Origin of the sequence: uncultured Gulosibacter sp., assembly GCF_963509965.1 — a bacterium.
Lineage (GTDB): Bacteria > Actinomycetota > Actinomycetes > Actinomycetales > Microbacteriaceae > Gulosibacter.
Genome location: NZ_CAUPDE010000002.1, coordinates 230,686 through 271,945, shown reverse-complemented (window position 1 = coordinate 271,945; position 41,260 = coordinate 230,686). Strand labels below are relative to the sequence as shown.

General features: G+C 63.0%; 35 protein-coding genes (1 of these 35 cut by a window edge). 15 read left to right on the top strand and 20 right to left on the bottom strand.

Annotated features, from left to right (window positions below; genetic code table 11):
- Positions 1-120: 120 nt before the first annotated feature.
- The gene (locus RQ865_RS03185) at positions 121-1,503 is read right to left on the bottom strand and encodes an aspartate aminotransferase family protein (protein WP_311477463.1); all 1,383 of its coding nucleotides are present in this window, start codon (positions 1,501-1,503) and stop codon (positions 121-123) included.
- A 212-nt stretch (positions 1,504-1,715) separates the two neighbouring features.
- Complete coding sequence (locus RQ865_RS03180) at positions 1,716-3,158, bottom strand: NAD(P)H-quinone dehydrogenase (protein WP_311477461.1); 1,443 nt, start codon at positions 3,156-3,158, stop codon at positions 1,716-1,718.
- A gap of 138 nt (positions 3,159-3,296) precedes the next feature.
- On the opposite strand from RQ865_RS03180, the gene RQ865_RS03175 reads away from it, so the two are divergent.
- Both RQ865_RS03175 and RQ865_RS03170 read left to right on the top strand, forming a co-directional pair.
- Positions 3,297-4,139 (top strand): purine-nucleoside phosphorylase, encoded by an 843-nt coding sequence (locus RQ865_RS03175; protein WP_311477459.1) that lies wholly within the window; start codon positions 3,297-3,299, stop codon positions 4,137-4,139.
- A gap of 8 nt (positions 4,140-4,147) precedes the next feature.
- Positions 4,148-5,899, top strand: coding sequence for a phospho-sugar mutase (locus RQ865_RS03170; RefSeq protein WP_311477457.1), 1,752 nt, complete (start codon positions 4,148-4,150; stop codon positions 5,897-5,899).
- Positions 5,900-5,964: 65 nt separating this feature from the next.
- Here RQ865_RS03170 and RQ865_RS03165 read toward each other — a convergent pair whose 3' ends face one another.
- From RQ865_RS03165 to lysA, 6 genes are all read right to left on the bottom strand, one after another.
- Positions 5,965-6,450 carry a PTS sugar transporter subunit IIA gene (locus tag RQ865_RS03165; RefSeq protein ID WP_311477455.1) on the bottom strand — a complete coding sequence of 162 codons (486 nt, stop codon included), beginning with the start codon at positions 6,448-6,450 and terminating at the stop codon, positions 5,965-5,967.
- Positions 6,447-7,610, bottom strand: coding sequence for an adenosine deaminase (locus RQ865_RS03160; RefSeq protein ID WP_311477453.1), 1,164 nt, complete (start codon positions 7,608-7,610; stop codon positions 6,447-6,449). The genes RQ865_RS03165 and RQ865_RS03160 overlap by 4 nt, the downstream gene beginning before the upstream one ends.
- Positions 7,611-7,824: 214 nt before the next feature.
- Positions 7,825-8,637 (bottom strand): amino acid ABC transporter ATP-binding protein, encoded by an 813-nt coding sequence (locus tag RQ865_RS03155; RefSeq protein WP_311477451.1) that lies wholly within the window; start codon positions 8,635-8,637, stop codon positions 7,825-7,827.
- Positions 8,634-9,626 (bottom strand): amino acid ABC transporter permease, encoded by a 993-nt coding sequence (locus RQ865_RS03150; RefSeq protein ID WP_311477450.1) that lies wholly within the window; start codon positions 9,624-9,626, stop codon positions 8,634-8,636. Before RQ865_RS03150 ends, RQ865_RS03155 begins: the two co-directional genes overlap by 4 nt.
- A complete protein-coding gene (locus tag RQ865_RS03145; RefSeq protein WP_311477449.1) occupies positions 9,626-10,525 on the bottom strand; it encodes an ABC transporter substrate-binding protein in 900 nt (299 codons plus the stop codon). The genes RQ865_RS03150 and RQ865_RS03145 overlap by 1 nt, the downstream gene beginning before the upstream one ends.
- A gap of 74 nt (positions 10,526-10,599) precedes the next feature.
- On the bottom strand, positions 10,600-11,925 hold the full coding sequence (lysA, locus tag RQ865_RS03140; protein WP_311477447.1) for a diaminopimelate decarboxylase: 1,326 nt from the start codon (positions 11,923-11,925) through the stop codon (positions 10,600-10,602).
- A gap of 102 nt (positions 11,926-12,027) precedes the next feature.
- On the opposite strand from lysA, the gene RQ865_RS03135 reads away from it, so the two are divergent.
- Entirely contained in the window at positions 12,028-13,662 is a 1,635-nt protein-coding gene (locus RQ865_RS03135) for a helix-turn-helix domain-containing protein (protein ID WP_311477445.1), read from the top strand.
- On the opposite strand, the gene RQ865_RS03130 is transcribed toward RQ865_RS03135, so the two are convergent.
- The 7 genes from RQ865_RS03130 to RQ865_RS03100 all read right to left on the bottom strand — a co-directional run bounded on the left by RQ865_RS03130 (position 13,659) and on the right by RQ865_RS03100 (position 22,011).
- Positions 13,659-14,957 (bottom strand): thymidine phosphorylase, encoded by a 1,299-nt coding sequence (locus RQ865_RS03130; RefSeq protein ID WP_311477470.1) that lies wholly within the window; start codon positions 14,955-14,957, stop codon positions 13,659-13,661. The genes RQ865_RS03135 and RQ865_RS03130 overlap by 4 nt on opposite strands.
- A 68-nt stretch (positions 14,958-15,025) precedes the next feature.
- Positions 15,026-15,421, bottom strand: coding sequence for a cytidine deaminase (locus RQ865_RS03125; RefSeq protein WP_311477443.1), 396 nt, complete (start codon positions 15,419-15,421; stop codon positions 15,026-15,028).
- Positions 15,421-16,698: an ABC transporter permease gene (locus RQ865_RS03120; RefSeq protein ID WP_311477442.1), complete on the bottom strand. Its 1,278-nt coding sequence runs from the start codon at positions 16,696-16,698 to the stop codon at positions 15,421-15,423. The genes RQ865_RS03125 and RQ865_RS03120 overlap by 1 nt, the downstream gene beginning before the upstream one ends.
- Complete coding sequence (locus tag RQ865_RS03115) at positions 16,698-17,984, bottom strand: ABC transporter permease (RefSeq protein WP_311477441.1); 1,287 nt, start codon at positions 17,982-17,984, stop codon at positions 16,698-16,700. The genes RQ865_RS03120 and RQ865_RS03115 overlap by 1 nt, the downstream gene beginning before the upstream one ends.
- The gene (locus RQ865_RS03110) at positions 17,981-19,540 is read right to left on the bottom strand and encodes an ABC transporter ATP-binding protein (RefSeq protein ID WP_311477440.1); all 1,560 of its coding nucleotides are present in this window, start codon (positions 19,538-19,540) and stop codon (positions 17,981-17,983) included. The genes RQ865_RS03115 and RQ865_RS03110 overlap by 4 nt, the downstream gene beginning before the upstream one ends.
- Before the next feature lie 159 nt (positions 19,541-19,699).
- Positions 19,700-20,794, bottom strand: a complete 1,095-nt coding sequence (locus tag RQ865_RS03105) for a BMP family ABC transporter substrate-binding protein (protein WP_311477438.1) — start codon at positions 20,792-20,794, stop codon at positions 19,700-19,702.
- A 101-nt stretch (positions 20,795-20,895) separates the two neighbouring features.
- Positions 20,896-22,011, bottom strand: coding sequence for a mannose-1-phosphate guanylyltransferase (locus RQ865_RS03100; protein WP_311477436.1), 1,116 nt, complete (start codon positions 22,009-22,011; stop codon positions 20,896-20,898).
- Here RQ865_RS03100 and RQ865_RS03095 point away from each other — a divergent pair.
- From RQ865_RS03095 to RQ865_RS03070, 6 genes are all read left to right on the top strand, one after another.
- Positions 22,010-23,314, top strand: coding sequence for a glycosyltransferase family 1 protein (locus RQ865_RS03095; RefSeq protein ID WP_311477435.1), 1,305 nt, complete (start codon positions 22,010-22,012; stop codon positions 23,312-23,314). The two genes, RQ865_RS03100 and RQ865_RS03095, sit on opposite strands and share 2 nt — an antisense overlap.
- A gap of 236 nt (positions 23,315-23,550) precedes the next feature.
- A complete protein-coding gene (gene sdhC, locus RQ865_RS03090; RefSeq protein ID WP_311477467.1) occupies positions 23,551-23,916 on the top strand; it encodes a succinate dehydrogenase, cytochrome b556 subunit in 366 nt (121 codons plus the stop codon).
- 18 nt (positions 23,917-23,934) lie between these two features.
- Positions 23,935-24,381 carry a succinate dehydrogenase hydrophobic membrane anchor subunit gene (locus RQ865_RS03085; RefSeq protein ID WP_311477433.1) on the top strand — a complete coding sequence of 149 codons (447 nt, stop codon included), beginning with the start codon at positions 23,935-23,937 and terminating at the stop codon, positions 24,379-24,381.
- Positions 24,382-24,412: 31 nt separating this feature from the next.
- On the top strand, positions 24,413-26,239 hold the full coding sequence (sdhA, locus tag RQ865_RS03080) for a succinate dehydrogenase flavoprotein subunit (protein ID WP_311477432.1): 1,827 nt from the start codon (positions 24,413-24,415) through the stop codon (positions 26,237-26,239).
- 21 nt (positions 26,240-26,260) lie between these two features.
- The gene (locus RQ865_RS03075; RefSeq protein WP_311477430.1) at positions 26,261-27,037 is read left to right on the top strand and encodes a succinate dehydrogenase iron-sulfur subunit; all 777 of its coding nucleotides are present in this window, start codon (positions 26,261-26,263) and stop codon (positions 27,035-27,037) included.
- Between the two features lie 459 nt (positions 27,038-27,496).
- The gene (locus RQ865_RS03070) at positions 27,497-28,498 is read left to right on the top strand and encodes a type IV toxin-antitoxin system AbiEi family antitoxin (RefSeq protein ID WP_311477428.1); all 1,002 of its coding nucleotides are present in this window, start codon (positions 27,497-27,499) and stop codon (positions 28,496-28,498) included.
- Positions 28,499-28,620: 122 nt separating this feature from the next.
- Here the strand turns inward: RQ865_RS03070 and RQ865_RS03065 are convergent, their stop codons facing one another.
- Together RQ865_RS03065 and ptsP are read right to left on the bottom strand one after the other, a co-directional pair.
- Positions 28,621-30,003 carry a hypothetical protein gene (locus RQ865_RS03065; protein WP_311477427.1) on the bottom strand — a complete coding sequence of 461 codons (1,383 nt, stop codon included), beginning with the start codon at positions 30,001-30,003 and terminating at the stop codon, positions 28,621-28,623.
- A gap of 323 nt (positions 30,004-30,326) precedes the next feature.
- Complete coding sequence (gene ptsP / locus RQ865_RS03060) at positions 30,327-31,970, bottom strand: phosphoenolpyruvate--protein phosphotransferase (RefSeq protein ID WP_311477425.1); 1,644 nt, start codon at positions 31,968-31,970, stop codon at positions 30,327-30,329.
- Between the two features lie 70 nt (positions 31,971-32,040).
- Here ptsP and RQ865_RS03055 point away from each other — a divergent pair, with 70 nt between their 5' ends.
- The gene (locus RQ865_RS03055) at positions 32,041-33,261 is read left to right on the top strand and encodes a YihY/virulence factor BrkB family protein (protein WP_311477423.1); all 1,221 of its coding nucleotides are present in this window, start codon (positions 32,041-32,043) and stop codon (positions 33,259-33,261) included.
- Between the two features lie 46 nt (positions 33,262-33,307).
- Here the strand turns inward: RQ865_RS03055 and RQ865_RS03050 are convergent, their stop codons facing one another.
- Positions 33,308-34,192, bottom strand: coding sequence for an exodeoxyribonuclease III (locus tag RQ865_RS03050; RefSeq protein WP_311477421.1), 885 nt, complete (start codon positions 34,190-34,192; stop codon positions 33,308-33,310).
- Between the two features lie 129 nt (positions 34,193-34,321).
- Here RQ865_RS03050 and trpS point away from each other — a divergent pair, with 129 nt between their 5' ends.
- The 5 genes from trpS (at position 34,322) to RQ865_RS03025 (ending at position 39,292) form a co-directional block, all read left to right on the top strand.
- Entirely contained in the window at positions 34,322-35,329 is a 1,008-nt protein-coding gene (gene trpS / locus RQ865_RS03045; RefSeq protein ID WP_311477420.1) for a tryptophan--tRNA ligase, read from the top strand.
- Between the two features lie 27 nt (positions 35,330-35,356).
- Positions 35,357-36,136, top strand: coding sequence for a polyprenol monophosphomannose synthase (locus RQ865_RS03040; protein WP_311477418.1), 780 nt, complete (start codon positions 35,357-35,359; stop codon positions 36,134-36,136).
- Between the two features lie 8 nt (positions 36,137-36,144).
- On the top strand, positions 36,145-36,744 hold the full coding sequence (ribA, locus tag RQ865_RS03035; RefSeq protein WP_399521796.1) for a GTP cyclohydrolase II: 600 nt from the start codon (positions 36,145-36,147) through the stop codon (positions 36,742-36,744).
- Positions 36,745-36,774: 30 nt separating this feature from the next.
- On the top strand, positions 36,775-37,140 hold the full coding sequence (locus RQ865_RS03030; RefSeq protein ID WP_311477417.1) for a hypothetical protein: 366 nt from the start codon (positions 36,775-36,777) through the stop codon (positions 37,138-37,140).
- A gap of 133 nt (positions 37,141-37,273) precedes the next feature.
- Positions 37,274-39,292, top strand: coding sequence for an ABC transporter ATP-binding protein (locus RQ865_RS03025; RefSeq protein WP_311477415.1), 2,019 nt, complete (start codon positions 37,274-37,276; stop codon positions 39,290-39,292).
- Positions 39,293-39,339: 47 nt separating this feature from the next.
- Here RQ865_RS03025 and RQ865_RS03020 read toward each other — a convergent pair whose 3' ends face one another.
- Together RQ865_RS03020 and RQ865_RS03015 are read right to left on the bottom strand one after the other, a co-directional pair.
- Positions 39,340-39,912: a nicotinamidase gene (locus RQ865_RS03020; protein WP_311477414.1), complete on the bottom strand. Its 573-nt coding sequence runs from the start codon at positions 39,910-39,912 to the stop codon at positions 39,340-39,342.
- A 49-nt stretch (positions 39,913-39,961) separates the two neighbouring features.
- Positions 39,962-41,260: the 3' portion of an ABC transporter ATP-binding protein gene (locus RQ865_RS03015; protein WP_311477412.1), read on the bottom strand. 474 nt of this gene lie beyond the right edge of the window; only the last 1,299 of its 1,773 coding nucleotides appear in the window; its start codon lies off the right edge, out of view — the gene reads right to left on this strand; its stop codon occupies positions 39,962-39,964.

Here is a 41,260-nt window from a genome sequence, read left to right as displayed (position 1 = left end):
GGGGGTGGGGGGCTGGGGGTGGGGGGGGGGGGGCTGGGCGCCGCACCCCGCCCGAAAAAGCGGGTGGCCCCGCCAGATGCAGTGAGCAATCTGGCGGGGCCACCCGCGAAGAGCCGAGAACTACGCGCGCAGAGCAGCTGCGAGCGAGTCGAAGGCCTCGACGTAAGCGTCGATTGCGGCGTCGTCGTGGGTCACCGAGAGGGTCCACTCTTCTTCACGACCGGGGGTCATGAAGATGCCGTTGTTCATGTTCCACACCCACGCGAGGTCGGCCAGGGGGCCACCGGTGCGGGCGTTTTCCATGTACGACTCGTAGTCGACAACCTTGTTGTCTGAGAACACCACGCAGCCCTTCGAACCGATACCCACGGTGTAGGCGATCAGGTCGTAGCGCTTGATGACGTCGTTGCAGCCAGCAAGGATGCGGTCGTTCAGGTGAGCGAGGTGTGCGTAAGCGTCGTCGGTGAGCACGTCGAGCAGCGAAGCGCGTGCAGCGGCGAGGGTCAGTGGGTTACCGTTGTAGGTACCCACCTGGTACACCGAACCGTTCTCAACAACCTCGGCAACCTCTTCGGTCATACCGATGGCGCCTGCGGGCAGACCGCCACCGAGGGCCTTGGCGAGGGTCACCATGTCGGGCTTCACACCGAACTTCTCGGTTGCACCACCGGGAGCGATGCACAGACCGGTCTTCACCTCGTCGAAGATGAGGACGATGCCGTACTTCTTGGTGATCTCGCGCACGCGCTCGAGGTAACCGGGCTCGGGCAGCACCACACCGAGGTTCATCATGGCGGCTTCCATGATCACACAGGCGGGGAGGCGGCCTTCGGCCTTGAGGGCCTCGATGCGCTTCTCCATGACGTCTGCGTCGTTGAACGGCACAGCAACGGTCATGTCGACGGTTGCCTGGGGCACACCGGCGCCGTAGGGAATCGACTTGTAGTTGTCGCGGGGGCCGATCTCTTGCTCGGGGATCCAGCCGATGTCAACCATCACGGTGTCGTGGTGGCCGTGGTACGAACCGAAGATCTTCATCACAGTGTCGCGACCGGTGTAGGCGCGGGCAATGCGGATCGCGTCCATGGTCGATTCCGAACCCGAGTTGGTGTAGCGCCACTTCGGCAGGCCCCAGCGGCGGGCGAGCTCGTTACCGACGACGATAGCGTCTTCGGTGGGGGCGGCGAAGTGCGTGCCCATGGGGTAGCGCTCGGTAACAGCCTTACCGATGGCAGGGTGTGCGTGACCCTGCACCATCGAACCGAAGCCGTTGTGGAAGTCGTAGTATTCGTTGCCGTCGACGTCCCAGATGCGGGGGCCTTCACCCTTTTCGACGTAGATGGGCCACGGGTCGTGGAGCTGGTACGACGATGCGACACCACCCGAGAGGTGCTTCTGTGCAGCCTCGTAGAACTCCTTCGACTTCTGCGTTGCGGCGTTGAGCTTCTCTTCCTCGACCTTGATCAGTTCTTCGATGCGTTCGACGTTGATTGGGGTACCCATAAGAGTTCCTCTTTCATGCCCGGCCTGCGGCTAAAAAGATTCGAATTTGATTCGCTTCGTGTCGATCCGACCGGCCTGGCGTCGGCGACAGGCGTGACCGCATCCGGCCACTCTCTCGATTATAAACACCGTTCACTTAGTTTGTGGCTGGGAATGCGCTGACTACCTGCTGAGCGGCAGCAACAGGCTGGTCAGCACAACCGGTCGAGGCGCTATGCGTTGCGGTCGAACACGTGCATCGCCCGGGATGCGTCCACAATCGAGCCCGACAGCGACGGGTATACCGCCCACGAGTTCGCGAACTCGTCGACGGTGAGGCGCTGCTCAATCGCGATTGACAGCGCCAGCACCAGCTCGGATGCCCGCGGCGCCACGATCACGCCACCGATGATGGTGCCGAGGTTGTTGTCGGCGATCAGTTTGACGAAACCGTCGCGGAAGCCCTGCATCTTGGCACGCGGGTTGCTGGCCAGATCGATCTTGTAGACGCTGCCCTCACGGGTGCCTTCTTCAATGTCTTTTTGCTGCCAGCCGACGGTGGCAATTTCGGGGTAGGTGAAGATGTTCGACGCCACGTTCCGCAGCCCGATGGGCCGCACCTGGTCGCCGAGCGCGTGGAACACTGCGGTGCGTCCCTGGGTTGATGCCACGGATGCAAGCGGGAAGAATGAGGTGCAGTCTCCGGCCGCGTAAATATTCGGCACGCTGGTGCGAGCAACGCGGTTGACGCGGATGTGGCCCGATTCGGTAAGTTCTACTCCCGCATCTTCAAGGCCGAGCCCCTCGGTGTTGGGAATCGAACCGACGGCCATCAGACAGTGCGAGCCACGCACCTCGGTGCCGTCTGAGAGCGTGGCCACCACCTCGTCGCCGTCACGCACCACCGATTCGGCGCGGGTGCGCGAAAGCACGTTCATGCCGCCGCGCTTGAACACCTCTTCAATAACGTCGGCAGCGTCGGTGTCTTCGCCGGGGAGCACGCGGTCGCGTGACGAGATGAGTGTCACTTCCGATCCGAGGGCGCGGTAGGCGGATGCGAACTCGGCGCCGGTTACACCCGACCCCACCACGATCAGGTGCTCGGGCAGGGTGCTGAGGTTGTAGAGCTGCTTCCAAGTGAGGATGCGTTCGCCGTCGGGTTTTGCCGAGTCGAGTTCGCGGGGTGAGGCTCCCACGGCGACAACCAGGTAGTCGTAGTCGAGGCGGTCGAAGTCGGTGCCGCCGGGCGAGGTGGCTACCGCAACGGCGCCGTGGTCGAGGCGCCCGTAACCTTCGATGATGCGCACGCCGTGGTCTTTGAGGTTGCGGCGCATATCGTCCGACTGGTTTTGGGCCAGGCGCAGGATGCGCTGGTTGAGCTTGGTGAGGTTGACGGTCACTTCGCTGCTGCGCGGGTTGTTGCGGTCGTCACGCACATAGAACTGCACGCCGAGCTCTTCTGCGTCGCTGACCGCTGTGGCCGCTTCGGCCGAGGCAATGAGTGCTTTCGAGGGCACCACATCGGTGAGGACGGCTGAGCCACCCATGCCCGAGGCTTCGACGATGGTGACATCGGCGCCCAGTTGGGCACCCGCCAGGGCGGCTTCGTAGCCGCCAGGGCCACCACCAATAACGACAATCCGGTGTTTACGTTCCATGAACTTTGCTGCCGACATGGGGTCAATTTTGCCATGCCAGGATGCGTTGGTGAACCACATTTACTTCTTGTCGACCCTGCCTACGGTTTTCACACTGCCGACAATCTTCAGCCGGTTCCGAAACTGCATCGTGCGCAACTACGTAGGCTTGATCGCATGACAGATGAGCAGTTCACCAATCCGCTCGATAACCCGACGGCCGACCCCGTTGAGATTGCTCGGCAGGCAGCCCGCGTGGTCGCCGAACGCACCGGGGTCGAGCAGCACGATATTGCGCTGACGCTCGGGTCGGGCTGGGGTAAAGCCGCCGACGAGCTCGGCGAAACCGTCGCCGTGATTCCGGCCGAGGATGTGCCCGGATTCACCCGCTCGGCAGTGGCCGGTCATTCGGGCACACTGCGCTCGATCCGCCTTGAATCGGGCCATCACGCACTCATCATCGGTGCCCGCACCCACTTCTATGAGGGGCATGGGGTGCGCCGAGTGGTGCATTCGGTGCGCACCGCCGCTGCCGCTGGCGCGAAGGTCATGGTGCTCACCAACGGCGCCGGTGGCCTGCATCCCGAATGGGCGCCCGGCACGCCGGTGCTGATTCGTGACCACATCAACCTCACCGCTGCGTCGCCGCTCGAGGGTGCGACGTTCGTTGACCTCACCGACCTTTACTCGTCGCGGCTGCGGGCGCTCGTGCACGCCACCGACCAGCTCGATGAGGGTGTGTACGTGCAGTTCCGCGGCCCCCACTACGAGACTCCCGCCGAGGTGCGGATGGCCGGGGTGTTGGGTGGCGATATCGTGGGCATGTCGACCGCGCTCGAGGCGATTGCCGCGCGTGAGGCGGGGATGGAGGTGCTGGGCCTGTCGCTCATCACCAACGCCGCGGCGGGGATCTCGCCGAGCCCGCTCAATCACACCGAGGTGATTGCTGCCGGTAAAGCTGCTGAGCCTAAGCTTGCCGCGCTGCTCGTTCGAGCTGTGCATTCGATTCTGAACGCCTAGGAGTGCCCATGATTCCACTGCATCGCGTCAGCCAGACCGCTATTCGTGCCGCAGCACATCGCTGGCTCGAACAAGACCCCGATCCCGACACCCGCACCGAGCTGCAAGAGCTATTGGCTGCGGCCGGCTCACTCGAGCCGCACGGCGTCACTATTTCTGAGACCGACACGACCCCGCATGCGCAGGCGTGGCGAGAGTTGCGTGACCGGTTTTCGACGCGGTTGTCGTTCGGCACTGCCGGGCTTCGGGGTCGGCAGGCAGCCGGCCCCAACCGGATGAATCGGGTGACCGTTGGGCAGGCGGCCCGAGGTTTCGCCGACTTCCTGCTCGCCCGCGCCGAGCGCGACGGCGCCGGCGCCCCCTCAGTGGTGATCGGCTATGACGCCCGCCTCAATAGTGATGTGTATGCGCACGACACCGCCGAGATTATGCAGGCAGCTGGCGTGAATGCCACGCTGCTGCCACGCATGATGCCCACCCCGGTGCTCGCGTTCGCGGTTCGTCACCTCAATGCATCGGCCGGGGTGATGGTGACTGCCAGCCACAACCCCAAGTGGGATAACGGCTACAAGGTGTATCTGGGTGGCGATGACCACGGTTCGCAGATTGTGCCACCGAGCGACGAAGCGATTGCTGCGGCCATCAAGCAGGTTGCGAATCACCAGCTGGTGAACGAGCTGCCGCGCGACGCCGGCTACGAGATTGCCGACGAGTCGGTTCTGGATGCGTATGTGGCCGCTACCGCCAGGGTGTTCAGTGGCGGGTTCACCGCCGAACAGCTTGCAAACTTCAAGGTTGTGTACACCCCGCTGCACGGGGTTGGGTGGGAAACCTATCGCCGGGTGCTTGCCGCCTGTGGTATCCCCGAGCCCGCGGTGGTTGCCGAACAGATTGACCCCGACGGTAGCTTCCCCACGGTTGATTTCCCGAACCCTGAAGAGCCGGGTGCGCTCGATTTGGCCTATGCAAAGGCCGATGAGGTGGGGGCCGATCTGGTGATCGCTCACGACCCAGATGCCGACCGGCTCGCCGTGGCGCTGCGGGATGCGCGCGGTGAGTGGCGTCCGCTAGGCGGTAACGATATCGGCAAGTTCTTGGGCTGGCGCGCCGCTGAGTCGGCAAGGGCCGCCGGCGCCGGCGGTACGCTGGCAACCTCGCTCGTATCATCCCCTGCCATGTCGAAGGTGGCGCAGGCATACGGGCTTGACTATGTCGAAACGCAAACCGGGTTCAAATGGATTTCACGTGCCGAGGGCATCATCTTCGGCTACGAGGAAGCGCTCGGTTATCTCGTCGACCCCGACAAGGTGCGCGATAAAGACGGCATCTCGGCGGCAGTGGCGATGCTCGATCTCGCAATCCGGTTGGCGAGCGAGGGACGCACGCTGCACGGTCTTGACGACGAGTTCGCCGAGCGATTCGGGGCGTTTGCATCCCGACAGGTTTCGGTGCGCTTTGACGAGCCCAGCCAGTTGGGGAAGGCGATGAACCGACTGCGGGAGCAGCCCCCGACCGAGATCGGTGGCGTGCCGGTGGCAGAGTTTTTCGATTTCGAAACCGCGGCCGAGCCCGCGAATATTCTGCGCATCCGGCTCACTGACGACACCCGCATCATGGTGCGACCCTCGGGTACCGAGCCGAAGATTAAGTCGTATATTGACGCAGCCTCGAGCGAGGGTTCGGTTACGCAGCGGCGTGCTTCGGCGCAGCAGCGTGCCGATGCCGCAGCAGCTGCGATGCGGGCGGTGCTGTTGAGCTAGGGTGCGCCCGCTGATTTCGCTAGATTTTGCCCGGCCCGGCACAAGCCGCGGCCGGGCAAAACCCATTACCGGTGCAAGTCGAGCATCGGCAGTTCGGCGCGCAGCAGCGCCACGAGCTTTTCGGGTTGTTTGCTGCGCACCGCAGCCCCCACGAGTTCGGGGCTGTGTTCGAGCGCGGTCGCCACTGCGGCGATTACTCCGAGGTGCTGCGCCGAGCTGACGGTGGTGATGCCCACCACGAGCCCCACCGGGTCGAAGTGTGGGTGCCCAAAGTTGACACCGTCGGGCAGGGTTACGGCCGACAGCCCGTTGCGCACCACATCCGGCCCGGGCTGCGCGTGCACAAGCGCCAGGTTCGGGGCGATCACCATATAGGGCCCGAAGCGGTCGATCACGCTGATGAGGCGGCGCTGATAGCCCTGGCGGGCGCAACCGGCCTGCACCAGCAGATCGCCCGCTTGGGTAACTGCATCCTGCCAGGTGGTGGCGTCACTGCCGAGCCGCACCAGGTGCTCGTCGAAATGTACTTGGATTCGCGTATCGGTGGTCACTGTTGTGCTCCGCCCGTTGCTGCGGCGCCGCTCGGGGTGCCGCGGTAGTTGTCGGATGCGCGCAATTGTTCGCAGCGCCGGGTGATCTTCGCGGCAAGCGCTTCGCGGTCGACAACCGGCAGGAAGGCGCCCTCAGCGGCATTCAGTTGCAGTAGTTCGATCTCGTCGATGGTGTAGCCGAACTCGGTTGCCAGTAGCGCCAGTTCGCGACTTACGCTGGTGGCGCTCATGAGCCGGTTATCGGTATTGACGGTCATTGCGAATCCCAGCTCGAAAAGCTGGTCGAATGGATGCGCGGCGAGGCTCTGCGTGCCGGTTTGCAGATTCGATGACGGGCAAGATTCGATGGTGATTCGCCGATCGCGCACCCAGCGGGCCACCGCACCCAGCTCGGCCGCAGTGTCTGAGAGCGTAATGTCATCCATCAGCCGGGTGCCGTGACCGAGCCGCAGTGCGCGTGCATCCAGTAGTGCCGAGGTGATCGAGTCGATACCGGCGGCTTCGCCTGCGTGGCAGGTGGTGGGCAGCCAGTGTCGGCAGCAATCGTCGAGGGCCGCGAGGTGGTTCGCCGGCGGGAAGCCGGCTTCGGGGCCGGCAAGATCGAATCCGACCACGCTGCCGGGTTCATGTGAGGTGTGTCGTGCCGCGAGTTCGGCGATTTCTGCCGAGCGGTCGGCCTGGCGCATGGCGCAGATCAGCTGTTGCACGCGAATGTCTTGGCCGCGCTCGGCGGCACGGCGCATCCCATCGGCGATACCGACGCGCACCGCCGCCACCGCTTCGTCGAGCTCGAGGCCGCGCTGCTGGTGCTGTTCGGGTGCCCAGCGCAGCTCGGCGTACATTACCCCGTCGGCGGCGAGATCGAGCACCGCCTCGCGGGCGACACGCTCGAGGTTCGCCGCCGTTTGCATGACCGCGACAGTGAGCGCGAAGGTTTCGAGATAGCGTTCGAGCGAACCCGAGTCGGCTGCGTTGTGGAACCATTCGCCGAGCGCTTCGGCGGTGTCGGCTGGCAGCTCGATGCTGTCGGCGTTTGCCAGCTCGACGATGGTTGCGGGGCGTAGGCCGCCGTCGAGGTGATCGTGCAGCAGCACTTTGGGCACTGCTCGGGCGTCGACGCCGTCGGCTAGCACCAGCCGCTCGACCTCAATGCGTGCCATGACGCCACCCTCCTCATTGAACCGCAGCCGGTGTGCACTCGATCACTGTCATGGTATCCACCGGTGTTCCCGGTTTCGCCGTGCAGCTTAACACTGAATGAGGTTCATTTTTGGTCGATTGCACACCTCGTCCACAGCAACCGGAAACCGAGCGGGCCCGGAAGCCGACACCATTTCGTTTCGCCTTCCGGGCACTGCGCGCGGCCCGATGCTGCTAGAGCACGCTCCGCAGGAACGCCTTGGTGCGTTCATGCTGCGGGTTGTCGAACACATCCTTCGGGTGGCCCTCTTCGACCACCACCCCGCCATCCATGAACACAACACGGTCGGCAACCTGCCGGGCGAAACCAATCTCGTGCGTCACGACGATCATGGTCATACCGGCCGCGGCCAGATCTCGCATTACGTCGAGCACATCGCCCACCAGCTCCGGGTCGAGCGCCGAGGTCGGCTCATCAAAGAGCAATAGTTCCGGGTCCATCGCGAGCGAGCGGGCAATCGCCACGCGCTGTTGCTGCCCACCCGAAAGCTGCGATGGGTAGTGATCGGCGCGATCCTCGAGCCCCACTCGCGTCAGGAGCTCGAGGGCACGAGCTTTAGCCTTTGCCTTTGGAACCCGCAAAACACCAACCGGAGCTTCCATGACGTTTTCGAGCGCAGTCATATGTGGGAACAGATTGAACCGCTGGAATACCATCCCAATCGATTTGCGCTGCTGCGCAATTTTGGCGGCCGGCAGTTCGTGCAGTACATCGCCGCGCTGCTGGTAGCCCATGATCTCGCCGTTCACCGTCACCCGGCCACCGTCGATGGTCTCCAAATGGTTGATGCAGCGCAACAGGGTTGATTTACCCGACCCAGAGGGGCCAAGTAGCACAACAACCTCGCCGCGATGCACATCGAGGTCGATGCTCTTGAGCACTTCATTCTGACCAAAGTGCTTACGCACCGATTCGAGCCGCACGATCGGTGCATCAGTGTCAATTACCGTATTCACCTGCGTCCAGGGCGTTTTGACTTTACTCACTGTGCGTCCTCCTTCACCGCATCCGCTGGCGCGGCTGCCCCCGGTTCGCGCTCCGCCGCTGGGTTTCCCGAATTCACGGTTCGCTTGTCACGCTTGGGCGAACGCCCGGCGACGCCGCGCCCAAAATACTTCTCAAGCCAGTGCTGCGGAATCGCCAGCAATGAGGTGAGCGCCAGGTACCAAATACTCACCACGATCAGCAGCTCAACCTGCTTCAGGTTTTGCGATGAAATCTGCATTGCCACGGTGTAGACCTCGAGCACTGCGATCACCGAAAGTAGCGAGGTGTTCTTGAGCATCGAGATGAGTTCGTTGCCCATCGGTGGAATGATCACCCGCATCGCTTGCGGGAGCATCACCCTGCGGAATGTGCGCACTGGCGACATACCGAGCGACGCAGCCGCTTCAAGCTGTCCGGTATCCACCGAAAGCATGCCCGAGCGCACAATTTCGGCCGAGTAGGCAGCCTGGTTGAGGGTGAGTGCCAGTAGGCCGGCGACGAATGGAGTGATGATTTCACGGGTGGGGAGTGACCAGAGCATTTGATCGGTGAACGGAATGCCGAAGCCGAGTCGGTCGTAAAGCAGTCCCAGATATCCCCAGAGCACCACCTGCACCAGTAGCGGGGTACCTCGGAAGGCCCAGACGTACACGGCAGAGACGGCTACCATCACGGGGTTGCCGCTCATGCGCATAGCGGCGAGCAGCACGGCCAAGACCGTCGATACGATCATCGCCACCACTGTCAGCACAATCGTCAACACAATGCCGTTGAGGATGCGTGGATGGAACAGATACTGGCCAATTGCAGCGAAATCGAGCTTTTCATTCGTCGCAATTGAGTGGGCGAAAATGATGAGCAAGAAAAGCAGCACTGCCGCGCTGATCCAGCGCCAGGGGTGGCGCAGTGATCGGGTTACAAGCTCATCTGCGGCAACTTTATTAGCAGTGGCCGAGTTCTGTGCTGGTGCAGTGAGTTGGCTCGACATTAGTTCTCCGCAAGGTTCACGTCGATGCGTTCGACGCGGTACTGTTCGAGACCACTGCGCTTGAGCAGCTCGTCGTAAGTACCCTCTTCTTCGATCGACTTCATGGCGAGCAGAATTGCCTCACTGAGCCCTTCATCTGATTTCAACACCCCGATACCGGTGAATACAGGGTCGAATCCCTTGGGCAGTTCGGGGAACTCAAGCAGTTCGACAGCCTTGCCATCACCCGAGGTCTCGGCGAGGAATGCCATGATCGGAGCGTCACCGATAAAGCCGTCGACATTGCCCGCCTGCAGAGCCGTGTTCGAATCGGGCACGGTGGCGAGCTCGTGCATCTTCACCTCGGCTTTGCCCGCAGCCTTACACTCCTCACTGATTCCAACCAGGATGTCGCCGGTGGTTGAGGCTTTCTGCGAGGCGATGGTCAGTCCGCACAGATCGAGCACTTCCGAGATACCTTTCGGGTTTCCGGCCGGTACGGCAATCGCGAACCCTGCGTGAAGGTATTCAATAAAATCGAGGGTCTTTTGCCGTTCCAGGGTGTCGTTCATTCCCGAGAGGATGATGTCGTTCGTATTGGCTTGGAGGCTCGCTACTGCGGTGTCGAACGGCTGTTTGTTGATGTTGACTTTAATGTCGAGTTTTTCGCCAAGCGCATAGGCAAGGTCGATGTCTAGGCCCATTGGATTTCCGTTTTCATCGTCTGAGGCGAACGGCGGGTAGGGGTAGTCGACAGCAACGTTCAGCACACCCGCGTCGCGGATGTCTTGGGGCAGCGCGGCCTTGGCGGCCTCGTCAACGCCCTTGGTGAGCGGTGCACGCTCGGCTTCCTGGCCCGCACATCCGGCGAGCAGCAGCGCCGGGATGGCAAGCAGGGCGAGTAGGCGGCGTGATTTCATGATCGTCTCCTTCGAGCAAGCACACATCGTTGTGCAAATGGGGGTTGGTACAGGGAACTGTGGTTGGCAGGGGCTCAGTCGTTGGACACAGCCGCGGGTTCGGCAGCCCAGTTTTGGTTCTGTGCTGGTTCGTGCAAGCGCAACAGTTCGGCTACGTCTTCCCGGCGGGCGGCCAGGCGTGCCACACCGTTAGCAACGAGGACAACCGCTGGCCGGAGTGCACCGTTGTAGTTGTTGGTCATGGTGTAGCTGTAGGCCCCGGTTGCGGGCATGACTACGATGTCGTCCACACGCGGGCTTGGCAGTTCGGCGCCGTCGATTAGCAGGTCACCTGATTCGCATTGACGGCCGACGAGCTGCACTGTGGTGTCGGCAACCTCATCGGCACGGTTGGCAAGCACCGCCTCAAATCGCTGACCCGTCATGGCAATTTCAAGTTGATCGGCGAGCCCGCCATCAACCGCAACGAATCGCCGACCGGTCTGCTTCACAACCACCACCCGGTAGGCGGTCACACCCGCTCGGGCGACGGTGGCACGGCCTGGTTCGATCAACAGCTTCGCCGAGGTGGGCAGGTATTCGTGGGCGGCACCGACGAGCCGGTCGAGATACTCGTCAACGGTGGGTGCCTGTTCGCCTTCGTGGTAAGCAATCCCCAGGCCACCGCCAAGGTCATAAACCGGAAGCCCACCGATTGGAGCCAGCGCGGCGACTGCCTCAGCGAACTGATCGATGTTGAGGATTTGCGAGCCGATATGCACGTGCACGCCCACGATCTCGAGGCGAGGATGCTCACGCAGACTGTCGATCAGCTCGCGTACTTTCACCGGGGGTAGGCCGAATTTCGAGTTGCTGCCGCCGGTGTTCATGCTGGCGTGAGTTTCGGCCTCCACACCGGGGGTCACTCGCACCAGCAGCTGCTGACGGCAGCCTGCAGGCACCAGGCGATCGAGCCGGTCGATCTCATCCTCGCTATCGACGATGATGGTGCCTACCCCCACCTCGATCGCACGTTCAAGTTCTGCATCAGTTTTAGCGTTGCCGTGGAAGTAGACGTTCGCCGGGTCAACACCCGCAGCGAGTGCCAGCTCAAGCTCGCCTCCGCCCGCAACGTCGATCATCATGCCTTCGGCAGCGGCTATCGCGTAAATCGCCACAATGGGGGCCGCTTTAGAGGCGAAGAGCACATCGGAGTTCTCGTGACGTGAACGCAATCCGGCCACGAGGCTGCGCATCTGCTGACGCAATCCGGCCTCATCGTAAATGTGCAGTGGGCTACCGTATTCGGCCACAAGATCAGACACGCGGCAACCGCCAATCACGAGCTCGCCTTCGACCACCTCGCTGGTGGGAGGCAGCACATGGGCGATATGCCCCAGCGCAGATCGGTCCAGCTTCATTGCTGAAGTCCTCTCGACAGGTAGAGCTACGTTGCTCCGGTTGTGGAACACGTTATTCGCCTGCGCAGTCAAGTTTTTTGTGCAGTTCTCTAAACTTTCGGCATGGCTTCAGAGAAATCTCCAAAACGTGCTCGTCACGGTGAGAGCACATCGTTGCTCCTGAGCGAGCTGCTTGCAGAGGATGTGGCGTCGATCGCCACGCAGATCGGCGATGCCAGCTGCACCCGCCCGGTGCTTTCGGTTGAGTTCTACGACGCCGCAGCAACCGATTCGACCGCCGCGGGAGTTTTACTCTTACTGCCTTCCTGGCAGGCCATGAAAGCTTCGGCGCTGCGCAACATCGCAGCCTCCGCGCTGCAGCGAGGAGTGTGCGCAATTGTGGTGCAGGGCGGAACCGAAGCCGACCTCGTCGAGGCATTCACTCGCGACTTACTCAGCCAGCTCCCACTGCTGCAAATCACTCCGAAAGTCACCTGGCGAGAGTTTGAAGCAGTATCCGAACGGGCCATCGGCGAACATGCGCCTGGCATCACGGCCTCGCTGCTGCAATCCGACTACCTCTATGCCATAGCCGACACAATCGCCGAGGTGTTCGGTGGCTCAGTGTCAGTTGAAAACCATGCCCGCACATTGCTGGCCTATTCGACAGTCGCAGGCCAAGTGGTGGATGAATTCCGAGCCGAGGGTATTCGCACGCGCCAAGTACCAGAGTCGGTACTCAATTTTGAGCAGTATCGCCTCGTATTGCGCACCGACGGCCCCGTGCGATTTCCACAGTATGGCGAGGAGCTGCCACGTGCGGCAATCGCCATTCGTGCTGGCAGCATGCAGCTCGGGACAATCTGGGCAATCGACCCCGATGGGCATGATGCCGATCAGCCGTTAACTGCAGAACGTCGCGAGGTGCTCGAACGCGGTGCTCAGTCGGCGGCAGCGCATCTGCTCGCCAGCTGGCGAGTCACTGAAGCCGACACCCGTCGGCGCGAGCAGGCGCTCGAACGCCTCTTGAATAAGGATGAGCCATCAGCCGATGACCTTGCCATTGTCGCCGCCACGGCGAACGACCGGATGCGATTGGTCGCGATGCGATTTGCTGCTGACACCGCCGGGCCAGGCGACCTGCGTCAGCTGCTCGTGTTTTGTGAACGTCAACTGCACGCGCGACTCTCGCTCGCCGCGAGTGTTGTTGCGGGTGATACCGCATACTTCGCAGTGGTCGGCGCCACTGGTGCGCGACTACGCGATGCGATGAGTGCCACGCTGCGTGCCTGTTCGCGGGTATTCACCGCACCAATTCAAAGCGCAATCGGCGGTGAAACCACGGCAGCCGCAGGCTTGCGAACATCGCGCGCCGAAACCGATGCGATCCTCCGGCTGCCGCACGATCCAGATCATCCGGTGCGCAGCAGTGCGGATGTGAGCGCGGCGCTACTTGCTGATCAGCTGGTGGCCCTGTTCGCGCAGCATCCCCACCTTCGGCACCCAGCCCTGCGGGAGCCAGCCACCGACCGGCGTGATTTTGAACGCCGGTCAACCCTGCTCGCCTGGTTTGAGCACGGCGGAGCAAGCGGTGCTGCCACGGCGCTGCGGGTGCATGAAAACACCGTTCGTTACCGCGTGCAGCAGACGATTGACGACTGGCGGGTGCAGCTCGACGACCCGGATGAGGCGTTCGCGCTGTGGGCTTCACTAGTGGCTGAGCGGGCCCAGCAACGAGCTCAAGCCCAAACCACCTAGTTCGCCTGGATGCGCTCGGCAATGAGCGGCGCCACCGGCACTTCGGTGCCCGGCTCGCCCAGCTCGAGCGCACCATCGAGCGCGTCGAGGGCGAGCGCGAACCGATCGGCGTTCTCGGCGTGTAGCGTGTAGAGCAGGTCGCCCTTGCGCACCGCATCCCCCGGTTTCACCGCCAGATCGATACCCGCGCTGTGCACCACCGGGTCGGCGGCACGGGCGCGGCCCGCGCCCAAGCGCCACGCACCCACACCGAACTTGTATGCATCCTGCGCCACCACAACGCCGTCACGCTCGGCTCGCACCTCGTGCTGTTCCGGCGCCACCGGCAGCGGTGCATCCGGATCGCCGCCCTGGGCAATCACAAACTTGCGCCACACATCCATTGCCTTACCGTCGCGCAGGTGCCCCTCAACATCGGCGTCGGGGATGCCCACCAGCGCCAGCATTTCGCGCGCGGTTTCGACCGTGAGCTCGACAATATCTGCCGGGCCGCCGCCGGCCAGCACCTCGACCGATTCGCGCACCTCGTTAGCGTTACCGATCGCGTAGCCCAGCGGCGCCTCCATCGAAGTGATCAGTGCCGATACCTTCACGCCGGCGTCGGTGCCGAGCGCCACCATCGTTTCGGCAAGTTCGCGTGAGCGCTCAATCGCACCCATGAACGAACCGGCGCCATATTTGACGTCGAGCACCAGCGCATCGGTGCCCTCGGCGATTTTCTTCGACATGATCGAGGATGCGATCAGCGGAATCGCCTCTACCGTGCCGGTGATATCGCGCAGCGCGTAGAGCTTCTTATCGGCCGGCGCCAGGCCCGCACCGGCCGCGCAGATCACGCCGCCAACCTCGTCGAGCTGCCGCAGAATCTCGGCATTCGATAGGTCGGCACGCCAGCCCGGAATCGACTCGAGTTTGTCGAGCGTGCCACCGGTGTGCCCGAGCCCGCGGCCCGAAAGCTGCGGCACCGCCACCCCAAACGATGCCACCAGCGGCATCAGCGGCAGGGTGATCTTGTCGCCCACCCCGCCGGTTGAGTGTTTATCGGTGGTGGGTTTGCTGAGCGATGAGAAGTCCATCCGCTCACCCGAGGCGATCATGGCCTGGGTAAGGTCGTGAATTTCACGGCGCTCCATTCCCCGCAAAAAAATTGCCATAGCCATTGCGGCCATCTGCTCATCACCCACAAAGCCGGTGGTGTAGCGGGCAACGAGCCAGTTGATCTCATCGGTGGTGAGGGCACCACCGTCACGTTTGCGGCGAATTAGGTCTACAGCTGCGTACGGTTCGGTCACGATTCTCCCTTTCGTCTTGGCAGCGATGTGATGTTGGGTTGGGATGCTCGTCGGTGCTGCTCGAGCGAGCCCTACCCGGCGAGATGGTCGGGCCCGAACGACTGCGGCAAAATCTCGTCAAATGGCAGGATGCCGCGCGGTGTGTCGATGAGCATATCGGGCGCTTTGAACTCGTTAAGCAGCTGCCGGCACCGCCCGCACGGCATCAGCACATTACCGTCGCCATCACAGCAGGTGAAAGCGACCAGGCGCCCACCGCCGGTGGCCTGCAGTGTCGAAACCAGCCCGCATTCGGCGCACAGCCCGCATCCGTAGCTCGCGTTTTCGACATTGCAGCCCGAGACGATGCGTCCGTCATCAACCAGCGCGGCCGCACCCACCGGATAGTTCGAGTAGGGCGCGTACGCCTTCCGCATCGCGGTGTGTGCCGCGGCGCGCAGTTCGGCCCAGTGTGCCTGCTCGGCCACTAGTCGGCCTTCACATAGGGCACACCGTCGGCGGCCGGTGCACGTGACTTACCGACGAAGCCGACAACCGCCAGCAGTGTGACGATGTACGGCACCATCTGCATGATCTCGCTCGGCACATTCGCACCAACCTGGTTGGCGAGCTCGGCGGTCGAGTTGGCGAACCCGAAAAGCAGCGCCGCCCCGGCAGCATACACCGGGTGCCAGCGGCCGAAGATCACCGCGGCCAGGGCGATATAGCCGTGACCCGAGGTGATGTTGTCGGTGAACGCACCCACCTCCCCGAGGGTGTAGAAGGTACCGCCGGCGCCGGCGATAACACCCGAGAGCAGCACCGCGCGAGTGCGATTTGCCACCACGTTAATGCCGACCGTGTCGGCCGCCTTGGGGTGCTCACCCACCGAGCGGGTGCGCAATCCCCAGCGGGTGCGGAAAAGTGCGTAGGTGAGTAGCGGTACCGCGATGAACATCAGGTAGGTGATGATCGTGTGCTGAAAAAGTAGCGGGCCGAGCACCGGGATATCGGAAAGCAGCGGAATCGGTAGTCGCTGGAACTTCACCGGGCTGTTGAAGGTGGCCGAGTCGGCAGCCATGAACCCCTTGAGGAAGAAGCTGGTGAGGCCGATAACAACCATGTTGATAACCACACCAACAACCACCTGCTCAACCCAGTATTTGATGCCGAACACCACCAGGATGAGCGACACCAGTGCACCCGCAATCATCGCGGCGAGCAGACCGATGAGCGCGTTCTGGGTAATCGAGCTGACAAGCGCACCGGTGAAAGCACCGGCAAGCAGCTGTCCTTCGATGGCGATGTTCACCACGCCCGAACGTTCTGAGACGATACCCGCCATCGAACCGAATACGAGCGGGGTTGCCAGCGCAACCGTACTGGTGAGCAGCCAAGTAAACGGCACCACCGCATCGGTACCGACCCACAGGATCAGCGCGATCACCCAGCAGAACGCGAATAGCGCGATCAGCCACGGGTTGAGTTTGGCACGCCGCCACGCCTGCCGGCCGGCAACGATGGTGATCGCCACCATGACCAGCAGCAGCACCAGGTTGGTGGCAAAGGTGGGCACTGACAGGTCGGGTTTGTGGTCGCCGACGGCGTTGATGCTGGTGACGGCAGTGGTCGGCACGCTGAGCACGAAAACGATCAGCGCGATGAGCGTCATGACCCCCATTAGGGTCGTGGTTTTCCACTTCCGAGGGGCGATATCAGCCGCTGTCATGGCGGTGTTTTCAGCTGCAGTAGTTGCGGTAGTCATTACGCATCCACCTTCTCGTTGGTGCGGGCGGTCGAGGCGGTTACCTTTTTGCCGCGGGCTGCGGCGAAGCGGTCAGCCATCCGGATGCCGGTGGGTTTGGGCAGTCGGAAAATGCCGCGGATAAGCGGCGGGGCGGCAACAAAGAGCACGATGATGCCCTGAATCACCGGGATGATGTCACGCGAGATTCCGGCGTTGACCTCCATCACCGCGGCACCGGCGCGCAACGCCCCAAAGAGCAGCCCGGCAAACACGACACCGACGGGGTGGTTACCGCCGAGGAGTGCCACCGTAATGGCGCTAAACCCGATGCCCTCATCTACACCGGGGGTGAAGCCCGACGGGAACATACCCAGCGCCTGGGTCGCTGATGCGAGGCCGATGAACGCGCCCGAGATGGCCATGGTGATGACCGTGACCGCGTTGACGTTGATGCCCGAGGTGCGCGCGGCGTTGGGGTTGATGCCCACGGCGCGGATGCGGAAACCGATCGTTGAGCGGTCAAAGAGCCACCAGAACACCACCGCGGCGAGAATCACGATGAAGAACCCGGCTGAGACCCCGGCAATATTCGGCAGCACCGCGGTTTCGAGGATCGCTTTCGACTTCGGGTTGCCGGCCGCGCGATCATTGTTGAACAGGGGCTGCTTGAGCAGATAGGTGATGCCGAGGAATGCAATCCAGTTGAGCATGATGGTGAGGATCACCTCGTGGGCACCGGTCTGCGCTTTCAACCAGCCGACAATCGCGGCCCAGATCGCGGCACCGACAATAGCCGCGAAAATCGCCACGAGGATGTGCAGGCCAGCTGGCAGCGGCATGGCAAAACCAACCCATGAGGCAAGTAGCGCGCCAGCAAGAAGCTGACCCTGACCACCAATGTTGAACAGGCCGGCGCGGAACGAAACCGCCAGCCCCAACCCGGCAGCAATCAGCGGCGTGGCGAAGGTGAGCGTGCCCAGCAGCGGCTTGAACCCGGTGCGCGGGTTAAAGATCGCGCCCTCAAACATTGCCTTGTATGCCGAGCCGATCACCGTGCCCATGGCGGCGAAAGTGTCGCCGGGGCGGCTAAAGAAATAGCCCATGGCCTCGCCGACACGCTTGTCGGTGAACACCACAATGAGCGAACCAACAAGAATCGCCAGCAGCACGGCCAGGATCGAACGGACCACATTGCCGCCGAGAATGTCGCGCCAGACATCGTGCCAGGGGCTGCGCTCGACGCTATCGAGCTGCTTTTCGCTTGCCTGCGCTGTTGGGGTTGGTGTGAGGTTCGCTTCGCTCATGCCACCGCTCCTTCTGCATCGCCTTCGGTAACGCTCTGTCGCAGGGCGTCAATCTTGTCAGCCGGGATACCCGCCATCATTTGGCCGAGGTCACCGCGCGAGACGTTGGGCGGCACAATACCCATCGAGCGACCGCCATACATCACCATGATGCGGTCGGCCAGCTCGACCACCTCGTCAAGCTCGGTCGAAATAATGAGCACCGGGATCCCCGAATCACGTGCCGCAATGATCTGCTCGTGCACGAACTCGATCGACCCCACATCAAGCCCACGCGTGGGCTGCGAAGCAATCAGCATGCGCAGCTCACGGCCAAGTTCACGAGCGAGCACCACTTTCTGTTGGTTACCGCCCGAAAGCCGCCCGGCGTGCGTCTCAATTGACGGGGTGCGAATATCGAACTCTTCAATCGCGTCTTCGGCATAGCTGCGAATCGCGCCGAGTCGCAGCCCGCCCAGCTTCGAAAACGGTTCTTGATCAATACGGTTGAGCACCAGGTTTTCGGCGATCGTAAACTCGCCCACCAGCCCGTCTTTGGTGCGGTCTTCGGGCACAAATCCCAGGCCGGCGTCAATCGTGCGACGCACCGACTGGTTGCGCAGCTCTTTGCCGTCGAGTGTGATCGACCCCTTCACCTGCGACTGCAGGCCGAGAATCGCTTCGGCCAGTTCGGTCTGACCGTTGCCCTGCACACCGGCAACAACCAGCACTTCACCCCCGCGAATCGAGAACGACAGGTCGTTGATGCGCAGCGAGTTATCGCTGCCGAACACGGTCAACCCGTCGACCCGGAAGGCTTCTTCACCAAGTTTCGGCGGGTTCTTCTCGACCGTGAGGTCAACAGCGCGGCCCACCATCAGCGCCGCCAATTCTTCGTTCGAGGCGCTCGGATCGGCGCTGCCGACGAGTTTGCCGCGGCGAATCACCGTGATCTTGTCGGCAACGGCGCGCACCTCACGCAGTTTGTGCGTGATGAACACAATCGAGGTGCCCTGTTCGCGCAGCTGCTTCATGATGCCGATCAGCTCGTCAGTTTCTTGCGGGGTCAGCACCGCGGTCGGCTCATCGAGCACGAGGATGTTGGCGTCTTGTGAGAGCGCCTTAATGATCTCCACCCGCTGCTGCGCACCGACCGAGAGGTCTTCGACCGTCGCATCCGGGTCGATATCGAACCCGAACCGGTCGGAAATCTCGCGCACCCGCTTGCGGGCCGCATCCAGGTCGAGCACCCCGCCGAAGCGGGTCGGTTCGTGGCCCAGGATGAGGTTCTCGGCCACCGTAAACACCGGCACAAGCATGAAGTGCTGGTGCACCATGCCGATACCCGCACGCATCGCGTCACCCGGGCCGTCGAAGTGCTGCACCTGGTCGTCGAGCAGAATCTCACCCTCTTCAGCCTGGTAGAGGCCGTAGAGCACGTTCATCAGCGTTGACTTACCGGCACCGTTCTCACCCAACAGTGCATGGATTTCACCGCTTTCGACGGTGAGGTTGATGTTGTCGTTGGCGGTAAAGTCACCGAATCGCTTGGTGATTCCGCGCAGTTCGAGTTTCATAGGTCTATCCTCGTCGATTTGCTCCGCAACTGCGGGCCCCGGTTGCTGTCGCCACACGGGGGATCTGACAGCAACTGCAGCCCATTCTGCCAAGTGAGCCCGCCGAAACGTTGCCGTTCGGCGGGCTCACCGCTGGGCTATCGCTAGAGTTCCCGGCTGCTACTGAGCGGGCTTGGGCGATGCGGGCGAGTTGATCTCGATCTTGCCGTCGATGATGTCTTGCTTGAGCTGGTCGAGTTCGCCGGTCAGCCCCTCGGGTAGATCCTTCTCAAACTCACCGAAGCTAGACAGGCTCACACCACCGTTTTCGAGGGTGCCGGTGTAGGCGCCGCTTTCGAACTTGCCTTCAACATCCGATTTGATGGCGTCGAACACGGTGACGTCAAGCCCCTTCTGCACCGAGACGAAGACGCGGTCGGCGATCGACGGGTCTTGTTTGGCGAGGTCGCTGTCAACACCAATGATCAGTGCGTCGCTGCCGGCATCCTTAATAGCTTCAACACCACCCTGGTAGAGGGGGCCACCCACCGGCATGATGATGTCGGCGCCACGGGCCAGGAAGCCCTCGGTGATCTGCTTGGCCTTGGCCTGGTTGGTGAAGTCACCAACGAACGACCCCTTCTGGTCGTCCATGTTCCAACCGAGCACCTTGACGTCGGTGCCCTTTTGCTCGTTGTAGTAGCGAACACCCGCGTCGAAGCCGTCCATGAAGATCGTCACGGTGGGCAGCTGTGCACCACCGTAGGTGGCCACGGTGCCACTTTCGGTCTTGGCGGCGGCAGCGTAACCAGCGAGGAACGCGGCCTGCGCGGTGTCGTAGTTCAAACCGAGAATGTTGTCGCCCTCGAGCCAGTCAACGTCAACGATGGCGTAGTGCACATCGGGGTGCGCGTTCGCCGACTCCTGGGTGGCGTCAGCGAGCTTGAAACCGACGGGAACGATGATGTTGCAGCCGGCGCCGATCATGGCGTTGAGGTTCTCGGTGTAGTCACCCTCAGTGGTCGACTCGGCCTGACGAGTCTGAATGCCGAGCTCAGTTTCGGCCTGCTTAAAACCTGCATACGAGAGCTCGTTGAACGAGCGGTCGTCAAAACCACCCTCATCCGAAACGATGCAGGCCAGGTAGTCTGAGTTGTCTCCACCGGCACCGCTTGCCCCTGGCTCACCGGGAGCAGCACCACAGGCGGTCAGCGCCATCGAGGCGGTCGCCAACAGTCCAAATGCCGAAAGAATCTTCTTGTTACGCGAAGTCACCGGGTTCCTCCTTGGTTGATTCGCTACAGCGCGAATTCCTCAGATAGATCCTACTTCGATTTTCTTTCGCCATTCGCCAAAAGTTGGCATTTGTTTGCGATCTACAACACTTCGGGATGCGAAGACTCGCCAATCTTGGCAACCAGCTGCTTGACCTGCTGCGAACGATCACAGGTGGTGACCAGCAGCGCATCCTCGGTATCGACCACGACAACGTTCGGGATACCCGCCACAGCAATTACCCGATCGGTGTGGCTCACCACCAATCCGGTGGCATCATGCGAAACCACCCTGTCGGCGTCGCCGATCACCGTAACTGCCGCATCCGAGTCGGCCTCGAGATGCACTCGCGTCACCGACGCGAAGTCGCCAACATCATCCCAACCAAAAAAGCCGGGGATAACCGCGAGCGCCCCCTGCTTCGCCGCCGGTTCGGCAACGGTGTAGTCAATCGCGACCTTGTCGAGACTCGGCCACACACGCTCGACCACCTCATCGCGCTGATCGGTGTCCCAAGCCGCCGCGATTTCCCGCACGCCAGCGGCAAGCTCGGGTGCGTTCTCGGCGAGCACCTCAAGCAGCCGTGCCGCCTTGGCAATAAACATGCCGGCGTTCCACAAGTACTCACCCGACGATACGTAGCGGCGGGCGGTGCCAAGGCTCGGCTTTTCAACGAACGCCTCAACCGCTCGCGCCGAAGGCGCCCCCGCGATCGAAAGCGGTTCACCGGCGCGAATGTATCCAAACGCGGTGGAGGGCTCGACCGGCTGGATACCGATAGTGACGATATAGCCCTCTTCGGCAGCTCCAACTGCTTCACGAACGGCGCGGCGGAAGCGCACATCTGAATGCACCAGATGATCGGCGGCAAACGAACCGAGCACCGCACCCGGGTGACGCCGCTCCAAAATCGCTGCAGCCAGCCCGATTGCGGCCGAAGAATCGCGACCGCTGCGCTCGAGCACAACATTTTCGCAACCGAGTTCGGGCAGCTGCTCACGCACTTCACCGGCATGGCTTTCGCCGGTAACCACCATGATGCGCTGCTCGCTACACAGCGGCACCAGCCGCAGCCAGGTTGAGCGCAGCAGCGTCTCGCCCGTTCCAGCAATGTCGTGCAAGAACTTCGGCCGATTTGCTCGGCTCAGCGGCCATAGACGCGAACCCACTCCCCCGGCTGGAATAACGGCATAGAAGTTGTCGAGATTCGGTGACATGGGTTCCACCGTACTTGCCGAAGGCACCACGCATGCATCACGGCACGAAAAACCATCCGCGCGGCGGATGTTGCGCGTGCCCAGCTGTTCGCCTCGCATTCACCCGCGCGACACCCGGTTTTACCGCGAGGCTACCCTGCCGACCTATGGTCAACTCACTATGCGAGTTGCCGTGGTCACCGAGAGTTTTCTCCCGACTATCAACGGGGTCACCAATAGCGTGAAAAAAGTGCTCGACCACCTCGCACTGCGCGGCCACGAGGCCATCGTCATCTGCCCCTGGGCGGATGCGCCCGAAAGCTACGCCGGGTTCAAAGTGCACCAGGTGCCGGCCCTGGCGGTGCGTGAGTTCCCGGTGGGTCTGCCGAATCTCAGCGTGCAGCGCATCCTCGATGATTTCGCCCCCGACGTGCTGCATGCCGCATCGCCGGTGCTGCTCGGCGGCCACGCTATTTTGGCGGCAAAGCGACGCGGCATCCCCGCCGTCGCGATATTCCAGACCGATATTGCTGGCTACACCGCCCGCAACGGTGTGGGGCTGATGCGCGACCTTGCCTGGTCGGTGCTGCGCTATGTGCACAACCAGGCCGATCTCACCCTCGCTCCCTCCACCGCCTCGATTCGTGACCTTGCCCGCAATCGCATCGAGCGCGTTGCCCGCTGGGGCCGCGGTGTTGACCTACAGGCCTACCATCCGCAACACCGACAGGATGCGGCAACTCAGCGGCTTCGCGCTGAACTCGCCCCCGGGGGTGAAACCGTGATCGGCTATGTGGGGCGCCTGGCACCCGAAAAGCAGGTGGAGCGGCTTGCCCAATTGCGAGGGCTTCCCGGAATCCGCATCGGGATCGTCGGGGATGGGCCCAGCGAGCCCGCGCTGCGCGCCCAGTTCACCGAACTGCCGGTGGTGTTTCTTGGCCGCCGCACCGGCGCCGAACTTTCGAGCGCCTACGCGGCGTTCGATATTTTTGTGCACACCGGCACCGAAGAAACGTTCGGGCAGACCCTGCAGGAGGCACACGCTGCGGGACTACCGGTAGTGGCACCGCTGGCGGGTGGCCCGGTTGATCTCATCACGCACGGCACCGACGGCTATCTCTTTGATGCTTCGCTCGATGGTGGCCCCGACAGTATGTGTAACTACATCGAGCGGCTCGTCGAAAACGCTCCGCTGCGGGCGCGTATGGGTGAGGCCGGTCGGCGACGGGTGCTCGAGCGCTCGTGGGAAAACGTGTGCGACGAACTTTTGGCGCACTACCGCAGCGTGTGCATCCCCGCCGCAATCACCACCGCAGCCTCGTAACACCACCACAAGCGAGCATCCCAAAGTGAACAGCAGCGACCTCGAACCCGGTTCCAGCTCGCCTCAAGAAAGGGGTAACCTGGGAGAGCATTGCGTGCCGACTGCGAACTCGCATTCGACCAAACCACCCGTGCGACCGGTACGGCGCCGGGGCCAGACAACAGAAGGGTAGTTCCGTGTCAGCTGTTCAGACCGGCACCCCCACCCCACCCCAAACCGCAAAGAAGAAGGCTGCCATGGGTGGCAGCCTCTACCGCGGTAACGAGGGGATGTGGTCGTGGGTGCTGCACCGCATCACCGGTGTTGCAATCTTCTTCTTCCTGCTCGTGCACGTGCTTGACGGCGCACTGACACTCATTAGCCCCGAGGTGTACGACGCGGTGATCGGCGCCTACAAGACCCCGATCATGGGCATCGGCGAGCTCGGGCTCGTTGCAGCCATCTGCTACCACGCATTCAACGGTCTGCGCATCATCATCGTCGACTTCGTACCCGGAGCCACCCGCATCCAGCGGGGCCTGTTCTGGGGCGTGATCGCACTGTGCGTGATCGTCATGATCCCCTTCGCAATTGTCCACCTGTCGAACGTGTTCTCACACTAGGAAGGGAGTGCAGTAACCATGACTATTCAGAGCGTTGAATACCCCCGCACCCCGCTATCAGAACGCAAGCAGGGTGGCATCAACTGGGAACGCGTCGGCTGGCAGTACATGCGCATTTCAGGCGTGCTGCTCATCGTGCTCGTGTTCGTGCACCTCTACTCGAACCTCGTTGCCGGCCAGGGTGTCGGTCAGATCGAATACCGCTACGTCGTCGACAACAAGTTCTCGGTTCCGTTCTGGCTCATCTGGGACGCACTGCTGCTGGTGCTCGCCCTCATCCACGGCACCAACGGGATGCGCACCCTCGTCAACGACTACGTGCACAAGGCGGGCACCCGTAAGGCCCTCACCACCGTGCTCTGGGTCGCCTGCGTCGTTGAGATCGTGCTCGGTCTCATCGTGCTCATTGTCTTCGCCGTCGAGCCCTGCATCGCAGGCGCCGGCTCGGCAAACATCTGCGCGTAAGCGGCGTTAACGATTTAGGAGAAAACCACTCATGGCTGCAGAACAGCTCAAAGACGAGACGAAGGTAATCGACGGCGTAACCGTCCACTACCACCGCAACGAAATCGTCATCGTCGGCGCCGGTGGCGCTGGCATGCGCGCGGCAATCGAAGCCGCCGAAACCGCGGGCACCGGTGCCTGCATCGACGTCATCACCAAGCTCTACCCCACCCGCTCGCACACCGGTGCAGCACAGGGCGGTATGGCTGCCGCACTCGCCAACGTTGAAGAAGACAACTGGGAGTGGCACACCTACGACACCGTCAAGGGTGGCGACTACCTCGTCGACCAAGACTCGGCCGAGATCCTCGCGAAAGAGGCCATCGACGCCGTTCTCGACCTCGAAAACATGGGTCTGCCCTTCAACCGCACGCCCGAAGGCAAGATCGACCAGCGTCGCTTCGGTGGCCACACCCGCGACCACGGTAAAGCCCCCGTGCGCCGCGCCTGCTACGCGGCCGACCGCACCGGCCACATGATTCTGCAGACGCTCTACCAGAACTGCGTCAAGCACAACATCCGCTTCTTCAACGAGTACTACGCACTCGACCTCGCGTTCACCGAGGTTGACGGCGTGAAGCGCCCCAGCGCCATCATCGCCTACGAACTCAAAACCGGGCACCTACACGTGTTCCAGGGCAAGTCGTTCGTGTTCGCCACCGGTGGTTTCGGCAAGATCTTCAAAACCACCTCGAACGCGCACACCCTCACCGGTGACGGCGTCGGCATTATCTGGCGCAACGGGCTGCCGCTCGAAGACATGGAGTTCTACCAGTTCCACCCCACGGGCCTGGCGGGCCTGGGCATCCTGCTCACCGAGGGTGCTCGTGGTGAGGGTGCGATCCTGCGTAACGACTCGGGTGAGCGTTTCATGGAGCGCTACGCACCGACCATTAAAGACCTCGCGCCGCGTGACATCGTGGCCCGCTCAATGGTGCAAGAAGTGCAGGAGGGCCGCGGCGCCGGCCCGCACAAAGACTACGTCTACCTCGACTGCACCCACCTGGGTGCCGAAGTGCTCGAAACCAAACTGCCCGACATCACCGAGTTCGCGCGCACCTACCTGGGTGTCGACCCGGTTGTTGAACCGGTTCCGGTGTACCCCACTGCGCACTACGCAATGGGTGGCATCCCCACCAATAACGACGCCGAAGTGCTGCGCAACAACGACGAAATCGTGCCCGGCCTGTTCGCTGCCGGTGAGTGTGCCTGTGTATCGGTGCACGGCTCGAACCGTCTGGGCACCAACTCGCTGCTCGACATCAACGTGTTCGGTAAGCGTGCCGGCCGCCAGGCCGTGAAATACGCGCAGCAGGCCGACTACGTTGAGGTGGCTGACAACGCCGACGAGTTTGTGCGCACGCTGGTCGCAAACCTGCGCAACGCCAGCGGCACCGAGTCGGTTGCGGACATCCGCCGCGAACTGCAGGAAACCATGGACGCCAACGTCCAGGTGTTCCGCACCGACGACACACTCGCCCACGCCACCGACAAGATTCACGAGCTGCGCGAGCGCTACCGCAACATCCACGTTGCCGACAAGGGGCACCGCTTCAACACCGAGCTGCTCGAAGCCATCGAGCTTGGCTTCCTGCTCGACCTCGCCGAAGTGGTCACCTACTGTGCCCGCAACCGTGAAGAATCGCGCGGTGGCCACATGCGTGACGACTTCCCGAAGCGTGACGACGAAAACTGGATGCACCACACCATGGCGTACCTCACCGGCGACCGCCGCTCGGCCGACCCGTCCGACCACATCACGCTCGGCAAGAAGCCGGTGCGCATGACGCACTACGTGCCGCAGGAACGCAAGTACTAGGGATCGAAGGGAGAGCAAAAGATGACTGACGCAACAAAGGCAGTCGACGCAACCGCGTCGCAGACCGCAGCTGAAGAGCCTGAAAAGCCCTTCGACATCATCGTTCGGGTGCGCCGCTACAACCCCGAAACCGACTCGGAGCCGTACTGGCAAGAGTTCACCGTGCCGATGTACTCGACCAGCCGCATCCTCGATGCGCTGCACCACATCAAGTGGGAGCAAGACTCGAGCCTGGCGTTCCGCCGCTCATGCGCGCACGGTATTTGCGGTTCGGATGCAATGCGCATCAACGGTCGCAACCGTCTGGCTTGCAAGACGCTCATCAAAGACCTCGACCGCAGCAAACCGATCACGGTCGAAGCGATCAAGGGCCTGCCGCTCGAACGCGACCTGTACGTCGACATGGAGCCGTTCTTCGAGGCATACCGTGAGGTGCAGCCGTTCCTGCAGGCATCAGACAAGCCCGAGAAAGAGCGCATCCAGTCGATCGAAGACCGGGCGATCTTCGACGACACCACCAAGTGCATCCTGTGCGCGGCGTGCACCACTTCGTGCCCCGTGTTCTGGACTGACGGCCAATACTTCGGCCCCGCAGCGATCGTGAACGCACACCGTTTCATCTTCGACTCGCGTGACGAAGCCAGCAGCACTCGCCTCGACATCCTCAACGACAAAGAAGGCGTGTGGCGCTGCCGCACCACCTTCAACTGCACCGAGGCGTGCCCGCGTGGCATCGAGGTGACCAAGGCAATTGCTGAGGTTAAGCAGGCAGTTCTGCGCGGTGGTGTGAAGCGCTAATCGCTGCCCAGGGGCACGAAGCGCCAACCGCAGTTCAGGGGCGCATCCCCAACCCCAGCTCAGGGGCGCATCCGGTTCTTTCGGATGCGCCCCTTTTTGTGCCCGTTGCACCCGGTCTGCCCCTGCCCCGCGGGGCCCGGGCCCCGCGCTGCCCGGGCCCACCGCCACCCGGCTCCCGCGCCACTCTCCTCCCCGCGCGCCCCCACCTAGCGCGCCCCCACCTAGCGCGCCCCCACCCCGCAAATGACCCTCTAACTGGCAAATGACCCTGCTATAGGAGGGTCATTTCGCACTAAGAGGGTCACTTCACGAGACAGATCAGCTGCGGGGCGCACATGATGCAGTTCGGAGCACCCTCGCAACCCAACCAGCAGACCGCAGTTGCTGTGGAAAGTTACCTATCCACAGAATCCGCGCGACACACCGCATCCCGTCACAAAGTGCGCTGAGCTACTGCACATGCAACTCCACTTCACCACGGCGGCGCACCCGGCGGCACCACAAGCGCGCGAACTACAAGCCGCGCTCGGCCCCGAGTGCATCCGCCTCTACCGCGGCGCATACCTCGACACCAGGCATGCTGAATGCGAGCGATTCACGGCCGAAGACCTTCACGCATGCCGCACCTTCGCGGTGATGCAGCGCAATGCCGGGGTGGTGAGCGGTGTGAGCGCAGCGAACCTGCACGGTCTCCCATTACTTCGTCACCGACTCGAGGGGGATGTGGTGCTAACACGAAAGCACCGGGGTACTCCGGGGGCCGGGTTGCGAATCCGCCGGTCGGCAATCCCCGACGAGGATATTCAGACCCGGTACGGGATGCGCGTCACCACTCCCCGTCGAACGCTAATGGATCTTGCCGAGCAGGTGAACGCATTTGAACTTTTGGCGGCAACTGACGCCGCGATGCAGCAGGGGTTGAATCCCGGCTTGCTGCCTGATTCTGGACGGCACTGTCGCACCTATGCCTGGGTGAAGGAGCATGCGAGCGATCGTGCCGAGAGCTTTGCTGAATCTTGGTGCCGGGCCCTGATCGTAGAGGCTGGTTTGCCGCATCCGCTGCTGCAGGTGAATGTGTTTGATGCTGCGGGTCGATTCGTTGGCCGCGTGGATATGGCGTGGCCCCACCTCGGGCTTTGTTTCGAGTTCGACGGTGCGGTGAAGTATCAGCAGCACCTACGGCCCGGGGAATCTGCGACGGATGCGGTGATGCGTGAGAAGCAGCGCGAACGCGCTCTGCTGGATCTCGGTTGGGTGGTGTCGCGGGCGGTTTGGGCAGATTTGCGGGATACGCGGCGGTTTCAATCGCGGCTCTACACCGATATACAGCGGGCAGCTCGATTACCGAGTGTGATCGGGCACTGGCAGCTGGGGGCAGTGCAGCGGTCTCAGCCCCGCGACTTTAGTGCGCTCCTCGGTGTTGGTGTCGATGCTCCGTACCCGGCGCTCGGTATCAAGTGACCCTGCTATTGCGAAGTGACACTCCTACAGCAGGGTCATTTGCCACTAAGAGGGTCACTTGGTGGCAAGGAGGCGCGTGGGATGCAGGTGCGGGGATGCGGATGCTGGCGGGGATGCTGGCGCTAGCGTGGGGGCGCAACCCAGTCGCACGGCACTCGCACTTCCCAATGGCGCGGGAAGGTATTCACCCGCACGTCATCAGCCGGCGCTCGACCGCACTCCGTTGCGGCCCGATCGACCTCTGCTGGCCAGTTGGCGCCGCCCACTCGAGGTACCCGGGCCGGGTCGATGGCAGCCGAGTTGACGAGCAAACTGGCGGACACTACCGCGACCGCCACGAAACCGAGATACTTCATCCTGGGGCCCGACAGCAGTGCATCCGCCGCAACGATCAGACCAACAAGTGCGAGCATCGAACTCACCCCGACATATCGCCAGGTTCGGAAGTTATCGACAAACACTGCAATATCGAACGAGAACTGAAATGACTCGGCCGGGTTGAGCAGCAGCGCCGCAGCCCAGATGCACGCGCTACCCAGAATATGTCCAGCAATCAGCCATCGATTCACCCTGCCTCCGGCAACAAACGCGAGCACCACAAACGCGGCCACCAGCGCGAAACCAAGCACGATCAACCACGGGCCGACCAGTTCTACCCGGCGCGCAACCCGCGTTGTATCCCACCAGAAACTGCCCGCGAATGGTTCAAACAGGTAGCCGATAACGATATCGCTCAGGTCAAGCTTTGCGCCGCCGGTGTAGAGCTGCCGTGGGAAGACGGCTGAGATCACCAGCTGTGCACCAATCCCGATGACCGCGGCGCTCGCGACCGGCCAGGTTCGCCGTTCTCGAATACTGCGAATGAAAAGTGGCAGCGCGATCAGCAGCTGCGGTTCGCTGAGCGTCATGAGCAGCACCGCGACCGCGGCGATCCAGCTGGTCACCCAGTTTCGCGGCACCGCCAGAAACATCCAAAAGCCGAGCAGGAGGAAATACCAGTGCAGATTGGCGAGGTTGCCTGCCATTTCAAGCGGCCCGGTCGGCACGAGGGCAGGAACCAGTCCGATGAGCGCGCGAATCCAGATGCGCTCGGTTGCCATCGCGGCATACCAAACGAGCGCGCCCGAAACTGCGCCGATCACAAGTGCCGCAGCCACGGTCATCCCGTGGGCAACCTGTTCCGGCGCCACCAAGTCGACCACCACGCCCGCAAGTAGTCGCGGAACCACGTGCAGATAGCCCTGGTAGGGCTCGAACACGCCGCCGTAACCGTTGACGAGGTGGTCAACCATGAAGTTGCGGCCGTCTTCAGCCCAAATCACGCCGCGCGCAGCGCTCGGGGTTCGCAGGTAGACGATCGCCGCGCTTGCGACAGCGATAACGAAGGGCAGCCACTGCTGGATGCGGGCCGAACGCTGGCGTGATGCTGCAGCCGATTCGGATTTTTCAGAGGCGGTGATGTTCGTAGCCAATCGCTGCCTTCCAACGTGGATGGGGTCGGGCATAGACCGTGACTACCTTAAGCCCGGGATGCGGTGCCGCGAGGGAGCGCATTCGGCATCAAGTGACCCTGCTACTGCAAAATGACCCTCCTACAGCAGGGCCACTTGCCAGTAAGAGGGTCACTTGCCGCTGTGGGCAGGGATGCGGGACGCGGGGATGCGGGTCCACGAGGGAGCGCATCCGGCATCAAGTGACCCTGCTACTGCGAAATGACCCTCCGACAGCAGGGTCACTTGCCACTAAGAGAGTCACTTGCCGGTGCGGGGGCGCAGGGATGCGGGGGCGCGGGGACGCGGGGATGCGGGCGAGGGCCGCCCGCCACGGGCTAGGCGGGGAAGGCGAGCTCACGGGCCTGCTGCGCCGAGCGGGCCATCATCGCCCGCGCCGCGATGGCTCGCGCATCCTCGAGGGTCACCTCGCGCAACGCGGCACGCACCGCTGCCATCGCCGGCGGCGCCATCGATAGCGAGCGCACGCCCAACCCTACAAGCACCACGGCGAGCTGCGGATCGGCCGCCGCTTCGCCACACACACCAACGCTCTTCTGCGCGGCAAGCCCGGCCTCACCCGCCGCCCAAATCAGCCGCAGCACCGCCGGATGCCACGGGTCTTGGAAGTTCGCCACCGTCCCGAGCACACGGTCGGCCGCGAGCGCGTACTGGGTGAGGTCGTTGGTGCCCAGCGAAACAAAGTCGCTCGATTCGAGAATCTGCTCGGCCAGCAGCGCCGCCGACGGCACCTCGACCATCGACCCGGCCACTTCAATTCCAATCTCGCGTGCGAGCGTGGTGAAGTATTCGCTCTCGCCCGCATCCGCCACCATCGGGGCCATCACCCACAGCTCCACACCGGTTGCCGCGGCAGCCTCGTGCAGGGCCCGCAGCTGGTCGCGCAGCAGCGGTTCGCGCTCACGCAGGATGCGGATCCCGCGCATCCCCAGTGCTGGGTTGGGTTCGTCGGCGTCGTTGAGAAACGGCAGCGGTTTATCGGCGCCGGCGTCGAGCACCCGCGCAACCACCTTGCGTCCCGCAAATGGCCGCATCATTTCGGTGTAGTCGGCGAGCTGTTCGTCAAAGCTCGGTGCCTGGTCGCGGTCGAGGAACATGAATTCGGTGCGAAAAAGCCCCACGCCCTCGGCGCCCGCGGCCGCGGCACGTTCGGCATCGCCGGGTTTGCCGACATTCGCGAGAATCTGCACCGCGGTGCCGTCGGCCAGTTTGCCGGGTGTTGCCGGTTCGGCGTCAAGCTGTTCCTGCTGCCGCACGCGCTGCTGCGCTGCGGCAAGTTGGTCGGCGTCGGGGGCCACCAGTACGGTTCCGGTGGCGGCATCGACGATCACGGTCTCGCCCTCGGCGATTTTGTCGGCGCCGCTGCACGCCACCACTGCCGGTAAGCCGCGTTCAGCGGCAATGATGCCGGTGTGTGCTTTCGGTGAGCCGTCGCGGGTAACGAATGCCAGCACCCGGTCAAGGTCGAGGCTGGCGGTGTCGGCCGGGGCCAGGTCAACCGCCACGAGCACGAACGGTTCGTCGCGTTCGGGCGCCTCAGGCACCGGCACACCGGCGAGTTCGGCACGGATGCGCTGTGATACGTCGTTGAGGTCGGCGGCTCGCTCGGCCATATAGCCGCCCATGCCGCGCAGCACTTCGGCATACTGTGTGAACGCTTCGTACACTCCGCGTTCGCCGCTGCGGCCCACGCCGATTGCTTGGTCAACCAGCTGCAGCACTGAGGGGTCGACCGCCATCATTGCCTGGGCCTCGAGCACTTCTTGCATCGATCCGGTCACGGTTGCCGCGCGCGCGGTGAGTGCATCCCGCACCCGGGTGGCGGCGTCGCGCACCCGCTGCTGTTCTTCATCGGTGTTACCGGTGAACGGTGCCTCGCTGGGGATCGGAAGCGGATCGGGCATCCGAACTACGGTGCCGATTGCGGTGCGGGTTCCCACTCCATAACCATTGAGTTGCATTTTTATTTCCCTTCCGGTGACGGGATGCTATTTCCACCAGCCTATTGACTCGGTCACTTAACCTGGCTGAGTGGCCGAACAAAACTCGACAGCTCAGCGCTCGCACACCAGACCCCGCACACCGATTTTTCCGGCGTTGCCAAAGGTGGCTGCCGACGCGACACTCATTCAACGCATACAGGCGTTCGCTGGCTGGTTGCAGGCGTCTCGCCCGCTGCGCGCACTAAAGCACTGGACGGCCTCGCAGGGCCCGTTGCTGGCGGGCGGTATGGCCTATGCCGCGCTGTTCTCGTTCTTTGCGGGCATCCTGGTGTTTTTCTCGGTGGCCGGTATCGTGCTGGCGAACCGTCCCGATCTCACCGAGGCGATCATCGAGTCGCTCGCCGAGTCGGTGCCGGGGCTCATTGGTGAAAACGGTGTGGTGAGTGCCGACACGCTCACCGGTTTGAGTGCCTCGTTCACGGTTGCGGGTTTGATCGCCCTGCTTTCGGGGTTGTGGACGGCAATGAACTTTCTTAACGGTGCCCGCATGTCGATCCGCGCTGTGTTCGAGCTTCCGCCGCAGCCGAAAACGAATTTCGTGGTGACGAAGCTGCTCGATCTGCTGCTCATCATCGGTTTCGGGTTGATGATTGCGGTTTCGGCGGTGCTCACTGCCGCCAGTTCAGACATCACCACCTGGCTTTTCCGTGAGGTGTTGCACTTGGATGTGGGTGCCGCGCTCGGGGTGATCGTGCGGACGCTTTCACTCATCATCGGTATCGCTTTCGATGCGGTGATTGTCGCGCTGGTGCTGCAGGTGATGTGCCGGTTGCGCGTCCCGGCACCGATTCTGTGGCAGGGAGCGTTCGTGGGCGCGGTGTTGCTGCAGTTGTTGAAGCAGGCCGGGTCGCTGCTGATCGGCGGGGCGTCGTCGAACCCGCTGCTGGCGACGTTTGCCGCGGTGCTCGGTGTGCTGATCTTCTTTAACTTCGCTTGTATGGTGCTGCTGATCACCGCGTCGTGGGTGAAGGTAACAATGGATGATAATGCGGTCTCGCCGCGATTGGTGACGGTTGCCGAGGCCGAAGAGATCACTCGCGCCACCGAACGTCAGGCGCTTCGTGAGCGGCTCGCCACCGACAGCATCCAGGTGATGCATGACTTCAGCACCACTCCCCGCTGGCGCCGCCGAAAGTTGCGCCGCGAATACGAGGAGATTGTGAAGCGGCAGCACGCGCTCGATCGTGAAGAGCGCGAGATTCAGCTTCGCTCGCTCGGCTATCGCGCCGCCGAACCGGGTTCAGAGTAGTCGGCAGCCACCCGCCCCGCGTTCGCGCTGCCGCGGTTGTTGCTCGCTAGAGCTGATAGTCGGCCAGCACGGGTGCGTGGTCGCTCCAGCGCTGGTCGTAGGCGGTGGCGCGATCGACCGCATAGTTGGATGCACGCGCGGCCAGCGCCGGGGTGGCGGCGTGGTAGTCGATGCGCCAGCCGGTGTCGTTGTCGAAGGCTTTGCCTCGCCACGACCACCAGGTGTAGGGCCCGTCGACGTCGCCTGCGGCGACCCGGCCCACATCCACCCAGCCGAGGCCTTCGCCACCCGACCCGTCAACCGTTTTGATCGGCGCTGCTAGTTCGCCAAACATCCGGTCGAAATAGCCGCGCTCGCGGGGCAGGAAGCCGGCCCGTTTGACGTTGCCCTTCCAGTTTTTGATGTCGCGTTCGGTATGGCCGACGTTGAAGTCGCCCACCACCAGCACCAGTTCGCGTTCGGCTCGCAGCTGGCTCATTCGCTCGGTCATAGCGTCGAGGAAGCGCCATTTTTCTTCCTGTTTGGGGGTGTCGACCTCGCCCGAGTGCACGTAGCAGCTGACCACGGTGAGCTCGGTGTCACCCACCCGCAGGTCGGTTTCGATCCAGCGTCCGGTGGCGTCAAAGTCGTCGGGGCCAAGGCCGCGACGCACCGCCGTAAACGGGATGCGGCTGAGCACGGCAACGCCGGCGCGGCCTTTTGCCGAGCACTCGTCGAGCGCGATGTGCCACTGAGTGCCGTCGGTGGCCCGGAAGCTACCGTCGTCGACTGCTTCGAGCCCCAGCGCGGTTTCGAGCTGGGCGTGGGATGCGCGCACCTCCTGTAGCGCCAGCACGTCCACACCCCGCTCGGGAAGCCATTCGAGCATCCCCTTACGGGCTGCGGCACGGATACCGTTCACGTTCACCGAGGCCACACGAATCTTGGTCATGCGCTCCATTGTAAGAACCCGCGGGCCGCGCGGCGTCGGCTGTGCACTGAAGTCGGCGGTCGTAACTTGCGCGAACTAGTATGGGTTGGATTATCCGCATTTGAGCGTCGCACAAGAAAGCCGTCACCTATGACCAAACCAGTTCTGTTTTCGGGCATGCAGCCGTCGAGCGATTCGCTCCACCTCGGCAACTATGTGGGCGCGCTAACCAACTGGGTGAAGATGCAGGACGATGCCGATGCGGTGTACTGCGTGGTGAACCAGCACGCGATCACCTCAAAATTTGACCCCGAGCAGCTGCGTGAGCGCACGCTCGCGACCGCAGCCCAGTACATTGCCGCCGGCATCGACCCCGAAAAGTCGACGCTGTATGTGCAATCGGATGTGCCCGCGCACGCGCAGCTGGGATGGATTCTCGGCACGATCACCGGGTTCGGTGAGGCAAGCCGAATGACCCAGTTCAAAGACAAGTCACAGCGCTTCGGATCGGATTCGACGACCGTGGGGCTGTTCACCTACCCGGTGCTGATGGCGGCCGATATTTTGCTGTTCCAGGCCGAGCAGGTGCCGGTGGGCGAAGACCAGCGCCAGCACATCGAACTCACCCGCAATCTCGCCGAGCGTTTCAACTCGCGTTTTGGTGAGACGTTCACGATTCCCGAGGGATTCATCCCGAAGGCAAACGCGAAGGTTTACGATCTGCAAGACCCGACCGCGAAGATGTCGAAGTCGGCAGATTCGGATGCGGGACTGTTGCGCATCCTCGACGACCCGAAGGTGACTCGCAAGAAGATCATGCGCGCGGTAACCGACACCGACGGCGAGATTCGTTTCGACCGCGACACTAAGCCCGGGGTGTCGAATCTGCTGACAATTTACGCGGTGCTCGCTGGCCGCGAAATTGATGACGTGGCGGCCGAGTATGCCGGCCGCGGCTATGGCGACCTCAAGAAGGGTCTCGCCGAGGTTGTGGAGGAAACGTTCGGCCCGATCCGTGCCCGCACTGCCGAACTGCTCGACGACCGCGGTGAGCTGATGCGCCTGCTGCGCGCTGGCGCCGACCGCGCCGCCGAGCGGGCGAACAAGACGCTTGAACTCGTGCATGAGCGCATCGGCTTCCCGAAGTCGTCGCACTAACGAACTGTCCCCAAAATCAAGGAAACGATGTCCAATTCCACTACCGGGCGCCATGCAGCGCCGATCAGCCGCGACACGCTCGTGGTAATTCCCACCTATAACGAGCGGGAAAACCTCGAAACTATCTTGCGTCGGGTGTTGGCGCAAACCGACCGTGTGGATGTGCTGGTGGTTGATGATGGTTCGCCCGACGGCACCGGCGCGCTCGCTGACCAGCTGGCGGCACAGGATGAGCGCGTCACCGTGCTGCACCGCTGCGGCAAACTGGGGCTGGCGTCGGCCTATCTGCAGGGTTTTGAGATCGGCCATGAACGCGGCTATTCGTATCTGTTTGAGTTTGATGCCGATGGTTCGCATCCTGCTGAACGGTTGCCCGCCATGATTGAGGAACTTGATGGGGGTGCCGATCTGGTGATCGGTTCGCGCTATGTGCGCGGGGGCGCTACCGAAAATTGGCCGCTGTCGCGTCAGCTACTCTCGCGCGGCGCATCCATCTATGCGGGGTTGCTGTTGCGGTCGAAGATCCGTGACATCACCGCCGGGTATCGCGGTTATCGAGCGGCGGCGCTGCGCGAGGTTGACCTGGGCGGTGTCGGTTCTGCCGGTTATTGTTTCCAGATCGAGATGGCCTGGATGTTTGAGCGTCTCGGATACCGGGTGGTGGAGGTGCCGATCACTTTCCGCGAGCGTGAGCTGGGCGCATCCAAGATGTCGTCGTCGATTATTTTTGAGGCGATGTGGCGGGTGCTGGCCTGGGGTATCGGTTACCGGGCTCGTGGCGTGGTCGCGTTGACCACGCGTCGTTAGGTTGGCTGATGATGTCGCCCGCTGAGCGCGTTCGTTTTGAGGTCGCCACGAATATCCCCACTGAGCTGGGAGTGTTCGAGGTACGCGCCTATAGTGACCTTGCTACTGGCGAACTGCATATGGCGTGGTGTGTCGGCGAACCCCACGATGGGATGCTCGTGCGGGTGCACTCGGAGTGTCTCACCGGTGAGGCGTTTGGTTCGCAGAAGTGCGAGTGTGGCCCGCAGCTGGATGCCGCGCTGGCGCTCGTGCAGCAGCACGGCGGCGCGGTGCTGTATTTGCGGGGTCAAGAGGGTCGCGGTATCGGGTTGTTAAACAAGCTGCGCGCCTACCGGCTGCAGGAAGACGGTTTTGACACGGTGGACGCGAACCTCAGGCTCGGTCTGCCCGCTGATGCGCGGGAGTATGGCGCGGCTGCGGGGATGCTGATGGAGCTCGGGGTGCGCGAGGTGCGGCTGCTGACGAATAATCCCGAAAAGACGAAGTATTTGAACGAGCACGGCATCACTGTCACCGAGCGGGTTGCACTCGAGGTGGGGCGGAACGAGTTCAATGACGACTATTTGCGAGTGAAGGCGAAGCGGATGGGGCATCTGCTCGACGGCTAGGCCGATACCTGCGTTCGATAGAATCCGAGCATGATGATTCTCAAGGGCATCCTGCTCGTTCTGCACTTTGTTGGTCTGGCCGCACTGTTTGGGGTGTGGTTTTCACAGATTAAAGACATTGTTCGTGGCGAAGGCCGGATGCTGCCTGGCATGCTGCACGGTGCCGGTCTGATGTTGGTTTCGGGTGTGCTGCTGGTTGGGATCACCGAGATGAGCGCCGAGCTCGGCACGGTGAACCACATGAAGATCGGCATCAAACTGCTCGTGCTCGTGGCGGTGTTCGCGCTGCTGCTTGCGTTCCGCAACAAGCCCGAGCAGCGCGCGCCGAAGTGGGCGCTGTGGCTGGTTGGTGGGCTCGCACTGCTCAACATTTGCATCGCGGTGCTGTGGAACTAGCCTCGCCGAGTTTCGATTGCCCGCCGGTCTGGTCATGTGGGTCGGCGGGCAATTTTTGTGTTCTGTCAGCCTGCGGTGCGAGCAGCCTGTGAAACCGAGTGCAACCTGTGCCCGAATGGGCGACAATGGCAGGGTGACTGCACCCGACGCTGTACCCGATAATCACCCCGTCGAGCCCGCCGGTGCATCCGGCGGCTCGGCATCTGCAGCCGGTAGCGAACCGGCACGTAAATCGGGTGGGCGCAGGAGCGACCGCAACCCAGACGGCACCCCGCGTGCAACACTTCGCCAGTTGTGGCCGTATCTTTTTGCCGACCGCGGCATGATGGCCGTGATCATCGCAATTTCGGTGGTCGGCAGTTTGTTTTCGCTGGCGCAGCCGGTGTTGATGGGGCTGCTCATCCAACAGGTCGAATCGGGGCAGCTCAGCGGTTGGATTGTTTGGGCCCTCGTCGCCGTGGTGGTTGTTGACGCCGGGTTGAGCGGTCTGCAGCATTTTTTGTTGCAGCGCACCGGTGAGCGCATCGTGTTGGGCGCGCGGCGAACGCTGATCGCAAAAATCATGCGCCTGCCGATCGCCGAGTTTGATGCGCGCCGCACGGGCGATCTGGTGTCGCGCGTCGGTAGCGACACCACGATGCTGCGGGCGGTGTTGACGCAGGGACTCATCGAGGCGGTCGGTGGCGCAATCACCTTTATCGGCGCAATTATTGCGATGCTGCTGCTCGACTGGGTGCTATTCCTCGTGACGTTCAGCTGCGTCGTGGTTTCGCTGGTGGCGGTGCTGCTGCTTTCTCGCCAGGTGATGCGAGCGTCAGCTGCCGCTCAGCAAAAAGTGGGCGATTTGACTGCCGCCACCGAGCGCGCCATTTCAGCGATGCGCACGCTGCGCGCTTCGGGCGCGATCGAGCGCGAACAGCGGCGCGTCGAGGCGGATGCTGAACAGGCCTACCGTCGCGGCCTCGATATTGCGGCGATTTCGGCGGTGATGGTGCCGGTTTCGACACTGGCGCTGCAGCTTTCGCTGGTGCTGGTGCTCGGCATCGGCGGGGTGCGGGTTGCCGCCGGGGATTTGGCGGTGTCGGGTCTGGTGACCTTCATCATGTTCCTGTTCATGATGGTGGTGCCGATGGGGCTGTTCTTCGGCGCGATCTCGGCGATCGCTTCAGCACTGGGCGCGTTGGGTCGCATTGAAGAGATTACGAAACTGCCCGATGAGGATGCGACAGATGATGCGTTCCAGCCGCGCCTCACAGTTGTCGGACCGGCGAACGCTGATGCGGCTCCGGATGCACCGGCGCTGGAGTTCGCGGAGGTGTCGTTCCGCTACCCCGAGCGGGTGGTCCGGGCCGCGCGGGCGCGGGCGGATGCATCGGGTCGTTTTGATCGCTATGTGAGCGAGACCGGCCGTCGGGCACGCAGCGCGAGCGAGGTGCTGCTGGAAATTGATGAGTCGACCCCGGTCGATTCGCCGCTCGTGCTCGACGGGGTGTCGTTTGCGGTGCCGCGCGGCACAAAGACCGCGCTGGTTGGCCCCTCGGGTGCCGGTAAGTCGACCATGCTCGCGCTGATTGAGCGTTTTTACGACCCCACCTCGGGTGCAATTCGCCTCGGCGGTGCCGATCTGCGTTCGCTTGACCGCGCCGAGCTGCGCGCGCAGCTGGGTTATGTGCAGCAAAACTCGCCCACCCTCGCGGGCACGCTGCGCGACAATCTGCTGCTGGGGCGGCCGGATGCCTCCGATGACGAGTGCGCCGCGGCGCTGCGGTCGGTGAACCTGGGTGAGGTGCTCGATCGCTCCTCCGGGGGGCTCGACGCGGCCGTCGGCGAGGCGGGGGTGCGGCTTTCGGGTGGTGAGCGACAGCGGCTCGCCATCGCGCGCACGCTGCTGGCTGCTCCCCCGATTCTGCTGTTGGATGAGTCGACCTCGGCGCTTGACGGCCGCAATGAGGCGCTGATGCGCGATGCGCTTGACCGCGCGGCCGAGGGACGCACGATGGTGATGATTGCGCACCGGCTTTCGACCGTGATCGATGCCGACGAGATCGTGGTGCTCGAGCACGGACGCGTGGTCGGCCGCGGCCGGCACGAACAGCTCGTGGAAACAACCCCGCTGTATCGCGAACTCGCCGAGCACCAGCTGTTGGCGTAGCTGCGGCGGCCTTCGGTGGTCTGTCTGGCGCGTAACGACAGCAGCAGCTAGTCGAGCACCACTTCAACCCCGGCGGCACGCAGCTCGTCGAGGGCCTGCGCCGCGGTTTCGGGGTTTACCGCCGCGGTGAGCGGCACGATCACCCGTGCCGAAAAACCCGCCTGTTTTGCGTCAAGTGCCGAGGCGCGCACACAGTGGTCGGTGGCGATGCCCACCACATCCAGGTGCGTGATACCCGATTCGCGCAGCGCCTCGGCGATGGGCTGCCCGCTTTCGGTGACGCCCTGGAATGCCGAGTAGTCGGGCCGGCCCATCCCCTTGTGGATGTGCAGTTGAATCGCATCGGTTTTGAGTGCCGGGTGGTACTCGGCACCCGGGGTGTCGGCGACGCAGTGCACCGGCCAAGTGTCAACAAAGTCGGGCGTGGCCGAGAAGTGGCCACCGTTGTCGTTATCGGCGTCGTGCCAGTCGCGCGATGCGGCAATGAGCGTGTAGTCGCTCTCGCTGGCCGCCAGGTAGTCGCTGATCTCACTCGCCACGCGCGCCCCGCCCGGGCAGGCGAGGGCACCACCCTCGGTGAAATCGTTCTGGACGTCAACAATCAGCAGCGCATGAGTCATGCAGGTCATTCTTGCGCATTCTGGGTCGCAAGGCCCACCCACCGCGGCGTTACCGGTCAGCAACCGTGGTAGAAGCCGCCAGCAGCTGCGCGAAACGGCCGTTATTGGCCACCAGGTCGGCATATCGACCAGATTCGACGATCCTCCCATGTTCAAGCACGTAGATACGGCTCACGTTTCGCAGCGTTTCGAGTCGGTGGGCGATCACCAGTGTGGTGACCCCGAGCTCGTCGAGCCGATCAAGCATCCGTTCTTGGGTGAGCGGATCTTGGTGGCTGGTTGCCTCATCCAGCACCAGCACCGCCCGTGCTAAACCGCCGGGTGCACCGCTTGCTCGCAGCAGGGTGCGCGCGAGCACCAACCGCTGCCGCTGCCCACCGCTGATGCGGTTGCCGCGTCGTCCCACCGGGGTGTCGAGCGGCAGTTCGAGTTCGGCAGCCCGGCACGCCCAGGCGAGCTGTTCGGGTGTGGCGGCGGCATCAACCACGCGTAGATTGTCGGCGACGGTGCCGTCAATCAAGAACCCCTGCTGGTCGGCCATTGCAACCCGCGCAGCCACCGCATCCGAGCCGAGTGCCGTTACCGGGTAGCCGTCGATGAGCACCTCGCCGCGGTCAACATCGTAGTGACGCTGCACGAGCCGACCGATAGTTGATTTCCCCGACCCGGTCGACCCGACCAGCGCGATCGACGTGCCCGGCAATAACCGCAGCGAGACACCCCGTAGCGTTTCGACATCCCGGCCCGGATAGCTGAAGTGCACATCGCGCAGCTCGACCCGCGGGTAATTTGACTCGGGATGGGGCGAGGCGGGCCTGCTGGGTTCGGTCACGGTGGGTTGACCGCTGGCCAGTTCGCGGATGCGGCGGGTAGCGGCAAGCCCCGCCGGCAGTGACGTTGCCAGTCGCTCAACCGTGTCGAACACCCCGGCGGTTCCGAACACGAATGACACGGTGACCAGCACACCCGGCAGGCTCGCTCGGTCGGCGAGCAGCGTCGGGGTGCAGGCGAGTGCGACGAGTGCGGCACCAAGCCACACCCGCAGCGTGGTGGCAGCATTGCGCAGGCCGGCGCGGCGGGCACCGACGCGCAGCTGCTTGCCGAGCAGTTCGTCGATGCGGGCAAGCTGGGTGGCCCGCCAGTCGGCGGCAGCGAAAGCACGCACTTCTTCGTGGAGCCGCAGCGTGTCGGCGATGTGCTGAGCGGTGTCTGCCCGCAACTGTGCCGTGCGCCGTGCCGCAGCGCCGCTCGTGCGCGCCAAGAACGGGATGCCGACACCCGCGAGCATCACCACGGCCAGGGTCAGCGCCGGTAGTGGCCCGCTATAGACACCCGCGGCAATAATCAC

Coding starts and splice junctions, on each gene's coding strand:
- RQ865_RS03085 (WP_311477433.1), top strand. CDS start 23,935: ATGACTATTCAGAGCGTTGAATACCCCCGCACCCCGCTATCAGAACGC.
- RQ865_RS03065 (WP_311477427.1), bottom strand. CDS start 30,003: ATGCCCGACCCCATCCACGTTGGAAGGCAGCGATTGGCTACGAACATC.
- RQ865_RS03175 (WP_311477459.1), top strand. CDS start 3,297: ATGACAGATGAGCAGTTCACCAATCCGCTCGATAACCCGACGGCCGAC.
- ribA (WP_399521796.1), top strand. CDS start 36,145: ATGATGTCGCCCGCTGAGCGCGTTCGTTTTGAGGTCGCCACGAATATC.
- trpS (WP_311477420.1), top strand. CDS start 34,322: ATGACCAAACCAGTTCTGTTTTCGGGCATGCAGCCGTCGAGCGATTCG.
- RQ865_RS03095 (WP_311477435.1), top strand. CDS start 22,010: ATGGGTTCCACCGTACTTGCCGAAGGCACCACGCATGCATCACGGCAC.
- RQ865_RS03020 (WP_311477414.1), bottom strand. CDS start 39,912: ATGACTCATGCGCTGCTGATTGTTGACGTCCAGAACGATTTCACCGAG.
- RQ865_RS03135 (WP_311477445.1), top strand. CDS start 12,028: ATGGCTTCAGAGAAATCTCCAAAACGTGCTCGTCACGGTGAGAGCACA.
- RQ865_RS03145 (WP_311477449.1), bottom strand. CDS start 10,525: ATGAAATCACGCCGCCTACTCGCCCTGCTTGCCATCCCGGCGCTGCTG.
- RQ865_RS03100 (WP_311477436.1), bottom strand. CDS start 22,011: ATGTCACCGAATCTCGACAACTTCTATGCCGTTATTCCAGCCGGGGGA.
- RQ865_RS03120 (WP_311477442.1), bottom strand. CDS start 16,698: ATGACTACCGCAACTACTGCAGCTGAAAACACCGCCATGACAGCGGCT.
- RQ865_RS03160 (WP_311477453.1), bottom strand. CDS start 7,610: ATGGCACGCATTGAGGTCGAGCGGCTGGTGCTAGCCGACGGCGTCGAC.
- RQ865_RS03150 (WP_311477450.1), bottom strand. CDS start 9,626: ATGTCGAGCCAACTCACTGCACCAGCACAGAACTCGGCCACTGCTAAT.
- lysA (WP_311477447.1), bottom strand. CDS start 11,925: ATGAAGCTGGACCGATCTGCGCTGGGGCATATCGCCCATGTGCTGCCT.
- RQ865_RS03030 (WP_311477417.1), top strand. CDS start 36,775: ATGATGATTCTCAAGGGCATCCTGCTCGTTCTGCACTTTGTTGGTCTG.
- RQ865_RS03180 (WP_311477461.1), bottom strand. CDS start 3,158: ATGTCGGCAGCAAAGTTCATGGAACGTAAACACCGGATTGTCGTTATT.
- RQ865_RS03050 (WP_311477421.1), bottom strand. CDS start 34,192: ATGACCAAGATTCGTGTGGCCTCGGTGAACGTGAACGGTATCCGTGCC.
- RQ865_RS03170 (WP_311477457.1), top strand. CDS start 4,148: ATGATTCCACTGCATCGCGTCAGCCAGACCGCTATTCGTGCCGCAGCA.
- ptsP (WP_311477425.1), bottom strand. CDS start 31,970: ATGCAACTCAATGGTTATGGAGTGGGAACCCGCACCGCAATCGGCACC.
- sdhC (WP_311477467.1), top strand. CDS start 23,551: ATGGGTGGCAGCCTCTACCGCGGTAACGAGGGGATGTGGTCGTGGGTG.
- RQ865_RS03110 (WP_311477440.1), bottom strand. CDS start 19,540: ATGAAACTCGAACTGCGCGGAATCACCAAGCGATTCGGTGACTTTACC.
- RQ865_RS03070 (WP_311477428.1), top strand. CDS start 27,497: ATGCAACTCCACTTCACCACGGCGGCGCACCCGGCGGCACCACAAGCG.
- sdhA (WP_311477432.1), top strand. CDS start 24,413: ATGGCTGCAGAACAGCTCAAAGACGAGACGAAGGTAATCGACGGCGTA.
- RQ865_RS03185 (WP_311477463.1), bottom strand. CDS start 1,503: ATGGGTACCCCAATCAACGTCGAACGCATCGAAGAACTGATCAAGGTC.
- RQ865_RS03115 (WP_311477441.1), bottom strand. CDS start 17,984: ATGAGCGAAGCGAACCTCACACCAACCCCAACAGCGCAGGCAAGCGAA.
- RQ865_RS03075 (WP_311477430.1), top strand. CDS start 26,261: ATGACTGACGCAACAAAGGCAGTCGACGCAACCGCGTCGCAGACCGCA.
- RQ865_RS03040 (WP_311477418.1), top strand. CDS start 35,357: ATGTCCAATTCCACTACCGGGCGCCATGCAGCGCCGATCAGCCGCGAC.